The sequence below is a fragment of the Alteromonas portus genome, assembly GCF_005117025.1.
Classification (GTDB): domain Bacteria; phylum Pseudomonadota; class Gammaproteobacteria; order Enterobacterales; family Alteromonadaceae; genus Alteromonas; species Alteromonas portus.
Genome location: NZ_SWCO01000006.1, coordinates 57,672 through 98,857, shown reverse-complemented (window position 1 = coordinate 98,857; position 41,186 = coordinate 57,672). Strand labels below are relative to the sequence as shown.

Annotated in this window: 36 protein-coding genes (1 of these 36 only partly in view); 15 read left to right on the top strand and 21 right to left on the bottom strand. The window is 44.0% G+C overall.

From position 1 onward, the window contains the following. Positions 1-502: 502 nt before the first annotated feature. Positions 503-1,306, bottom strand: coding sequence for a CDP-diacylglycerol--serine O-phosphatidyltransferase (gene pssA / locus E5672_RS11650; protein ID WP_136782349.1), 804 nt, complete (start codon positions 1,304-1,306; stop codon positions 503-505). 376 nt (positions 1,307-1,682) lie between these two features. Between pssA and xdp1 (E5672_RS11645) the strand changes: the two genes are divergently transcribed. The 3 genes from xdp1 (E5672_RS11645) (at position 1,683) to prsT (ending at position 6,652) form a co-directional block, all read left to right on the top strand. Then, positions 1,683-2,621, top strand: coding sequence for an exosortase-dependent surface protein XDP1 (gene xdp1, locus E5672_RS11645; protein ID WP_136782348.1), 939 nt, complete (start codon positions 1,683-1,685; stop codon positions 2,619-2,621). A 161-nt stretch (positions 2,622-2,782) separates the two neighbouring features. Then, positions 2,783-3,733 (top strand): exosortase-dependent surface protein XDP1, encoded by a 951-nt coding sequence (xdp1, locus tag E5672_RS11640; RefSeq protein WP_136782347.1) that lies wholly within the window; start codon positions 2,783-2,785, stop codon positions 3,731-3,733. 105 nt (positions 3,734-3,838) lie between these two features. Further along, complete coding sequence (gene prsT, locus E5672_RS11635) at positions 3,839-6,652, top strand: XrtA/PEP-CTERM system TPR-repeat protein PrsT (protein WP_136782346.1); 2,814 nt, start codon at positions 3,839-3,841, stop codon at positions 6,650-6,652. Positions 6,653-6,670: 18 nt separating this feature from the next. Here the strand turns inward: prsT and dld are convergent, their stop codons facing one another. From dld to rluD, 4 genes are all read right to left on the bottom strand, one after another. Beyond that, positions 6,671-8,374, bottom strand: a complete 1,704-nt coding sequence (gene dld / locus E5672_RS11630; protein WP_136782345.1) for a D-lactate dehydrogenase — start codon at positions 8,372-8,374, stop codon at positions 6,671-6,673. A 150-nt stretch (positions 8,375-8,524) separates the two neighbouring features. After that, positions 8,525-11,101, bottom strand: a complete 2,577-nt coding sequence (gene clpB, locus E5672_RS11625) for an ATP-dependent chaperone ClpB (RefSeq protein ID WP_136782344.1) — start codon at positions 11,099-11,101, stop codon at positions 8,525-8,527. A 251-nt stretch (positions 11,102-11,352) separates the two neighbouring features. Continuing rightward, complete coding sequence (gene pgeF, locus E5672_RS11620) at positions 11,353-12,108, bottom strand: peptidoglycan editing factor PgeF (protein ID WP_136782343.1); 756 nt, start codon at positions 12,106-12,108, stop codon at positions 11,353-11,355. 16 nt (positions 12,109-12,124) lie between these two features. Then, a complete protein-coding gene (gene rluD / locus E5672_RS11615; RefSeq protein ID WP_136782342.1) occupies positions 12,125-13,108 on the bottom strand; it encodes a 23S rRNA pseudouridine(1911/1915/1917) synthase RluD in 984 nt (327 codons plus the stop codon). Between the two features lie 185 nt (positions 13,109-13,293). Between rluD and E5672_RS11610 the strand changes: the two genes are divergently transcribed. Then, positions 13,294-14,058: an outer membrane protein assembly factor BamD gene (locus E5672_RS11610; protein WP_118493448.1), complete on the top strand. Its 765-nt coding sequence runs from the start codon at positions 13,294-13,296 to the stop codon at positions 14,056-14,058. Between the two features lie 115 nt (positions 14,059-14,173). Here the strand turns inward: E5672_RS11610 and E5672_RS11605 are convergent, their stop codons facing one another. The 3 genes from E5672_RS11605 to E5672_RS11595 form a co-directional block, all read right to left on the bottom strand. After that, positions 14,174-14,917 (bottom strand): ChrR family anti-sigma-E factor, encoded by a 744-nt coding sequence (locus E5672_RS11605; RefSeq protein WP_136782341.1) that lies wholly within the window; start codon positions 14,915-14,917, stop codon positions 14,174-14,176. Next, positions 14,910-15,521 (bottom strand): sigma-70 family RNA polymerase sigma factor, encoded by a 612-nt coding sequence (locus E5672_RS11600; RefSeq protein ID WP_136782340.1) that lies wholly within the window; start codon positions 15,519-15,521, stop codon positions 14,910-14,912. Before E5672_RS11600 ends, E5672_RS11605 begins: the two co-directional genes overlap by 8 nt. A 116-nt stretch (positions 15,522-15,637) precedes the next feature. Further along, entirely contained in the window at positions 15,638-16,213 is a 576-nt protein-coding gene (locus tag E5672_RS11595) for an LON peptidase substrate-binding domain-containing protein (protein ID WP_136782339.1), read from the bottom strand. Positions 16,214-16,471: 258 nt separating this feature from the next. Here E5672_RS11595 and E5672_RS11590 point away from each other — a divergent pair, with 258 nt between their 5' ends. The 5 genes from E5672_RS11590 to E5672_RS11570 are packed head-to-tail and all read left to right on the top strand — an operon-like array spanning position 16,472 to position 20,907. Further along, positions 16,472-16,915, top strand: coding sequence for a nuclear transport factor 2 family protein (locus E5672_RS11590; protein WP_136782338.1), 444 nt, complete (start codon positions 16,472-16,474; stop codon positions 16,913-16,915). Next, positions 16,912-17,631 (top strand): SDR family NAD(P)-dependent oxidoreductase, encoded by a 720-nt coding sequence (locus E5672_RS11585; RefSeq protein ID WP_136782337.1) that lies wholly within the window; start codon positions 16,912-16,914, stop codon positions 17,629-17,631. The genes E5672_RS11590 and E5672_RS11585 overlap by 4 nt, the downstream gene beginning before the upstream one ends. Before the next feature lie 11 nt (positions 17,632-17,642). Further along, positions 17,643-18,908, top strand: a complete 1,266-nt coding sequence (locus E5672_RS11580; protein WP_136782336.1) for an NAD(P)/FAD-dependent oxidoreductase — start codon at positions 17,643-17,645, stop codon at positions 18,906-18,908. Next, the gene (locus E5672_RS11575) at positions 18,905-19,648 is read left to right on the top strand and encodes a DUF1365 domain-containing protein (protein ID WP_136782335.1); all 744 of its coding nucleotides are present in this window, start codon (positions 18,905-18,907) and stop codon (positions 19,646-19,648) included. Before E5672_RS11580 ends, E5672_RS11575 begins: the two co-directional genes overlap by 4 nt. A gap of 2 nt (positions 19,649-19,650) precedes the next feature. After that, positions 19,651-20,907 (top strand): SAM-dependent methyltransferase, encoded by a 1,257-nt coding sequence (locus E5672_RS11570; RefSeq protein WP_136782334.1) that lies wholly within the window; start codon positions 19,651-19,653, stop codon positions 20,905-20,907. A 114-nt stretch (positions 20,908-21,021) separates the two neighbouring features. On the opposite strand, the gene E5672_RS11565 is transcribed toward E5672_RS11570, so the two are convergent. Further along, complete coding sequence (locus E5672_RS11565) at positions 21,022-21,951, bottom strand: flagellar motor protein MotB (RefSeq protein ID WP_136782333.1); 930 nt, start codon at positions 21,949-21,951, stop codon at positions 21,022-21,024. Beyond that, on the bottom strand, positions 21,951-22,712 hold the full coding sequence (gene pomA, locus E5672_RS11560; protein WP_012518934.1) for a flagellar motor protein PomA: 762 nt from the start codon (positions 22,710-22,712) through the stop codon (positions 21,951-21,953). The genes E5672_RS11565 and pomA overlap by 1 nt, the downstream gene beginning before the upstream one ends. A gap of 401 nt (positions 22,713-23,113) precedes the next feature. Between pomA and xseB the strand changes: the two genes are divergently transcribed. Genes xseB through dxs form a run of 3 tightly spaced genes read left to right on the top strand, consistent with a single transcriptional unit; the run spans position 23,114 to position 26,189 of the window. Next, a complete protein-coding gene (xseB, locus tag E5672_RS11555) occupies positions 23,114-23,356 on the top strand; it encodes an exodeoxyribonuclease VII small subunit (RefSeq protein WP_136782332.1) in 243 nt (80 codons plus the stop codon). Positions 23,357-23,385: 29 nt separating this feature from the next. After that, positions 23,386-24,276, top strand: coding sequence for a farnesyl diphosphate synthase (locus E5672_RS11550; RefSeq protein WP_136782331.1), 891 nt, complete (start codon positions 23,386-23,388; stop codon positions 24,274-24,276). Between the two features lie 32 nt (positions 24,277-24,308). After that, on the top strand, positions 24,309-26,189 hold the full coding sequence (gene dxs / locus E5672_RS11545) for a 1-deoxy-D-xylulose-5-phosphate synthase (protein ID WP_136782330.1): 1,881 nt from the start codon (positions 24,309-24,311) through the stop codon (positions 26,187-26,189). A 133-nt stretch (positions 26,190-26,322) separates the two neighbouring features. On the opposite strand, the gene E5672_RS11540 is transcribed toward dxs, so the two are convergent. From E5672_RS11540 to lpxD, 10 genes are all read right to left on the bottom strand, one after another. Continuing rightward, positions 26,323-26,823, bottom strand: coding sequence for a phosphatidylglycerophosphatase A family protein (locus E5672_RS11540; protein ID WP_136782329.1), 501 nt, complete (start codon positions 26,821-26,823; stop codon positions 26,323-26,325). A gap of 38 nt (positions 26,824-26,861) precedes the next feature. Continuing rightward, the gene (gene thiL, locus E5672_RS11535) at positions 26,862-27,827 is read right to left on the bottom strand and encodes a thiamine-phosphate kinase (RefSeq protein ID WP_136782328.1); all 966 of its coding nucleotides are present in this window, start codon (positions 27,825-27,827) and stop codon (positions 26,862-26,864) included. A 49-nt stretch (positions 27,828-27,876) separates the two neighbouring features. Next, positions 27,877-28,299, bottom strand: a complete 423-nt coding sequence (gene nusB, locus E5672_RS11530; protein WP_014979773.1) for a transcription antitermination factor NusB — start codon at positions 28,297-28,299, stop codon at positions 27,877-27,879. 12 nt (positions 28,300-28,311) lie between these two features. After that, positions 28,312-28,785, bottom strand: a complete 474-nt coding sequence (gene ribH, locus E5672_RS11525; RefSeq protein ID WP_014950088.1) for a 6,7-dimethyl-8-ribityllumazine synthase — start codon at positions 28,783-28,785, stop codon at positions 28,312-28,314. A gap of 245 nt (positions 28,786-29,030) precedes the next feature. Further along, positions 29,031-30,131, bottom strand: coding sequence for a bifunctional 3,4-dihydroxy-2-butanone-4-phosphate synthase/GTP cyclohydrolase II (ribBA, locus tag E5672_RS11520; protein ID WP_136782327.1), 1,101 nt, complete (start codon positions 30,129-30,131; stop codon positions 29,031-29,033). 20 nt (positions 30,132-30,151) lie between these two features. Next, the gene (locus E5672_RS11515) at positions 30,152-30,814 is read right to left on the bottom strand and encodes a riboflavin synthase (RefSeq protein WP_071815324.1); all 663 of its coding nucleotides are present in this window, start codon (positions 30,812-30,814) and stop codon (positions 30,152-30,154) included. Between the two features lie 20 nt (positions 30,815-30,834). Further along, positions 30,835-31,974: a bifunctional diaminohydroxyphosphoribosylaminopyrimidine deaminase/5-amino-6-(5-phosphoribosylamino)uracil reductase RibD gene (gene ribD / locus E5672_RS11510; protein ID WP_136782326.1), complete on the bottom strand. Its 1,140-nt coding sequence runs from the start codon at positions 31,972-31,974 to the stop codon at positions 30,835-30,837. Between the two features lie 50 nt (positions 31,975-32,024). After that, positions 32,025-32,474 (bottom strand): transcriptional regulator NrdR, encoded by a 450-nt coding sequence (gene nrdR / locus E5672_RS11505; RefSeq protein ID WP_012517538.1) that lies wholly within the window; start codon positions 32,472-32,474, stop codon positions 32,025-32,027. A 98-nt stretch (positions 32,475-32,572) separates the two neighbouring features. Continuing rightward, a complete protein-coding gene (gene glyA / locus E5672_RS11500; RefSeq protein ID WP_014950092.1) occupies positions 32,573-33,829 on the bottom strand; it encodes a serine hydroxymethyltransferase in 1,257 nt (418 codons plus the stop codon). A gap of 154 nt (positions 33,830-33,983) precedes the next feature. Continuing rightward, the gene (lpxD, locus tag E5672_RS11495) at positions 33,984-35,012 is read right to left on the bottom strand and encodes a UDP-3-O-(3-hydroxymyristoyl)glucosamine N-acyltransferase (RefSeq protein ID WP_136782325.1); all 1,029 of its coding nucleotides are present in this window, start codon (positions 35,010-35,012) and stop codon (positions 33,984-33,986) included. 398 nt (positions 35,013-35,410) lie between these two features. On the opposite strand from lpxD, the gene ettA reads away from it, so the two are divergent. Further along, positions 35,411-37,078, top strand: coding sequence for an energy-dependent translational throttle protein EttA (gene ettA, locus E5672_RS11490; RefSeq protein WP_014950094.1), 1,668 nt, complete (start codon positions 35,411-35,413; stop codon positions 37,076-37,078). A gap of 151 nt (positions 37,079-37,229) precedes the next feature. Next, positions 37,230-37,637 carry a PilZ domain-containing protein gene (locus E5672_RS11485; RefSeq protein WP_136782355.1) on the top strand — a complete coding sequence of 136 codons (408 nt, stop codon included), beginning with the start codon at positions 37,230-37,232 and terminating at the stop codon, positions 37,635-37,637. Between the two features lie 125 nt (positions 37,638-37,762). On the opposite strand, the gene radA is transcribed toward E5672_RS11485, so the two are convergent. Beyond that, positions 37,763-39,130: a DNA repair protein RadA gene (gene radA / locus E5672_RS11480; protein ID WP_136782324.1), complete on the bottom strand. Its 1,368-nt coding sequence runs from the start codon at positions 39,128-39,130 to the stop codon at positions 37,763-37,765. 189 nt (positions 39,131-39,319) lie between these two features. On the opposite strand from radA, the gene E5672_RS11475 reads away from it, so the two are divergent. Then, a protein-coding gene (locus E5672_RS11475) for a PilZ domain-containing protein (RefSeq protein WP_136782323.1) crosses the window boundary here: on the top strand, positions 39,320-41,186 show its 5' portion. The gene runs 662 nt beyond the window's last position; the window shows 1,867 of its 2,529 coding nt (coding positions 1-1,867); its start codon is at positions 39,320-39,322; its stop codon lies off the right edge, out of view.

Below are 41,186 nucleotides of genomic sequence, written 5' to 3'. Positions count from 1 at the left end.
CCATGATCAAACTCTTCAATTAAATATATCGAAATATGAATCGTCGTTGTGACACTCTTAACGAGTGCCCACACAGATTGTCTTGTCTAAATTGTTAAAGAACGTTGCGGCTTCGCCGCAATTCACTAGAAGCCGTTGCTTCTTAGTGACTCACCCTGTTCGAGTGAGGTGCGCATTATACGCTGGAAGTTTTCGTTGTCAACACTTTTTGAAAATTTATTTCCTGAAGCGTTTCTTCTAAACTCCCGTCTTTACTGGCCTATGCAGTTAGTAGAGACTTACTTCAGGAGGGTTGCTGTTTTGCTTTTCCCCCGAAGCGGATGCGCATTTTAGGGAAATGAGCGCTCACGTCAACACTTATTTTAAATAAATACAAAAAAAGCGACCATTCGGTCGCTTTTCACTCTATTCGTTTATTATGCAGGCAGAATTATGGAAAAGAGCTCTGTTTAATAACACTAAAAGAGGTTTCCCTCTTTTCATAAAGACTAGAACTGCCTACTTACTGCTTAGAAACGTCTTCACTTTCGCTTTGGTTCTTTTTATCAGCATTGAAGTCCGCGTCTTCTTCGTGATCGCCTACCACGTCATCTAAAGTCACTTTCTCTACCGTGCGGAAAGTATTGATAGGCCCTGCCAGTGCATACAAAGCAAATACTAAAAATAGTACAAGCGCTGGCTCTGTTGCAACAACAACGAATATTAAAAGCACTAATAGAAGGCCAACGAATGGAACCTTGCCATGCCAGTTAACTTCTTTGAAAGAATTATACTTAAAGTTACTCACCATAAGTAAGCCAGCTAAACCAGTTACTGCGGCCACAATTAATCCGTAGTCAGTCCCTACTGCATCATACTCGACACCAACCCAAACAAGACCGGATACAACTGCCGCTGCCGCTGGACTAGCAAGACCTTGGAAGAAACGCTTATCAGCGATGCCAACCTGTGTATTGAAGCGAGCTAGACGCAATGCTGCACCGGCTACATATACAAATGCAGCTAACCAACCTAACTTGCCTAGTTCTGTTAATCCCCAATTATAAGCAACAAGCGCAGGTGCCATACCAAAAGAGACCATATCGGCCATAGAGTCATACTCTGCGCCGAAATCACTTTGCGTATTTGTCATTCGAGCTACGCGTCCGTCCAGTCCATCAAAAATCATCGCGACAAATATAGCAACCGCTGCAGCTTCAAAGCGACCGTTCATTGATGATACAACAGCAAAGAAACCAGAAAACAAACCTGCTGTTGTTAATAAGTTGGGAAGTAAGTATATCCCTTTACGTTTTTGTTCAGACATATGTCCTCATACTTCTACATATACAATTGCGTTAATTATTTCATAGATATCTAGGAACGCATAGCAAAGTAAAGATTACGCCTTGAGACTTTACTTAACCTAACATCAAAAATGCTTTGAGATTTACATTAAACTCAGTACTCATACCAAAGCGTCTGCGTCTTACCTCAACTGCTCAAGTGCAGAGAAAGGTGTTAACTCGCCACACACCAATAACTAGGTATACGGCAACATACCTTAAATAGCTCACCGTTCATATATCATACAAGCCCATGTTGAAATTAGGTACTACTCAAAATTTGTGCATATCAGAATACGCAATGTTTATTAAGTCAGTACTGGAAGCACAATGTGCTTTATATAAAGGAAAGTAGCTATGCGATTACTTCACAAGTCGTTTTCTTTACAATCTATACTGATTCTTTCTACAGCATTGCTATCTAGTCTGAACGCTAGCACTGTATCTGCTACATACCATTATACCAAGCAGAGCTATTCACATTGCGGATCGTCAAACCAAACTACAGAACAGAATGATGTATGTAATTCACCACTTGGTGAATACAATTATGATTTGGTAGATAACAAAGTAACCCAAAACTCCCTGGCGAATGACTCTATTGTTCAAATAGATGGGCTGAATATAAATATGTCGGCTTTTTCTGATACACAAGGTATAACGGGAGAGACCGTTGTTGGCGCCGAGTTGGAAAAAATTTCTGATAAGTGGGGGTATGGCGTTACAAATAGCGATGAGGCGAATTACAAAGGTTATTCTGACCACGCCATTGATAATTTAAATTACTTCTCAAGCGGAAGCGACAATTCGAAAGACTACAGGTTTACAAACGTAGAACGAGATTACGATTTTATTTTGCTATCTTTCGACTCTGCGGTAACACTAACCGGTGCCAGCTTCTCTTGGCTATATAGCAGTAGCGATAGTCAGGTGTCTGTAGCCGCGCTAAGTAACACCTCTAAACTAACGTCTGGCGTTAACACATGGAGTGATACTGTTGCTGATGCCCTAACGTCAGCTTCGTTTGATATTGAGAGTTGTGAATATTTAGATCACCGCGCAGATTTTACGTTTACTGAATCAGCGCAATATTGGTTAGTTGGTGCATACAACACTGTATTTGGAAATATTGACGGAAGAGTGGGTAACGACGCGTTTAAACTTGCCAATATTGGTTTCTCTGTTACAGAAACAATGGGTACACCGGATACAACCGAAGTGTCTGAGCCTGGAACTATCGGGTTACTTATGGCTTGTTCCCTCTTCGTAATGTGGCGCCGTAAAAAAGCCATTTGAAGAAATTAGACTTTAGATCACTGACAGGTGGTACAACCTGTCAGTTTTTTTTACTCGCGCCAACAGAGACCCTAATAAAACACATAAAAATCAATACCTTACGCAATGGCACATTTAATGCTTAGCATAAATATTATTTTCGTAGTATTTGTGGTCAAAAAATGAAATTAAAGCAGTTTTTAAGCACTTCCCTCTTGTTCCTAACGTTAAATGCCAACATATATGCTAATGACAAAGCATTAGATGAAGCTACTTACACCCTTGTAAACGGCACTGGAACTACTCGTACCACAAATATTTTCACGAGTACAGATGCATCTCAAGGCATTTTAATCGACGGCATTAACGTAAAAGTTTCAGTTACCGCATGGAGTGATACTGGAAGTAATGTAACCTGGTACGCCGATAACAATTGGCAAGAAGGGGATGAAGATGAAACCATACAACAAGCTTCTATGGAAGGCTACACTAATTGCAGCGTAAGCAATGGCTCTTGTATTTCAGGCACTGAAGCATACGGGTATGGTATTACTAATAAAGATAGTTCTTGGTACTATAAAAGTCGCAAAGGTAAATGGGTTGGCTCGGAAGAAGCACATTCAGTTGATAACTACAACGAAGAAGGTTTGAGAGATTTTGACATGTTCTTATTATCTTTCGACCAAGAAGTCGTTCTAACTGGTGCTACTTTTTCTGCGAATTACAACGATGGTGGAGAAACTAACGACGTAACTGTTGCTGGACTCAGTTCAAACTCCTTATTTTCCAGCGGTAACGAGTTTACTTGGTCAAATGTGAATGACACAGTAATTGCTGGCGCACTCGGCCATTTCGACATTAGCGAAACGAAAAACGCAGAAAACTATTACGAATCTTCATTCACAAAGAACCTAACCGCCGCTAAGTATTGGCTTGTTGGCGCCTATAATACTATATTCGACCAAAGTGCGAGCGGGTCTATCAACGATGTAGGTTTTAAACTATCGTCACTTTCCATTGGGGTAGAACAACAAACAACGCCACCACCTACGCAAGTAAGCGAACCAGGTGCCCTTGCACTAATGAGCTTAGGTTTGGGCCTTGTTCTTTATAGACGTAAGCGTCGCGTTTAATTGTTTAAAAACGTTTAGAAAACACGTATCTTTAGAAGGTGGCTTAGGCCACCTTTTTTTATGCTATTTTTAAGCCAGTGGCTAGGCTAAGTTTCGAAGGTTTATATGGATTTTTTTAATAATAAAAAGCGAATTGTACATCGCGCTATTATATCTACAGTTGCCTCTTCTTTAATCGCATTCAACAGTTTCGCAACTACATCAGAAGATTACGAAAAAGCGCTCGCCGCATTTAATCAAAACGAATACGATGAATCCTACGTTCACCTTAAAAACAGCTTACAAAAAGATCCTGAAAATCTAGCTGCTAAAATACTAATGGGCGAGATACTGCTTATAAACGGCTACTTAACTGCAGCCGAAATGGAATTTGTGGAAGCGCTAGAAATGGGGGCAGATATCAACCTTCTGGCAGAGCCGCTGGGCAACACTTGGCTTTTCTTAAACAGGTATAAGGAAATTGTAGACTTTTCAGATTTGAACAAGTTGTCAGGTGACGCAGAGCGCGAATGGTTAATGATTCATGCAACCGCGTGTATTAGATTAGAAGACGAGCAGTGCGCCTTACGCGACTACAACACTATCGTTTCCCGTACGCCAGACTTCGTACCTGCCATTAACGGTCTAGCCTCTATTGCCCTTCAAAATGAAGATTTATCTAAAGCAAATTCTCTTATCAATAAAGCCATGTCGTTAGAACCAGAAAACGCAATAACATGGCGTTTGAAAGGGCAACTGGCATATCGACAGGGAGATACTGACGCGGCAACTGCACATTTACAAAAAGCCCTAACGTTTAACCGAGACGATCCTATTGCCCTGCGAAATCTAGTAGATTTGTATTTGGAGGCGAAAGACTACGATACAGCAAAGCTATTCGTTGATGAGATCATTGAAGATACGCCTAATGATCCTCTGGCCATTTTGCTTAATAGCTGGTTGCAAAGCAGAGACAACCAACAAGCTATTGATAATACGAAGCTAAAAGAGCTTAATGACTTTATGGCACAGCTTGACCCTGAGCTCATAACTTCGCAACCTATGTTGCTCTACATAAGCGGTTTAACAAACTTCTTTAATAACAACTTGGAAACAGCCGCAAAAGACTTTAATGCCTATTTGCAACAGGAGCCTGATGATCTACAGGCTGTATTAATGCTAAGCCAAGTTTATATGGCAACACAGCAAGACAAACAGGCGCTTGCGCTGCTTGAACGCCATCAAGAGGCGTTGATGGAAGACCCTGACTCGGCCCTTCTTCTGGGTGACTTATTTATTCGCCAAAACAAAGCGTTCAAAGCTGAACGACTGTTGCAAAACCTTGAATATAAGTACCCGAATGAAAATAAGCTTCAGCTGTTTAAAATCAAATTGATGGCTGCCAGAGGTAAGCAGGACGAAGCACTATCAATTCTTGAAAAGAATTTGCCGACCTACAAAGACAACGCAGGTTTTCTGTTCACTTATTCATTAATGAATTTACAAGCGCAGCAATTCGATAATGCGCTGAAGGGTGCAAATTTACTCAGTAAGCTTTTTCCTGATGAAGCTGAAGTGTACAACCTAAAAGCCGGCATTCTGATTAGACAAGGTCAGTTAGAAGAAGCTAAAACCAATATTGAAAAGGCGCTGGCACAGAACCCTACCCTCTTTCCAGCAAAATTCAATTTAGCAGCTACAGAGAGTCGTTTAGGGAATGTAGATAAATCTAACCAACTTGTAGAAGAGCTACTTGCTTTGTCCCCTCAGCATAACGAAACTTTAATGCTAAAGGCGTTTAATTTAACCAAAGCGGGCGCCGTAGAAGACGCGAAGCAAATTTACCTCGATATATTAACGCTTAATCCTTCGAATATCGGTGCTAGAGAGCGTATTTCATCTTTATACCAGCAACAAGGCGACATCAAGAACGCACTGTATCATTTAGATTTGCTTATAAAAGATGATTTCGACAATGCTGACTACCTTCTTCGTAAAGCTGCGCTTCAGCTATCAAATAATCAACGTGCGGATGCGGAAAAAACGCTAAGCATTGTAAGAAACTTTATTGACGACGATGCCGGAAAGCTTATCGCCTATGCTGACCAAACTCGAGCTTTAGGAAATAACGATAGCGCGTTAAACGCCATGGCTCGCGCACACGACATAGCCAACACGAGCACATTTGTTACCCTGCGCTATACAAGTTTGTTGTTAGATTTACAGAAAAACGATAAAGCACAGTCGTTGTTAGCGACCATTCCCGCAAACCAGCAAGAAAATCCGGTCTATCACTTTCTGAAGGGAAGATTAGCTGCGAATAAGGGTAATGATGAAAGCGCAATTGACGCTTTTGAAAAAGCACTAGACGTGGATGCTGCTTTTGCACAGGCATTTATTGCGATCTACAACTACGCATTAAACGAACAATTTGTTGATGTTTTTTTGAAAACCGCGCGAAAACTTGTTCGTGAAAATGAAAATAACCTGCTGGCGAAAAATCTGCTGGCTCAGTACCTTTTCTTTATACAAGAGTTCGAGGAATCAACAGCACTCTATAAAGAACTTATTGAAGAGCCCAACCTACTTAATCCAGCAGAAGCTTTTAATCGCTTAGCTATCATGCATATTGAAAAATCGCTAATTACCGCGAAAAACTATGCGCGACAAGCTTATGAGCTACAGCCTAACTCTTCTAAAATACTAGACACATTTGGACACATTAAAGCGCTACAGGGAGATTATGAGGGTAGTCTTAAAATGCTTAGAGACGCTTTCGCAAGGGACGCCAATGACCCCAACATTCGCTATCATTTGGGGTACACGCTAGCAAAATTGAATAGAACTGAGGAAGCGAAGAAAGAGCTAGAGTATGCAGTAAATGTAGAGCGACCTTTCTTCAGGCGTCCGCAGGCTAGAGCATTATTAGAGAGCCTTTAAGGCTCTCTTCACATATAGTTATAAACAGCACGAACAATTGCGTTTGTGCTTCTCCATCTTACCAATGCCTGGGTTAAAGGTATTGGTAGGGTCCAGCTGTGTGTAAAACTGCTGTAGAGTACTCTCTGCTTTATACAAATGGCCGACGTTATGCTCAGCCGGGTATTTTGCGCCACGACTATCTAAAAGTGCCAACATGTCTGCTTTTACTTTTTTTGCGTTGCAGCCCTTTTTTAGTATGTAATCTTGATGAAAAACATGACAAAAGAAATGCCCGTAATAAAGTGGCTTTTCAACATGTTTAGCTATGTGCTCAGGCAAGCGCTCTACCCAAAAATCATCATTGCGGCGTAAGGCAATATCTAACGCAAGAATATCCCCTACTTGTTTGTGATGCAGCATTTGATAGCGAACCGCGGCCCCCGCTGCGGCAAAGCGCAGCAAAAACGCTTTAGATGACTCTTCTTCATTACACGTAATGTAGTCACCATCTAGCTTCTCTTTCGTGAACAGCTTGGCTAATAGTGTCTCTGCCTCTTCAATACCGCCATCACTCATTTTAAGGATAAGGTGGTGCTCGTACTTGTCGCGGTAGGCTCTTAAAGTTGAAGGAATTTGGTCAGAGAAAAACTTACTACCAAACTGCATGACTCTGTCACTCAAATAACGTGGCATAAATGGCAGCTTGCTGAACACAGCATCCACCCGCCCTTTAATAGCAAACATTTTAGGTAGTGAGTCAGTGCCTAAACGTTCAATACTCAATATCGTATCTTTGCCATACACATCTGCAATATCAAACATTTCTCTATGCAGGTATTCACCTACTTCAGGGACGTTTTCAAATGTCGACAGAATGTCTCTGCGAATACGGGTAAGTACATCAGCATCGTTTGTACCGATATAAAACGTTTGTTCTTTTTTTGGTACTTCGAATGTATCTAATCGCACCGCAAAAACGGCAATTTTACCCGCGCAACCGCTAGCTTCATAAAGCCTTGATGGGTCTGCATTAAAGCGACTAGGCGTATCAGCATTAACATCGCGAACTATTTGTTCATAATCACTAGCTGACGCTTTCTTACTGGTTTCTGGGAGTGATTTTGAAAAGTTACCTGAAGCGAGGTTACCGATAATTTCTTCAGGTGTTTCACCCAAGTCTATTCCTAAGTGATTAACCAACCGTAGCTTTCCGTTTTCATCTATTTGAGCGAATAGTGATAACTCCGTATAAGCGGGGCCTCGTTTAACTAACGCCCCCCCTGAGTTATTAGCAACACCACCAATGATGGATGCCCCTAAACACGATGAGCCAATCACTGAATGTGGTGCGCGACCGAAAGGCTTCAAGGTTTTTTCTAGTTTAAACAAGGTCGCCCCTGGAAAACTTAACACTTGCTTCCCTTCGTTTAGCAAAACGATATTGTCCATGGCTAAGGTGTTAATAACTACCACCGGCCTATCATAATCATCACCGCTCGGGGTAGAACCTTCGGTCAAACCGGTTTTTGCAGCCTGCATAATAATGATGCAGTTGTATTCAACGCAAATTTTAAGCACTTCCCAGTATTGCATAAGCGTATTTGGAAACAGCACTGCCAAGGCCTCACCTTCTCCCGATCGCCACCCTTTTCGGTAGTGCTCTGTCTGACGTTTTCCAACGGCAAGGTTGCTTTCCCCGAGTACGCGTTTGAAAGCGCTAATAATTGGGGCTGACTGCATGTATAACTCCTAACACTGACGTTGAAATTTCGTTAGCAAGTAAACTAAAAGAAAAGTCGATGATAAAGCAATAATAAGACAACAAAAAAGGCACTGTTTCCAGTGCCTTTAAGGTAATAGAAATTAATATAAATGAATTTTCTATTACTATTAGCTACTTACCACGAATAGGCCACTTTCGTCGGCGTCTATTCGAATAGTGGAGTCTGGTATCAGCTCGCCAGCGAGTAACTGGTGGGCGAGTGGATTTTCCACCTGCACTTGTATCGCTCGCTTAAGCGGCCGCGCGCCAAACACAGGATCAAACCCAGCATCTGCCAGCTTATCCATCGCAGCGGCAGACAGCGTAAGCTTATACCCTTTCTCTGCAAGCCTTGCGCGAAGCGAAGCAAGCTGAATTTTGGCAATTGATTTAATTTGTTCTTTCCCTAGCGGGTGGAATACCACAATATCATCTACGCGGTTTATAAATTCAGGTCTGAAATGCTGCCCGACTACACTCATTACCGACGCTTTCATATCGTCATACTGACTTTCGTTGTGCTTATCTTGAATGATGTCTGAACCTAAGTTGGACGTCATGATCACAACCGTATTTTTAAAATCTACCGTGCGCCCTTGTCCATCAGTTAAACGACCGTCATCCAACACTTGAAGCAGAATGTTAAATACGTCTGGATGTGCCTTTTCAACCTCATCCAATAAAATGACCGAGTATGGTTTGCGACGTACAGCTTCGGTTAGGTAGCCACCTTCCTCATAGCCAACATAGCCAGGAGGCGCCCCCACTAAGCGTGCTACCGAGTGTTTTTCCATAAACTCAGACATATCGATACGTACCATGGCATCTTCAGTATCGAACATAAAGCCCGCCAAGGCTTTACAAAGCTCTGTTTTGCCTACGCCCGTTGGCCCTAAGAATAAGAATGAGCCAATAGGTCTGTTTGGATCGGCAAGGCCAGCACGTGAACGGCGAATGGCATTTGAAACTGCTTCAACAGCTTCTTCTTGCCCAACTACCCGTTTATGAAGTACGTCTTCCATGCGTAACAGCTTCTCTCGCTCGCCCTCAAGCATTCGAGCTACAGGTATACCTGTCCATCGAGAGAGTACATCAGCTATTTCAATGTCCGTCACTTTGTTTTTAAGCAATGTGGTCTCACGGGTTTCGTTTTCAGCTGCTTGCTCTAACTTTGCTTCAAGTTCAGGGATACGGCCGTACTGAAGCTCCGACATACGGTTTAAATCGGATGCCCGTCGAGCAATTTCTAAATCTAGCTTAGCTTGTTCAAGCTCTCCTTTAATGCTTTGAGTACCCTGCATGGCGTCTTTTTCATCCAGCCATACTTTTTCAAGCTCTGCGTACTTGGTTTCCGCCTGCTCACGCTCTAGTTCAATCATTTCAAGGCGCTTATGGCTCGCATCGTCAGTCTCTTTAGCAAGCGCTTGCTCTTCCAACTTAAGCTGGATGATACGCCGCTCTAGTCGATCCATGTCCTCAGGTTTAGAGTCTATTTGCAATCGAATGCTAGAAGCTGCCTCATCAATAAGGTCAATGGCTTTATCCGGCAATTGACGGTCACTAATATAACGATGTGACAAACTTGCCGCTGCGACAATAGCGGGGTCGGTAATATCTACTGAGTGATGGAGCTCATAGCGCTCTTTTAAGCCTCGAAGAATAGCAATGGTGTCTTCCACGCTTGGCTCTTCAACCAATACTTTTTGGAAACGGCGCTCAAGCGCTGCGTCTTTTTCAATGTATTGGCGATATTCGTCTAATGTGGTTGCCCCCACGCAGTGCAGTTCACCACGGGCTAACGCGGGTTTAAGCATATTCCCAGCATCCATAGCACCATCGCCTTTTCCGGCACCTACCATGGTGTGCAGTTCGTCAACAAATAGAATGACGCGGCCTTCTTCTTTAGCCAATTCGTTTAGTACTGCCTTCAAACGTTCTTCAAACTCACCGCGGTATTTAGCACCCGCCACTAATGCGCCCATGTCGAGGGCAAGAACGCGCTTGTTCTTCAAACCTTCAGGCACTTCGCCGTTAATGATGCGCTGCGCTAAACCTTCCACAATAGCAGTTTTACCCACCCCAGGCTCACCAATAAGCACAGGATTGTTTTTGGTTCTGCGCTGCAGCACCTGAACCGTTCGACGAATTTCGTCATCTCGCCCAATCACCGGGTCGAGCTTGCCCTGTTCTGCTCGCTCAGTAAGGTCTGTGGTGTACTTTTCAAGCGCTTGACGTACGTCTTCTGCGTTGGGATCGGTCACCTTTTGTCCACCCCGCATATCATCTATCGCGCTTTCAATAGCGTCTTTAGTGATATTAAGGCTTTTAAGAATTTCACCCAACCGCCCTTTATCCTGAAGAGCCGCCAAAACGAAGATTTCAGAAGTGATATATTCGTCTTTTCGTTGCTGAGCAATCTTGTCGCAAAGGTTAAGTAGAATGCCACTGTCTTTACTTAATTGGACATCGCCACCAATGCCTTCGATTCGAGGTAGACGTTCAATTGCTTGGCTCAATGCGGAGCGTAGCGCATTGACATTAATGTTTGCTTGGTCAAGCAACGGGCGTACTGAACCACCTTGCTGGTTGAGCATGGCAGTCATTAAATGGACAGGTTCAATATATTGATGATCTCGCCCCAATGCGAGTGATTGAGCATCGGATATCGCGAGCTGAAATTTACTGGTAAATCTATCTAGTCTCATAATCTCAACCTAATAAGTGAACAACTATACCTGCGGTAACACGCCGCGGTTACGAACATTTTAACTCTCGCAGAGTAGGTAATGATCTATGCGCAATGGCATTCTTTATGTTCTAGTTATGTAGGCTGCTCAATTGTGATTCAAGTATGAGATTGAAAAGTTAGCCAAAAAGATAACAATTAAGATATGAAATTTGATTTAGCGCAAACCTTTGATGAGACTAAAAACGGCTGTCCATGTTTCTAAACAATCTAAAGCAGGCCTATCACGCTGACCATTCGCCCAGTCGTGCGTTTGTTTTGATGAGTTGCCCTTCGATGTGAGTAAAAGCGCTGTTCGTCAGTGTAAGTGCACAAGTTACTTTGCGTAATTGAATTAACACCCGCTTGTTGCAGCTGCATTTGTGCTATTAAAGGTAAGTCTAACAGGTATTTTCCTTTATTATAGCTATTAGCGATTGCACCCTTTACATGACGAAATTTACTTGCCAGTTGAGCATCCACTTCATAGCAAGAGCCGCTGATTGCAGGCCCTATCCAAGCTATAAGCTTATTTGCGTCACAGCTAAAGTGCCTAACGGTGTTGGCGATAATGTTTGTATCAAGACCTTTCCAACCTGCATGTACTGCGGCGACTTCTTGCCCACTTTCATCACATAACAAGATGGGTACACAATCTGCAGTCATTATGGCGCAAAAGTGTGAAACTGAAGAAGAGTGCGCCGCATCAGCGGTAGTGTCCGCGCTCGGCAGAGACACTACGCGATTGCTGTGCACTTGCTCTAACCACGTAATTTTATTGCTATGTGGTATCGCGCTTCTATTGGCTTTGACTAATAAAAGATCATCCCCCACATGAGCCCCAACGTTCAAGCCTGCGAAATCACCTAAGCTCGTGCCTCCTTTTCTTGTCGTTGTGTAAGCGACAATATTAGAGGGGCATGACCACGCTGGCGTAATCAAATCCAGCGTGGATGAAAGAGGTGAATTTGCAGCTGACCACGTCATAAGCCCTGCTCCATGCCTAAAGCATATCCTGAGGATTGTCCGCGGTGTCCTTTTTCACGGCTTTAAGCAAGTCCTGCATATCCTGAGGTAGAGGTGCTTTCCACGTCATCCACTCTTCAGTCTCAGGGTGAAACAGTGAGAGTTGGGCTGCGTGTAATGCCTGACGCTGGAAACCACGAAGCGCGGCGATAAATTCTTCAGATGCGCCTTTAGGTAAACGAGGGCGCCCGCCATAAACCTGATCGCCCAGCAATGGGTGCTTAATGTGGGCCATGTGAACGCGAATTTGGTGTGTACGACCGGTTTCGAGTTTCAAGCGCAGATGTGTATACGCACGGAATTTTTCAATAACACGAAAATGCGTTACCGCCGGCTTACCCATTTCACGTACTGCCATGTGAGTGCGTTTCGTCGCGTGCCTTCCGATTGGCGCATCGACGATACCACCAGCAACCATTGTACCTAAGGCAACAGCTTCGTATTCGCGGCTCATTTCGCGGCGTTGCAGTTGATCAACAAGGTGAGTTTGCGCAGGTATCGTTTTTGCCACAACCATCAAACCTGTCGTATCTTTATCAAGACGGTGAACAATGCCTGCACGAGGGACTTTGTCTATTTCTGGACAATGATTTAACAAGGCATTTAGCACGGTACCACTTGGGTTTCCCGCACCCGGGTGCACAACTAAATCCGCAGGCTTGTTTATTACTAAGATATGCTCATCTTCATAAACGATGTTCAGCGCGATGTCTTGCGCTTCGCTTGTTACCTGAACATCCATTTCGGCCTGTACAGTAACAAGTTCATCCATTTGCATTTTGTGTCGGGGTACGGTGATTACTTCACCGTTTACTGCAACATTCCCGTCTTGAATCCAAGTTTTTAACTTAGAACGAGAATATTCAGGGAACAAATCAGCCAAAACCTGATCTAACCGTAAACCAAAATGCGTAGCTTCCGTTGAAGCTTCTAATTGTATTGTGTTCGGCGACTGTGTCATAACACCATTGATTACGTCTAAAAAAAGGTATTATAACAAGTATTCACGCTGTACACTGCTTTGTTTACGTTTTTGTATGGTTTTTCTCATCGTTAGTACGTTAGAATGCAATCAAAGTGTTGTTGTTTAACACATGAGCTTAGACAGCGAAGTATTAAACTGTTTAGCAGGAAAATAGAATTATTATGAAATCATTTCGTTTACTGGCTCCCGTTCTATTGGGTGCTATGGTATCTGTTGCAGGATGTAGTTCTTCAGATAAAGAAGAAAAAGCCGTTTTAGCTAACATGGGTGCACAGCAACTGTATGACAGAGCAAAGCAGAGTATGGAAGTGGGTAACTTCAGCGCTGCAGCACAAACGTTAAGCGCACTGGATTCTCGTTATCCGTTTGGTCCTTTATCGCATCAAGTGCAATTGGATCTTATTTACAGCTATTACAAGTCAGGCAAAAACGAAGAAACCCTTGCCACTATCGACAGATTCATCCGATTAAACCCTAATCATTCTGATGTTGATTATGCTTACTACATGCGTGGATTAACCAACATGGAGTCAGACAGCAATCTGTTCCAAGAGTTGATGAATATTGATCGTACGGATAGAGATCCTTCGAAGTCTCGTGCAGCGTTTGAAGATTTCCGCAGGCTTATCCAGCAATATCCAGATAGTAAGTATGCCGCAGACGCTAAGCAGCGTATGGTGCATATAAAGGATAGATTAGCACGCTATGAAATTGCTATTGCACGTTTTTATATGAGACGGGAGGCTTATGTAGCTGCAGCTAACCGCGGTCGCTATGTGATTGAGCACTTCCCTAACACCACGCAGGTACAACAAGCTCTGGAAATTATGGTTTCAAGCTATGAGCAGCTCGGTTTAACAGAGCTTCGCGATAATGCAATGAAGACACTAAAGCTAAACTATCCAGACAGCGAATTTATTAGTTAGATAAATTGCTGGATTTATTAAATGCCAATAAACAAAAAACGCACATAAGTGCGTTTTTTGTTTCTGTTAGTATCTGCAGCAATTTTTAACAAATGATTTTATTCTGATAAAAGGTTTAGCGGAAAAATAAATGACTGAATGGATTAAGCAATCTTGCCAAACCTGAAGTGAAATGTAATGGCTGGTCAACGATGCTAAATACCAAACATCCGTCTTTACCTTCGGCTTTAGGCGTATGTGTTTTCTCACCATCCATGAAAATAAAATCGCCCGTGTCATATCGACTCAGCCCGTCACTAAATTCACCGTCTATAACTAGCGTATATTCAGTACCTCGGTGAGTGTGCTCTGGAACGCTGCCGTCACTCCCCATAAAAATAAAATTAGCAACGCCTTGATTGCCTAAATCCACAGGCGCCTGCCAAAGTTTACCGACTAAACTCGACCAGTTGCCTGTCTTGTCGATGTAACGATGCAGTGTACGAGGTAGCGTAAATGTCCGACCATCCAATTCGATAGTCTTCAATCCTGAGCTTTCAGGCGCTTTGCTAGACTTATGCATTGACTCTCGATATTCCAAAGTCGCCATCGGTTCAATGCTATCTTGGTCTAAAGAAGGGAGTTGGGTTATTTGCGACAGCATGTCGCCAAATTGAAAAGCTATGTCTGACGTGTCGTCGACATTTTCATTTGCTGCCGAAATCATTTGGGCAGCCAAGCTTTCTGTCTCAATTTCTACAAAGCGCTGGCACTTCTCGCACATGTCACAATGTGCGGAAACCATCAAAGATATAGCAGGTGACAGTGTGCCCTCAACGAAATCTTTAAGTTGTTGGGCACTCGGATGAAACCTAATCATTATCGTTTAACATGACCTTTAATCGTTGTAACGCCAAACGTGTGCGCGACTTTACTGTACCTAATGGGATAGAAAGTTCGTCAGCAACTTCTTGCTGTGACTTACCATCGATATATATAGCTTCAACAACTGCTTTTTGTTTTACTGGCAAAGATTCAAATAGATAACCAATTTGCTCTAACGTGACCTGTTCGTCAAGTGGCGCTTCATTCGCATCTGCTGTCTGCTCGCAAAGCACTGGCCATAAATCATCAGAACATACGTCTTCCTTTCGATTCTGCAGCTTGCGCAGCATGTCGAAGCGTATATTTCGCGCGATGGTGAAAATCCACGTTGATGGAGACCCTTTTTCAGCGTTAAAAAGGTGTGCTTTTTGCCATACATTCGACATTGTGTCTTGCACCAATTCCATAGCTAACGCCTCATTACCCATTTGCTTCAGTGCGTAAGAACGTAAGCGAGGTGCGAAATAATTAAATACTCGTGCAAACGACCGCTTGCATCTGGCCTCAGCAACCGCGACTAGGTAATCAGACATTTCAGTAGCACATTCTTTAGGTTTGATTGTGCTGTTACTTTGTTCCAAAGGAATTCCAACTAACATAAGATTCGTCCGCTTTTCCGTTTTGGTTGTATCATTCTACGGCGTTCAGACTTAAAGCGTTTGCAAAATTTGCAAATATTCGATTACGAATTTGTAATGTCCGTCACAACCACATCTTAAGCTATCAGCGCAGAGAGATAATTAAGCAATTCAGTACATTCTCTTTGCGCAAGAAAGTGTTGTTTTTGAGACCCATCGACCGGTAGTAATTCTAACCATCGATTCAGTACCCAATTGGGACATTCAAACTTTGGCGCTTCATACAGCGCTGCCAATTCTTCGTAACTTCCAAATATTTCTTTAAGCCGCTCATCCATAGGCGCTATTTGTTGAGGAGCCAAATCGCACTGCCAAGGCGCTAACACCTTACAACTGCCGGTACGAAGTCCATCTTTTTCAACTTCAATGCTATTTACCTCAACTAAATGAGAACCAGCAACCTTTATGCCAAGCAACCCATCATCGAGCATATCAAAGTCCACAACTTGTGCGTATGTTCCAATTTTGTGGATATGCTCGTTCGAGTTTTTGTCACCGTTCGCATTAAGCATACACATCACAAAGCCTTTATTTTCGGCACATGCCTCTTTGACCATGCGCACATATCTCGGCTCGAAAATACGCAATGCCATCCTGCCTTCAGGCAGAAGGTGCGCAGATAAAGGAAATAAGGGAAAACGTTCTACACTCATACTCGACACTTCCAAAAACACGAAAATGATTACGCAACTGAGTACAAATAGGATCGAATGGGAAAATTTTTCACAGATAATCGGAAAAACATGATCTTAAGAAGGTCGTTTAATGTAATTTAGTTTTTGAGTAGCAATATTAACAAATTTTAGATCAGAGACTTGCAGACAATATTTGAAAAATAGTAATTCGTCTAAACAGAATTACAGAGACAGGTCGACGATTTATTTAACAAACCTAGACGTTAGGGAAGCTGAATGGATGTGATTACACACTTTTGTAAAATTTACACAGATATATGTCAGATCTCTCCGGTGGACTTAGAAGGCGTCTATGCTGATGACATTCTATTTATCGACCCAATCACCACTCACCGCGGAATAGAAGAGGTTAAAAACTATTTCGCTAACCTTTTAACGCAAGCCGAAAGTTGTAAATTCGATATAGCTGACATTTTCACCTGCTCAAAACAAATATCATCGCGCCATTCAAACGTGACCCACGTTGTGAACTGGACCATGACTCTGGTGTTAAAAGATAACGCTAAAAAAATAACCTTAGATGGCTCTACGCAACTTAGTGTTAGAAATAATTTTATCATCTATCACAAGGATTATTACGATTTGGGCGAAATGGTTTACGAGCACGTACCTATCTTGGGTTTTATAATTAAAAAGATCAAAGGGAAGCTAGCAAAGTGAAAACCGTTTTAATTACTGGCGCCACGTCAGGTATAGGCAAAGCATTAGCAATTCATGCAGCTAACAGGGGATATTCAGTTATTGCTTGCGGTCGTAATGAAGATCAACTCAACGAGCTTGCTAAATACAGTAATATTGACGTTTGCCAGTTCGATGTTACCAACCTTGACGATACTCGCCAAGCATTGGCCACGGTCAAATTCGACATTGCAGTACTTAATGCTGGTACATGCGAATATGTCGACGTTGATGACTTCGAACCTGACATGTTCCGCCGCGTTTTCGAGCCAAACTTCTTCGGCGTAGTTCACTGTGTTGATGCGCTGCTTCCGCGACTAAAGAATGGCGACAAGCTAGTCATCGTAGACAGTATGGCCCGTTTACTACCTTTCACGCGAACCCAAGCGTATGGAGCGAGTAAAGCAGCCCTACACTATTTCACCAAGTCTCTAGAAGTCGACCTTAATCACAAAGGAGTCAAAGTACAGGCTGTTTCACCTGGCTTTGTTGAAACCCCTTTAACCGACAAAAATGATTTTGAAATGCCAATGAAAATTAGTGCAGAAGAAGCTGCCGAAGCTATGCTTAAGGGAATAGAAAGCAATAAGCAAACAGTTTTTTTCCCTAGGTTTTTTGGCTTTATTCTGCGCTTTATGCACATATTGCCAACGCCGATTCAAAAGCGTTTATCGTTGGCCATGCGTGAAAAACAATAAGAGATATAACAATGAATAATAAGATAGCCATCATAGGCACGGGGATATCGGGGTTAACCTGCGCTCACCTTTTAAACAGACAGCACGACATTACGGTTTACGAAGCAAACGACTACATTGGCGGCCATACTGCTACCAAAAAGATAAAGGATAATGGCGAAACCCATCATATCGATACTGGCTTTATTGTCTTCAATGATTGGACATACCCTAACTTTATAAAGCTAATGTCCGAGTTAAACGTTGACTACCAACCAACAGAGATGAGTTTCTCTGTGATGAGTAAAAAAGCAAACCTTGAATACAACGGCAATAATTTAAACAGTTTATTTGCGCAACGACGAAATATTCTAAGACCCAAATTTTGGCGTATAGTGAAAGATATACTCACGTTTAATAAAGCGTGCAAAGCAATGGTAGCTGAAAAGCGAGACACATCGTCGCTAACATTAGAAGACATCATTAAAGAATTAAAGCTTAGCGATGACTTCGCCCGCTACTATATCCTGCCCATGTGCGCGGCTATTTGGTCTAGTAGTCTTGAGCAAACAAGGAAATTCCCGCTAACGTTTTTCTTGCAGTTTTTTAATAACCACGGCTTACTGAATATCACCGACCGCCCTCAGTGGTACACAATTAAAGGTGGCTCTAGTCAATATATCCCGCCACTTGTTGCGCCATTTAAGTCTAAAATCAAACTATCGACAGCGGTTCACTCGGTAGCTAAAAACGATGATAAGTGGCAAGTTACCGATTCATCAGGTGCAGTTGCGATGTTTGATCATGTAGTGTTTGCATGTCACAGTGACCAAGCGTTAAAAATGATTCAATCCCCTACTTCACTGCACAAAGATATTCTTGGCAATATTCCGTATGCCGAAAACGATGTAGTAATGCATAAAGACATAGGCCAACTACCTAAAAGGAAATTAGCTTGGGCGAGTTGGAACTACAGCTTGAAAGAAGACGTTAGCGAAGAGTCCCGCCCTGCTTCTGTGACCTACAATATGAATATTCTCCAGCGATTAGAAGCGGAGAGTACTTATTGCGTAACGCTGAATAATACGCCTGAAATCGACGAAAACAGTATTTTACGAAGCTATCAGTATGCTCACCCACAGTACAGCGCCAGCATGGTGAAAGCGCAATCGCGAAGAAGCGAAATATGTGGCGTGGATAACTTACATTTTTGTGGCGCCTATTGGTACAACGGTTTTCATGAAGACGGTGTAACCAGTGCACTCGATGTTTGTGCGCGCTTTGGTGAAGCATTGTGATTGAAAGCGCGATATATAAAGGCAAGGTTTATCACCAGCGATTTAAGCCAACTCAACATAAGTTCGACTACGACATTTACCTATTTTGGTTAAAACTGGAAAGCGAAGAATTAAACGCTTTATCTGATACGCTGAAGCATTTTAGTGCGCACAATAAGGCAAGAGTACGCTTCAAACGGGAAGACTATTTAGGCGCCCCTTCCATTTCGTTAAAACAAGCGGTATTAGAAAGGATGACAGAGTTGAACGGTGGTAAAGCACTCAGCGGCGATGTTTTCATGTTGGGGCAATTACGCATGTGGGGACTTTATTTTAGCCCCGTTAATTTTTACTACCTTCGCAATGATGAGGGTATATATTCTCACATGCTTGCGGAAGTAAGTAATACTCCATGGAATGAGCGCCATCACTATCTTGTTGACTTAAATACTCAGGACGACACGCCAAAAGCGTTTCATGTATCGCCTTTCAACCCTATGGATATGACGTACAAATGGTCGATTTCTCAGCCTTCGTCTAGACTTTCTTTAGCAATGGATTGCGTCAGGGCAGACAAAGAATTCAGTGCAGGCATTAATTTGACTAAATTTACTTTAGATAATGCGAATCTATCTGCCGCACTTAAACGTATACCCAGTATGACAATAAAAACTGTGGCCGGAATTTATTGGCACGCGCTTAAGCTATTGCTGAAACGAACGCCACTGTATACACACCCAGAAAAGAGTCAGGAACAATAACAATGTCTTTCGGTGAATCTGTACTGCTGACCACTTCAGAGGTCTCTTTCGTAGATAAAACTTGTAGAACACTTTTTCTAAAGTGTTTAAACCAACTCCCCTTTGGTCGCCTGATAATTCAAGAAAACGGTGACGAGATTGCACGTTTTGGTGAAGAAAATAGCGATTTACGTGCTATTGTAAATATCAAAGACGTGCAGGCATATCGTCGCTTGTTACTTGGCGGTAGCGTGGGCGCTGGCGAAGCCTATATGGATGGATTATGGGACAGCGACAACGTGACGGCTGTGGTAAGGGTATTTGCTAGAAACTTACCCACCCTTGATGACTGGGAAAACAAATTCAAATGGGTCACCATGCCCATTAACAAAATTCAACACTTTGCACGTCGCAACACGAAAGACCAAGCCAAAAAGAACATTGAAGCGCACTATGATTTGGGTAACAAGTTGTACACCCGATTTCTTGACCCAACAATGATGTATTCGTCGGCTATTTACCCAGACCCTAATGCTACGCTAAACCAAGCGCAAAATTACAAACTCAAAGCGATTTGCGACAAATTGCAACTTAGCGACACTGATCATCTACTGGAAATTGGTACCGGTTGGGGCGGCCTTGCCGTCTATGCTGCGAAAAACTATGGCTGTAGCGTGACCACTACAACAATTTCAGAGGAACAGCACGCATGGGCCAAAGAATGGATTGCTCGTGAAGGACTTGAAAATAAAATTACTCTGCTTAAAAAAGATTATCGTTTGCTTGAAGGCAAATACGACAAGTTAGTTTCCATTGAAATGATTGAAGCTGTGGGCAAGCAATTTTTAGGTAACTTCTTCGAAAAATGCTCATCACTGTTAAAAAACGATGGGCTTATGCTGCTTCAGTCGATAACGATAGATGACAGACGCTACGACAGCTATTCGAACAGCGTTGATTTTATCCAAAAATACATCTTCCCAGGTGGATTTTTGCCATCGCAACATCAACTGAATGTCCATCTTAAAAAGTATACTAATATGATGATAAGAGACTTACATGATATTGGTATCGATTATGCGAAAACGCTGGACCATTGGTACGAAGCGTTTATCTCGGCAAAAGATGAATTGTTAAATGATGGATACGACGAGCGCTTCATGCGCATGTGGACCTATTACCTGAAATACTGTGAAGGTGGCTTTTTAGAGAGAACAATCAGTACTGTACAGCTTGTTATATCTAAACCTCACTTCAGAGATGAACTAGCCAGAGTGTAGTCTATCCATTAATGGAAACGTAGACAGGTTCCAAAATTAAAAAAACGGTGCTTATATAAGCACCGTTTTTATTAGCTCTGTTTTGATGAGCAGCCAACCAATACACAGCAGCGATTAATCATCTACCACTGATATAGGTTTAGATATCATCGGCTTACCCTGATTGATGTTTATTTCCACACGGCGGTTTTTAGCTCTGTCACTCGATGTTGTGGCATTCTCTACAATAGGATCAGTATCGGCTTTACCGACCACAGACATACGACTTTCATCAAAGCCTGGGGCCGTTCGCATAGCCTCTGCCACTGCAACGGCGCGCTGTGACGATAAATCCCAATTTGAGCGATATAATTCGTTAGCAATATGCTGACCATCACTATGGCCCGAAATCTCGATTTCTCCCGGCACATCAGCTAACAACGTACCAATTTTTCTTAACACTGGCTGAAATTGTGGCTGTAAGAAAGCAGAGCCAGCGGAAAACGAGCCATTTTCTCTAATTCGAATGGTAAGTTGCTGTCCAAGCGACTCCATTTCTACAGACCCGTCTAAAATTTGCTTTTCGAGTTGTTGGGCTACTTTTTTCATCAACTCAGCCATTTGAGATTGGTCAGTGCTTTGCTCAGCCGATGATGATGACTCAGTGGCCGTTTGTTGAGACTGACCGCCACGTTGTTCGCCACGCTGCTTTTGCCTTCCGCCAGCCGAGTCCTCATTTCCCGCTTGAAATTCTAGCATTTGTTGAGTCATTTCGTTGGTTTGCTGCTGAATAGATTCAATTGGTGTTGGGTCGGGTTTACCTGGGCGAAACTCCATGGCTATAACGCTGGTACCCTTTGGAATATCTTTGACTTCAATTTTGTTTTGTACACCGAATGCAAATTTCATTGAACCTGCGATTTGCTTAAATTTGAGCACATCCATTTCTGAGAATGAAAGCAGAAGTACAAAAAAGCACATTAGCAGTGACATCAAGTCTGCGAAGGTCCCCATCCAGGCTGGAAGCCCCTCGGGGGGGCATTTTGGGCATTCTTCTTCGGCCATTACTCTTCCTCTGCGCTTCCACGTTTGCTCGCCGCAAGGTAGTTTTTCAACACGCCTTCAATAACTCGCGGATTTTGACCGTCAGCTATGCCGACAATACCGTCTAGAACAAGACTTTGGTTAAGCTTTTCTTCCCCTGCTCGCACGGACAATTTAAAGGCTATTGGCAAACAGATAACGTTGGCGAAAAACGCGCCATATAATGTGGTGAGTAGTGCTACCGCCATAGCGGGGCCGATAGCTTTTGGGTCGTCCATGTTTGATAACATAGCAACCAAACCAATCAAGGTTCCGATCATACCCATAGCCGGCGCAATATCGCCCATACCTTTAAAGAATGAAGCGCCGAAATCGTGTCGTTCTGACGTCATAGATATGTCTTTAGCAAGAGTTTCTCTGACCACTTCAATATCGTGGCCATCAACCAGCATATCTACGCCTTTTTGCATGAACTCATTTGAAATTTCGGCCTCTTCTAAGGCAAGAAAACCACCTTTTCGCGCGGCATCTGCCATTTCTACGATTTTTTCAATAAGCTCTTCCGGCGACTCAATCTTAAACATGAAGGCTTTACCAGCAATCTTACCTGCACCGAAGAACTGACCTAAAGTAAATTGTGACAAAACAACGAATAAGGTCCCACCAAATACAATTAATATTGATTGGACGTCGATGAACATGCCTAAGCTGCCGCCTAGAATCATAGCCATAACTATGAAACCAATGGCGCCCAACATACCTATGACGGTTGCTAAATCCACTCACTCTTCCCCATTTATGCGCAGTCAGTGCTGTTAATGTACATTAATCCTATCGGCACGAGACAGAAATACTAAAACGACATTATTGAAAAATATCATATTTATTTGTTTTTTATGAAGTGTGGCCACAACTAAGTTGCTTAGCTAAGGAGTTTAAAAAACGATAATCTAGCTCATTAAGAGGGCTTTCCCTGAAAACACGCAGACACTTCACGTTTAAAAGTAATATAACTATCAACAGGAATATAGCACAATTTCTCTGTGTCCAGTTTGTTCAACTGCATGAAAAAAAAGCTATGTCGCTGTGATATAGGCGATATACGGACAAACCATTTGACCCTTGTGCAACCCTCGGTTAATGTGCGCGATATACGTATTTTGGCCATTATATCGAGTGTTTTATGACGACAGAAAAAGCATCAGCGTCTTTTGAAGAAACTTTATCAGAACTAGAAGCTATCGTTAACGAAATGGAAAACGGTGATCTGCCGCTCAATAAAGCACTAGAAAAATTTGAGCGAGGCATTGCACTTTCTCGCCAAGGCCAGCAATCACTTGAAAATGCCGAGCAAAAAGTAAAAATATTGCTCAGTGAACAAGGCGAAGAAACCCTTCAAACACTTCCTGAAAGTGAACAGCCGTAAATTGTTCATTTTTAACTAACAGGCAATCTATGAATTTTTCTGCTTTGCATCAGCAAGTCAAACAGCAAACTGACGCATCTCTTCTTACGTTAATTGATGAATTACCCGATTATGCGCCGCGACTTAAAGACGCCATGCGCCATGCCCTACTTGCTGGGGGCAAGCGGATGCGTCCACTATTGGTTCAGGTTGTGGGTAATACCCTAGATGTGCCCAAAAAAGACCAGATGGCTATTAGTATGGCGATTGAGTGCGTACACGCTTATTCATTGGTGCACGACGATTTACCTGCTATGGATGACGATGACTTGCGCCGTGGAATGCCGACTTGCCATATTGCCTTTGATGAGGCGACGGCTATTTTAGCTGGTGACGCTTTGCAAGCGCTAGCGTTCACCGTATTGGCTGATGCACCGCTAAGTACGTACGCTGAAAGCAAGCGTGGTCAGTTGTTATCTATACTTGCCAAAAGTGCTGGCTACGCAGGCATGTGCGGTGGACAAGCTATTGATTTAGCCAGTACTGGAAAAACCATTTCGCTAGAAGAGCTTAAACAACTACATAGACTCAAAACCGGAGCTTTATTAAAGGCCTGCGTAGAAATGGTTGCTATTGTGAGTGAAGGCTTACTTCCGCAAACTAAAATTGACTTAATGGCCTATGCCGCAGATATTGGATTAGCTTTCCAAGTTCAAGACGATATCTTAGACGTTGAAGGCAGCAGCGAAAAGTTAGGAAAACCCGCAGGGTCAGACGAAGCACTAGGAAAAAATACCTTTCCCGCCAAATTAGGTATAACTGGCGCTAAACAAGAATTAGAAATGCTTCACGATAATGCACTTCAAGCATTGGCGCGTTTACCCTACAATACAGACAGTTTAATTGCGTTTAGCGAGCTATTGGTAAAACGCGACCATTAGCCACGCGCCATGTTGAAAAAGATAATAAGTACATGAGTTTAGATCTCCAACATTACCCAACGCTTGCGCTTGCGCAAACACCTGAAAAATTGAGGCTTTTGCCCCAAGACAAATTGCGCGAGCTTGCCGACGAATTACGCGAATATTTACTAAATAGCGTAAGCCAAACCAGCGGGCATTTTGCTTCTGGTTTAGGCACTGTAGAGCTAACTGTGGCACTGCACTATGTGTATAACACGCCATTCGACCGCTTGCTATGGGACGTAGGCCATCAAGCCTACCCTCACAAAATCCTTACAGGTCGTGCAGAGCGCATGAGCACCATTCGTCAAAAGAATGGTCTACACCCTTTCCCATGGCCGCCTGAGAGTGACTATGACACGTTTGCTGTCGGACACTCTTCTACGTCGATCAGCGCGGCGCTGGGAATGGCCGTAGCGGCTGAAAAAGAAGGAAAGGACCGTAAGGTAGTGGCGGTTATTGGCGATGGTGCTATGACCGCAGGTATGGCCTTTGAAGCCCTTAATCACGCCGGCGATATCAAAAAAGATATGGTTGTAGTACTTAACGACAACGAAATGTCTATTTCTGAAAACGTAGGCGCATTAAATAGCCACCTTGCTCGCTTACTTACAGGTAACTTTTTCAACTCTATACGCGACGGCGGCAAGAAACTGCTAAGCAATGTACCGCCAATTAAAGAGTTTGCTAGCCGTGCAGAAGAGCACATTAAAGGCATGGTCGTTCCTGGGACCATATTTGAAGAACTAGGCTTTAACTATATTGGCCCGATTGATGGTCATGACGTTAATGGTGTAGTTGATACGCTGCGCAACATGCGCAAATTTGACGGCCCGCAGTTGTTGCACGTAGTTACCAAGAAAGGTAAAGGCTATGCGGTAGCTGAAGAAGACCCAATCAAATTCCATGCGGTACCTAAATTCAACCCAGCAGATAACGCTTTACCCAAGTCTAAGCCTTCTGCCCCTACTTACTCAGCAATCTTTGGGAAATGGCTGTGTGATATGGCCGCGCAAGACCCTAAGCTTATGGCAGTGACGCCAGCCATGCGTGAAGGATCAGGTATGGTTGAGTTTTCTCAGCGTTTCCCTGAACAGTATTTCGATGTTGCGATTGCCGAGCAGCATGCAGTGACGTTTGGCGCAGGGCTTGCAAAAGACGGGATGAATGCGGTTGTTGCCATTTATTCGTCATTCCTGCAGCGCGCCTACGACCAGCTAATACATGATGTGGCAATCCAAGACCTACCCGTATTGTTTGCTATCGATAGAGCCGGTATTGTTGGCGCAGATGGTCCTACTCACCAAGGGGCGTTTGATATCGCTTTCCTTCGCTGTATTCCCAATATGGTGGTAATGGCTCCTTCAGATGAAAATGAATGTCGCCAAATGCTCTACACCGGTCACAAGTTACAAAAACCGGCCGCTGTTCGTTACCCTCGGGGTGCTGGCATGGGTGTTACGCCTGAGGAAGCCATGACAGAACTTGAGATTGGTAAATCTCGTACGGTTCGTGAATCATCAAAAGGCAAGTCTGAAAGTATCGCCATTCTAAACTTTGGCTGCTTACTGCCTTACGCTCTAGAAGCTGCTGAGGCGATTGACGCTACCGTCATCGACATGCGTTTTATTAAACCATTAGACGGCGAGGCAGTCTTGAAGGCAGCCAGTGAACACAACGCACTTATCACACTAGAAGACGGCTGTATTATGGGCGGTGCTGGCAGTGCAGTACTTGAGCATTTGCAGCAAAATGGTGTTCTAAAAGCAGTGAAAATGCTGGGTCTGCCCGATAGCTTTATTCTACAGGGCACACAGCAAGAGATGTATAAAGAACATGGCTTGGATGCCGAAGGTATTATTGCAGCGGCTAGCAGTTTAAGCTCCAACTAATTGAACTTTAAAGCTACCACTAAGACATTAAAAAGCCCGCTATTTAGCGGGCTTTTTCGTGAATAATGTGCTCTCCGTGAACTGGCTTTCGGTAAGTCTAAAAAAAATAGCGGCGCGAATTCTTCGCTAGGAATTAGAACAAAGCCAATGCAGCTGGCCAGAATGCCATTAGCAAATGTAGACAGCCACACGCCATAGCGCCCGCGATTAGATCATCAAGCATAATGCCTGTACCCCCGTGTAAGCGCTTATCGATAATACCAATTGGCCAGGGCTTCAAAATATCGAAAAGCCTAAATAGAACAAAGCCTACAAGTAAAGAGGACGCTGAAATAGGTACAAACAGAAAGGTCACAAACATGCCCGCTATTTCATCCCACACAATAGAGCCGTGATCATGAACCTGCATATCATCAGCCGTTTTACCGCACAGGTAAATACCCACAACAGAAAATATCAGCGTAAGCGCGATAAAAGAAATCATGGAAATCTGGCTGCACGCAATAAGTAGGGGCAACGCGGCAAGAGAGCCAAAGGTTCCCGGCATGAAAGGAATAAGTCCACTGCCAAATCCCAGTGCGAGAAAATGCACGGGATTTTTCATACTCACTCTAGCGCGAAACTCAGCCTGCATGATTATTCCTTTTATTGCTTTTGGAATATGTGGGTTGCCTAAAAGGCGTGCTCATAACCAGATTTATTTGTCGGCGTGTACTTTTCATTGTCCTTTAGTAATGAAAGCGTGCCGTTATGACCGGTTAATTGCCCGATACATGTGGCCTTCACATTTGTGCTTGCCAACGAGGTTTCTAAGCTTCCGCGCTGCTCTTCACTTACGGTAAAAATAAGCTCATAGTCATCACCGGCCGACAACGCGTATTCGATAGCTTGTTCTGGTGTAACAGCACTTGTTAGCGCACGCGATAACGGTAAACGTTCTACATGAACATTCGCACCGCAGTTAGACGCTTTTAAAATGTGCCCTAAATCTGAAATCAATCCATCAGAAATATCAATACACGACGTTGCTATACGTCTAATCGCCGTACCCACCGCAACGCGAGGGGTTGGGAAATAATGACGGTTTACCAACACGTCTTTCGCTTCACCGTTTACACTCAGCTTATTTTGCAAAATATCTAAACCGGCACCTGCATCACCAAGCGTCCCGGTGACATAAAGCCAGTCACCTGGCTTAGCGCCGCTGCGCGTTAGTTCGGAGCCAGGCGGTATAAAGCCTTGAGCCGTAATGGTAAACGCCATTGGGCCTTTAACCGTATCGCCACCGATAAGCTGTACAGAATAGTACTGCGTTAGCTCGTAAAGGCCCGAAACAAAGTCATCTAGCCAAGCTTCGTCTACTTCCGGCAACGATAGAGATAAGCTAATCCACGCAGGTTCTGCGCCCATTGCAGCAAGGTCGCTTAAGTTTACAGCCACTGTTTTGTACGCAACAGACTTAGCTGGTGCGTCTTTTAAAAAATGTACTCCTGCAACCAGGGTATCTGTGGTAACGGCAAGTTGTTGGTTTTCAGGAACCGTTGTTACAGCACAGTCATCACCAATACCAATAACAACGTCTTTGCGTCTGTGGCCACTATTTGAAAAGTAGCGGCCGATAAGATCAAATTCTTTCACGGTAATTTTTTAAACCCTTTTAGCGGCAATCCATGCCGCCACGGTAAGGTTAGTCGCGCTCGTCTTTGCGCAATGTGCGCACTGCTTTATCCAGTGCGCCATTAATGAACTTGTGGCTCTCTTCAGCACCAAATGCTTTAGCAAGCTCAATCGCTTCATTAATGATTACGCGGTACGGTACGTCAATGCGCTCAGTCAGTTCCAGCGTCGCAATGCGCAAGATCGCTTTTTCAATAGCGTCTAACTCTTCAGGCAAACGGCCAAGGTAAGGTTTAATGGTTGCATCAAGGTTGCTTGCATTGTGTGCAACACCGCGAAGCAAGGCTTGAAAATAGGCCATATCTACCTTTTGCATGTCGTTACTGGTGGCTAGCGCCAGTTCAACCTGCTGAATATCGTTGTGACTCATTTGCCATGAATACACACCTTGCAGGGCGAGTTCACGGGCTTTACGACGAGCTGAAACTTTCACTTAATGTTTACCTTAAAGCTTTTCAACAGCATCGATCACGTTAACCATTTCCAGCGCGCCAAGTGCAGCTTCCGCACCTTTGTTGCCCGCTTTGGTTCCTGAACGCTCGATTGCTTGTTCAATTGAATCTGTTGTAATTACGCCAAATGATACGGGCACACCGTATTCAAGTGAGACTTGCGCAAGACCTTTGTTACACTCGCCTGCTACAAAATCAAAGTGTGGTGTACCACCACGAATAACCGCACCTAGCGCGATGATGGCGTCAAATGACTTTTTCTCAGCTAATTTCTTAGCTACTACAGGTAACTCGTAAGCACCGGGTACACGCACTAGCGTGATATCGTCATCACTCACTTCACCGTGACGCTCTAGCGTGTCTAATGCACCTTCTAGTAAGCTTTCAACAACAAAGCTATTAAAGCGTGATACAACGATAGCAAACTTCTTACCGGTTGCTCTGATATTACCTTCAATTACCTGCATGGATTCATTCCTCGAGAAAAAACGGCGCGAAGTATACCACAACTACGCCCAAACTAAATCGATTGTTTCTTTAACTTCAACTATTCGTAAACGGATACTTTTGCTTAACGCAATGTGGTGAGGGAATGCTCGTTGCACCTCCTTGACCACAGAGATACGGAGGGGGGTACCAGATCGAGCCTGCTACCCCACTCTAGTTCACCAAGCCTTCGCAATAGACTTAACAAAGAGCCAGTAAGCCAGCACTAGTCGTGCACGTACTCCACCACTTCAAGGCCGTAACCAGAAAGTGCGTGATATTTAATTGGCTTACTTAAAAGACGCATTTTGTGTACGCCCATTGATGCTAGAATTTGACTGCCTACACCAATAGTGCGCGATGACCCCTGCCAGTCAGCGCCAGCTGGGCGCTCGCCTCTGTCTTCTGCGGCAAAGCGGCGTACCTGACTTTCAATATGCTCTTCTTTACCTAACAGCACCAATACGCCACCCTCTTCTGAAATTTTGCGCATTCCATCTGCAAGCGTCATAGAGCGATGAATACCGCGCGTAGAGCCAAGAAGATCACTAAAGGTATTGTGAAGGTGCACACGTACAAGTGTCGGCTCGTCTTCTTTAATCTCGCCTTTTTTAAGTGCGAAATGAAGCTGGTTGTCGATGCTGTCTTTAAACGTGTGCAGCTCGAAGTCACCATACTCGGTTGGCATGTTGCATTGAGCAACTTTCTGTATGGTGGTTTCGTTTAAGTTGCGATATTCAATTAAATCAGCAATAGTGCCGATTTTAAGGTTATGTTTTGCCGCAAACTTTTCTAGCTCAGGGCGGCGAGCCATAGTGCCGTCTTCATTAAGAATTTCTACGATAACCCCAGCTGGCTCTAATCCAGCCAAACGCGGCAGGTCTACACCCGCTTCGGTGTGACCCGCACGATTAAGTACACCACCATCTTTAGCGATTAAGGGAAAAATATGACCCGGCTGCACAATGTCTGTTGCTTTCGCATCTTTTGCAACAGCAGCTTTGATTGTTGTGGCGCGATCTGCCGCTGAAATACCTGTAGTCACGCCGGTTGCCGCTTCAATAGACACAGTGAAGTTGGTAGAAAACTGTGCTTCGTTTTTATCCACCATTAACGGCAAGTTCAGGGTACGACAGCGCTCTTGGGTCATCGGCAAACACACCAAGCCGCGGGCGTGGGTAACCATAAAGTTAATGGCTTCTGGCGTCACATGCTCAGCCGCCATGATTAAATCACCTTCGTTTTCCCTATCTTCATCATCCATCAAGATAACCATTTTACCTTGGCGAATGTCTTCAATTATTTCTTGTGTAGTGTTAAATGCCATGTTGTGTGCTTCTTGTAGGGTTATTTTCTTAAAAATCCGTTCTCGGCAAGAAATGCCATGTCGATGCCTTTGCTTTTTGGCTCGGCGGCTTTGTCGCCCAGCATCAATCGCTCTAAGTAGCGCGCAATGACATCAACTTCTAGGTTTACCGCTGTGCCCACCTTATAGCTTCCCATAATGGTTTCTTGCAACGTATGAGGAATGATCCAAAGCATAAATTCAGCGCCATTAACTTCATTAACGGTCAAACTAATGCCATCGACAGTAATACTGCCTTTATGAGCAATATATTTAGCCAGGGCTTCTGGCGCTTTTACCCAGAATTCGACGTAGTCTGAGTGCTTAATGATTTGTGTTACTTCACCTACGCCGTCCACGTGACCTGACACGATATGACCACCTAAGCGGTCGCTTGGCCGCATTGCCTTCTCAAGATTAACCGTTGAACCTGCACTGTAATGGGCAAAACCTGTTAACTTGATAGTCTCTGCCGACACATCAGCGCAATAATAATCGGGTCCCATATCGGTGACTGTTAAGCAAACACCATTGGTTGCAATACTGTCGCCAAGTGCGACATCAGACATATCAAGCGTAGGTGATGCAACGGTTAGGCGAATATCGTTGCCTCGGTTATCAAGCTTTTTAATAGTACCTAGCGCTTGAATAATTCCAGTAAACATAATGTTCCTCTTTAATCGCGTTAACCACGTGTGCTGCTAACATCAGGGCGGAAGATAAGCTTAATATCGTTGCCCACCTGACGATTTTCAATAAGCGAAAGCGAAATACATTCATCTAACGACGTAAACGCTGGGAAATTAACCATACTTATGCCCTTATCACCTAAAAGCTTTGGCGCTTGGTAGCAAATTAGCTCATCTACCAGCCCTTCTTGCAGTAATGCACCAGCGAGGCCTGGACCCGCTTCCACCCATACTTCATTATACTGCTTATCGCCTAATGCCGACATTAATGAATGTAAGTTAAGCTTACCGTCCTTTTCATCTACCGATAGATAGTGCTGTGTTGCTGTATCAGGATGGGACTGCGAAGTAGCCGTTAAGGTAGTATTGCCGTCGTTAAATAAAGTGTAGTTTCGACTAAGCTTGCTCTTGCCATCGACAACAACCCGAGCTGGTTGACGGATGTGCTCTAGAGGATAATCTTCAAACTGAGCCTCTTTTTCTCGCACCAACAAGCTAGGATCATCAGCTTTAACCGTCCCGGAGCCCGTTAACACTACACAGCTTTGCGCGCGATAGCGCTGCACATCTCGCCTTGCCTCGGGTCCAGTGATCCACTGACTTATGCCATTTTGAAGCGCTATCTTTCCATCTAAGCTAATGCCCAATTTAACGCGAACAAAAGGTTTGCCGGTAAGCATGCGTTTAATAAACCCGGGGTTTAGCGCAGCGGCTTCAGCAGCCATCACGTCGCTGACTACTTCAATACCTGCTTCCTGTAAGATGTTAATACCCTTTCCGCATACATTCGGGTTAGGGTCGGTCATAGCAATAACCACCCGCGCGACCTTTGCTTCTACCAAGGCAATAGCGCACGGCGGTGTGCGACCAAAATGACTACAAGGTTCAAGTGTAACGTATGCCGTCGCGCCTTTTGCGCCTTGCGGGCGTGCGTTTGTAGCTTGTCTTAATGCATGGACTTCGGCATGGGGTGTACCAGCTTGAATGTGATACCCCTGACCAAGCAGTTGATTGTTTTCGTCAACAATTACACAGCCAACGCGAGGATTCGGAGAGGTGGTAAAGCGCCCTTGTTGGGCAAGCTGAATGGCTTTTGCCATCCAAAAATAATCGTTTTTAACCGTATCGTGGTTCACTTGGATTCCTGTTGTAGCCCTAAGTGTCTGATGTTTGAGAGGTAGCCGACTTAATCTCCTAATCGTGCAATCTCTTCTCCGAATTCACGAATATCTTCAAAAGAGCGATAAACGGAGGCGAACCGAACATAGGCAACTTTATCGAGTTCTTTGAGGGCTTTCATTATTAGGTTGCCGAGCAATTCACTGCTCACTTCGCGTTCACCGGTCGCGCGCAACTGTGACTTAAGTGAGAGAATACATTGTTCAACTTTTTCAGTGCTAACAGGGCGCTTTTCTAGCGCGCGTTGCAAGCCTGCACGAAGTTTGTCTTCGTTAAACGGTTCACGAGAACCATCGCGTTTAATAACGCGGGGCATCACAAGCTCAGCACTTTCAAAGGTCGTGAATCGCTCGTGACACACCATACATTCACGGCGCCTGCGCACCTGTTGCCCTTCTGCAACCAAACGAGAATCAATAACTTTTGTTTCTTGTTCTGAACAAAACGGGCAAAACATGAATAATCCTTAAATATTGCGTACTTAGGCTTATTAACCAAATGTAGACTAGTTAGTCCAGCATTAGTACCAAAGTACGCAATAAAACACAAACCTATTTATTTATAAACAGGGAATTGTGCGCAAAGTGCAACTACTTCGTCTTGAACGCGTTTGATAACAGACTCATCGCCCATGTTATCTAGGATGTCGCAAATCCATGTTGCAACTTGCTTAGCTTGTTCTTCTTTGAAACCACGGCGAGTGATCGCTGGGCTACCGATACGAAGACCGCTGGTTACAAACGGTGAACGCGGATCATTTGGCACTGAGTTTTTGTTTACCGTGATGTTTGCGGCACCTAGTGCTGCATCTGCATCTTTACCGGTAATGTCCTTGTCAATAAGGTCAAGAAGGAACAAATGGTTGTCAGTACCGCCAGAAACGATGTTGTAACCGCGCTCTTGCATTACAGAAACCATCGCTTTCGCATTTGCAACAACCTGCTGCTGATACACTTTAAATTCTGGCTGTAGCGCTTCTTTAAAGGCAACGGCTTTAGCTGCGATTACGTGGCAAAGTGGACCACCTTGGTTACCTGGGAATACTGAGCTGTTAAGCTTTTTGTAAATTGCTTCGTCGCCACATGAAGATAGGATTAGACCACTACGCGGACCCGCAAGCGTTTTATGGGTAGTCGTCGTTACTACATGAGCATGAGGAAGCGGGTTTGGATAAACGCCAGCGGCTACTAAGCCCGCTACGTGCGCCATATCAACAAGTAAGTATGCGCCAACGCTATCTGCGATTTCGCGGAATTTCGCCCAATCAACAATGCCTGAGTAAGCAGAGAAACCACCGATAATCATTTTCGGCTTGTGCTCTTTAGCAAGCGCTTCAACCTGCGCGTAATCGATTTCGCCGGTTTCTTTGTTCAAACCATACTGTACAGCGTTATAGGTTTTACCAGAGAAGTTTACGTGTGAACCGTGAGTTAGGTGACCACCTTCAGAAAGGCTCATTCCCAACACCGTATCGCCTGCGTCAAGTAATGCCATGAATACGGCAGAGTTAGCTTGTGAACCAGCGTGCGGTTGAACGTTCGCGTAGTCTGCACCAAAAAGTGCTTTTGCACGGTCAATAGCAAGTTGTTCAACAACGTCTACGTGCTCACAACCACCGTAGTAGCGCTTGCCTGGGTAACCTTCAGCGTACTTATTAGTAAGCTGTGAACCCTGTGCTTCCATCACACGTGGACTACAATAGTTCTCAGAGGCAATTAGCTCAATGTGATGTTCTTGACGCTCAACCTCTTTAGACATTGCATCGGCTAATTCAGGATCGAAGTCAGCTATATTCATTTCGCGAGAAAACATGGGGGCTCCTTAACTGCGGTTTTTATATGGCGTTACGCACTGATTGCTCAAATTCGAGCCATATTCTAGTCATTTTGAGGGTCTTGTATACCGCTTTATGACCAAATTAATATAAATGGCGCAGGTTTAACGTAATACCTGCGCCAGCGCGAGATCAGACCTGTTTTTCAAGGGCTTTAACACGGTCAAATAAACTACCAATTTTGGCAAGGCGAACCGTATTTTTACGCCAGTCACGGTTGGTTTGTGCTGGCTGACCAGAAGAATAAACACCCGGTTCAGTGATATCTTGTACAATCATGGTGTAGCCAGTCACCTGAACATTATCGCAAATGCTAATGTGACCGTTGACGCCCACTCCACCACCAATAATCACGTGTTTGCCAATATGACAGCTACCAGCAATACCGGTAGCGCCGCAGATGCATGAATGATCACCAATAATACAGTTGTGGCCAATTTGTACTTGGTTATCGATAATAACATTGGTGCCTAACACCGTATCTTCCATAGCGCCGCGGTCAATGCTGCTGCTAGCACCAATCTGACTATCATCTCCAATGCGAACTGATCCAGTTTGTGGAATAGGGATCCATACGCCTTTATCGTTAGCGTAACCAAAGCCTGCCGCACCAATCACCGTTTGGCTATGAATCGTCACGCGCTTACCAATTACCACGTCATGATAGATAGTCACGTTCGGGTGAATGGTACAGCCTTCACCAATATGAGTACCTCTGCGAATAACCGTATTTGCGCCAACCGTAACTCTATCGCCTAGTACCACGTTTTCTTCAATGATCACATTGTGACCTAGGGATACATCGCTGCCAATTCGGGCAGATGGCGCAATAACCGCTGTCTCAGCAATACCTGTCGCTACCGCTGGAGTGGTATCGTATAACTGAGCGATAAGAGCAAAGGCAGCATGAGGATTTGCCACAACTAAGGCAGGCACTGGGCTGTCTGCTTTTAAGCTTTCGTGCAGAATTACCGCACCCGCCTGAGTATCTTTTAACTGCGGCTTATATTTTGGGTTGGTTAGAAACGAGATTTGATGCGATGCTGCACCAGATAACGTACCCACTGCAGAAATAGTAACATTTCCATCGCCCTGCACTTCCCCACCTACATGTTTGGCAAGTTCATCCAGGCTGTATGTGCGTTTATTCATAGCGGTCATCTTAATTACCTGTTCAGATATATGAATAGTATTGAGTCTATCGCTCTGGGAACTTTCTGTTTGATTTCAAGCTCACCCATGAGCACGTTTTACTCATTCTTATAAATTACTCATTTTTATAAAAGCAAGTTTACCTTAAATCGCTTCGCCAACCGATGCATAAATCAATCTTTTTGACATGAGCGCTCAAATAACATCCAAGCGCGAAAACACCTAGCCTTTATGTTAAGGGCTTATTGTCTTTTGCTGCACACTTTTGCGGCAGCCTGTCTGCCATCTAAACTAGAATTCGTACTCCAAAGGTCAACAGGCTCTAGCATAAACAGCCTTGTTACGAGTAGAATACGCACCAATAAAGACTAAATTATTTTTCACCGCTTTTTCAGCGAGGATAGAGCATGGCTCAATACGTTTACAGTATGCATCGCGTGGGCAAAATCGTCCCACCAAACAGACACATTTTAAAAAATATCTCACTAAGCTTTTTCCCTGGTGCCAAAATTGGTGTGCTAGGTCTAAATGGCGCGGGTAAATCAACCTTACTTCGCATTATGGCTGGCGTAGATACCGATATTGAAGGTGAAGCGCGCCCTCAGCCGGGCTTAAAAGTGGGCTACCTTCCGCAGGAACCACAACTTGATGAAACGAAAGATGTTCGCGGTAACATCGAAGAAGCCGTAGCCGACGTTAAACACGCGTTGACTCGCCTTGATGAAGTGTATGCAGCTTATGCAGAAGCGGATGCTGATTTCGACGCCCTTGCTAAAGAGCAAGGTGAGCTAGAAGCTATTATTCAAGCCAAAGACGGCCATAACCTAGAAAACGCCCTAGAGCGTGCTGCTGATGCTCTTCGCCTTCCAGCTTGGGATGCGGACGTTAGCAAACTATCTGGTGGTGAACGCCGCCGCGTAGCGCTGTGTCGCCTACTTCTAGAGAAGCCTGAAATGTTGCTTCTAGACGAACCAACTAACCACTTAGACGCAGAATCAGTGGCATGGCTAGAGCGCTTCTTGCATGACTATGAGGGTACCGTTGTCGCTATTACCCACGATAGATACTTCCTTGATAATGTCGCAGGTTGGATTTTAGAACTTGACCGTGGTGAAGGTATTCCGTGGGAAGGTAACTACTCTTCTTGGTTGGAGCAAAAAGAAAACCGACTTGAACAAGAAGAGCGTACCGAAACGGCGCGTATGAAGAGCATGAAACAGGAACTTGAGTGGGTACGCTCAAACCCGAAAGGTCGTCATGCTAAAAGCAAAGCTCGTATGGCCCGCTTTGAAGAACTATCTACCAGCGATTACCAAAAGCGTAACGAAACTAACGAGCTTTTCATTCCACCAGGTGAACGCTTAGGCGACAAAGTTATTGAAGTAAGCAATCTGAAAAAGTCTTATGGCGATCGCGTACTTATCGATGACTTAACGTTTAAAGTACCAAAGGGTGCCATTGTAGGTATCGTTGGTCCTAACGGCGCGGGTAAATCAACCTTATTCAGAATGCTTACCGGTGCAGAGCAACCTGATTCAGGCACCATCGATTTAGGTGAAACCGTTCAAATTGCTGCAGTAGAACAGTTCCGCGACCACATGAACGAAAACAACACCGTGTGGAAAGAAATTTCTGACGAACAAGACATTATTCGCATTGGTAACTTTGAAATTAACAGCCGCGCCTACTGCAGCCGTTTTAACTTTAAAGGCACCGACCAGCAGAAGTTTATCAAGGACTTGTCTGGTGGTGAGCGTAACCGTGTTCACCTGGCGAAACTGCTTAAAGCAGGCGGTAACGTATTGCTACTGGATGAGCCAACCAACGACCTAGACGTAGAAACCCTTCGCGCCTTGGAAAACGCGTTGTTGGAGTTCCCAGGCTGTGCCATGGTTATCTCGCACGACCGTTGGTTCCTAGACCGTGTGGCAACACACATCATGGATTACCGCGATGAAGGTAACATTAACTTCTTCGAAGGTAACTACTCAGACTACGAAAGCTGGTTGAAGCAAGAATTTGGACAAGATGTAGTTGAACCCCATCGCCTTAAATATAAGCGTATGTCTAAATAACTCGGAACCAGAGATTTAGAGTGTTATAACTCTAAGCTGACACCAAGGGCCGCTATCAACGATAGCGGCTTTTTTATTTGCGTGCTTTCGTTGCGAACGAGAGAAAATTAGCCAATACTGAGGTCGTCAATGAAAACTAGGTATTTGAGTGATGACAGATAAGCGTCAATTCCAACGAGTCCCGCTGAATGTAAACGGCAAACTGGCACATAATGACAACAGTATTGATGTGGTAGTAAGCGACGTGTCTCTGCAGGGCATAAAACTTCAGGCAACGGAAACCGCATTATCAAACTTACCTTTCGACAGCCATGAACCTTATGTTGCTACCTTCCAAGCAAATGAAGACAGCCCTGTTATTACCCTTTCAATCTCGCAGTTGTATCGCCACGCTGACAGCAGACAGGAGCTTGTTTCGTTGGGGTGTAAAGTAGAGCGTATGGATGTGGACAGCATAAGTGCCCTTCGCCGTTTAATTTTACTAAACAGCGATGACGCTAGTATTGAAGAAAAAGATCTAAATGCACTGGTTAATGCGGTTTATCAAGTGCCAAATTAGAACAAAAAATACGACAAGTCTCTGCAAAGCTTCAGAAAAGGCTCCCCCCTCAAACTGCGCCAAAAGACTTACTTCACAAGTCTTCTTGCGCGTTTCGGACAGCTTTAACATTAATGCATTTCGCTTTATTCCAAGGCATCTAATGCTTCAGATAAGCGCGCTACAGGCACCACTTTCATACCATTGATAACTTGCTTAGGGGCATTCGCTTTTGGCACTATCGCCCGCTTAAAGCCATGTTTCGCCGCCTCAATAATGCGCTCTGTACCATTGGGCACCGGGCGAATCTCACCGGCTAGCCCTACTTCACCAAACACAATCAAGTCGCGCGGTAATGAACGGTTTCTAAAGCTGGAAATCATCGCCAGTAATAACGCCAAGTCTGCACTGGTCTCAGAAACGCGTACCCCACCCACCACATTGACGAACACATCTTGGTCATTCATTTGAACATTGCCATGACGGTGAAGTACGGCCAACAGCATTGATAAACGATTCTGATCTAGCCCTACAGCAATTCGCCTTGGGTTAGACATTTGGGAGTAATCTACTAATGCCTGTATTTCCACTAGGAGCGGGCGGGTGCCTTCCCAAATTACCATCACGCTCGACCCTGGCGTTTCGTTGTCTCCTCGACTTAAAAAGATGGCCGACGGGTTGCTCACCTCTTTTAGTCCCTTTTCTGTCATGGCAAATACGCCCAGTTCGTTTACCGCACCAAAACGGTTTTTATGGCTTCTAAGGGTACGGTAGCGCCCATCGCTTTCCCCTTCCAGCATCATAGAACTGTCGATACAGTGTTCTAGCACCTTAGGGCCTGCCAAATTACCGTCTTTTGTTACGTGACCGACAATGAACATGGCAATATGATTTTGTTTGGCAAAGCGCGTTAGATATGCCGCGCTTTCGCGTACTTGTGACACACTGCCTGGCGCAGACTGCACATCTGACACATGCATAACCTGAATAGAGTCGATAACCATAATTTTAGGCTTTTTCGTAAGCGCTAAATCGCAGATTGTTTCCACATTTGTTTCGGCTAGCATCATCAGTTTGTCATCAGGTAAGTTTAAGCGCTTAGCTCGCATTGCTACTTGCTGAAGAGACTCTTCCCCTGTCACATAAAGTGCAGTTTCGCTTTTTGCCATCTGACACATCACTTGAAGTAAAAGCGTACTTTTACCTGCACCTGGCGACCCACCGATTAGCATAGCTGCACCAGGGACAATGCCACCACCTAGCACTCTATCCAGCTCTTTAAACGTTGAAGAAAAACGTGGAAGCGATTCCAAATCTATTGCGTTTAAGGTTTCGATTTTGGCGGCGGTTTGCCCTGCATACCCTGATGTAGTTTGGCGCGCGACACTTTTAGCACTTGCAACCACAAACTCACTTATTGTGTTCCACGCTTTACACTCCGAACACTGCCCTTGCCATCGAGGAAACTCGGCCCCGCAGTCAGAACACACATAAGCAGTTTTACGTTTTGCCATATTCCAGTTTTATCCATTGCTTAAAAAGAGTATTCTAACACTTAATAACAGCGAATTAAGCACAATCCTAAGGTCAGTTTTTGTTCAGAAAAACAACCAAAATATAAAACAAACTTACACGTTAATGAGTTTTGCTGATTTGCCGATAACAACTAAAATAATGATACTAAACAACAAAGTTGCGCATTCATGAGTCAAGATTTAAAGCAATATGCTGACATTATTGAACAGCTAAAGCCTATGGTTAATGAGCCTGAATTTAACCAGGTATTGCTTCAAACTGCTTCTGACGTTCCAAAAGAAAAACGCTTTCTAATTAAAATGGAAGTAAAGCGTTTAGCCAAACCTTGCATGCGTACCATAGATTTGCGCGGCCATGTTGACGGAAAGTGCAAAAAATATGTGCACGAAGGTAGAAGCCACTACATGGATGACGTGGCTGTTGATAAGTTTGAAGAACAACTGCGCGTGTTTGGTCGATACACGTACGGTGTGTACGAGGCCGTTCAAAACACTGAAAATAACTTCCGCCTAATGCGCGAAAAAGAGCTTGCTCAAGAGCGCGCAGATAAAGAAAACCCCGAAGTTAAAAAACGTTCTGCGGTTTTAGAACAATTTAAAGTTCCCACTGTAAACCTTCTCGACTATAGGCAGCGTAATACGGAGCGCATGAACTTTGCGGTTGCCGTAGAGATATTCAACAGTGCAAATCAATCAATGCGTGGCTTGAGCGTGGATATTTCTCTTGAAGGCCTGCAGATAAAATTATCAAAAGACTCTTTTTTTGAAAAAGGCGAAACCCTTTTTATTTACTTCAGAGGGCTTGAAAGCGAATTTGCCATGGATAAAAAAAATGGCATTGCTTACAAACTAGTGAAAATCATTACAAAGAATGACGTTAACTACTTAGCCTTACAGCGCGACAAGACTCACCCAAGCCCGGCATTCGACAAGTTCTTAGAAACCTTCATACACGGCAATAAACGTCGTTATAAAGTGAACATGACGAATACCATTGAAGCGATAACCAGCAAGACATGTGAACAGTACTTTTCTCCTCGCAGCCCTACACTTCCTATATTTATTGATGTGGTAAATGAAACCTTGGTTCCACGCTATGCAATGGTAAATGAAGTTAACCGAGAAACCGTTCAATATTGGCAAGATGAAGAAGACAACTGTCGTCTGAATTTCTTGCTAACACAAGAAAGGCTGGCGCGTTTGCTCAATAAGTCGGATGAAGTAAGAGAGATTTTTGTCTTCAGTTTTACTCACCTGCATAGCGATAAGGTTTACTTTTATTCCGCCGCATATGAGGAGCTTCAGCAAAAAGAAATATTGTCGCGTGTGTTCCTAGGTTTTGGTTCGAGAAAGGCCAGCTGGCGAGTGTTTAAAATAACGCTAACAGATATGGAGCCCGAACAAGCGCACATCCCGCTCTCTATTCCAGACTCTGTTGGCAATAAAGTTAAAAAACTCAACACACCGCCTTCAGCGCGGTTAATGTCTAAATTAAAAAACCTTCGCTATCTTGCTCATGTAACTGACGTGACCTCGGTAACAGGGCAAGAAACCTATAACGAGCTTAAGTTTAATCGAGACAATCTTTCCCATTTAAGGATTTTTGGTCATCCCAGAAATCGTGCAGCCTCCAATATTCATCTGGTTCGCTTTAAGTACGAAGAGCAGCGCATAGAAAGTCGCTATCAGTTAAGAACGCAGATTGAAGTAAGGTTTAATGGAGAGACGACGGTCCATCGAGGCATAAGCGAAGATATTTCAGTTCATGGCTTAGGTCTTCGAATTGAGCTTGCAAAAGACTACAGTGGAAGTTTAGAGGGTAGAGTCGAAGTTGCGTTTCCTCGCCTTCAAGAGATAGCAAACGCGTTTGACGTTATGCATCTTCAATACGATATTATCTACCATAATGTGGAGAAAAATATTCTTCACTTGAAGACAGCGACCGGCGATGAAGGTAAAAGCGCACGCAACTTCTTTGAAGAGTTGATCAAGAAGAATAAAGGCAACTTGAAAGTCGACAATGATGAAGAAGAAG

What these genes read in the sequence shown, in the direction of transcription:
- rluD (WP_136782342.1), bottom strand. Translation starts at nt 13,108, where the DNA reads ATGACACAGTCGCCGAACACAATACAATTAGAAGCTTCAACGGAAGCT.
- glyA (WP_014950092.1), bottom strand. Translation starts at nt 33,829, where the DNA reads ATGTTTTCTCGCGAAATGAATATAGCTGACTTCGATCCTGAATTAGCC.
- E5672_RS11485 (WP_136782355.1), top strand. Translation starts at nt 37,230, where the DNA reads ATGACAGATAAGCGTCAATTCCAACGAGTCCCGCTGAATGTAAACGGC.
- E5672_RS11550 (WP_136782331.1), top strand. Translation starts at nt 23,386, where the DNA reads ATGAATTTTTCTGCTTTGCATCAGCAAGTCAAACAGCAAACTGACGCA.
- E5672_RS11580 (WP_136782336.1), top strand. Translation starts at nt 17,643, where the DNA reads ATGAATAATAAGATAGCCATCATAGGCACGGGGATATCGGGGTTAACC.
- E5672_RS11610 (WP_118493448.1), top strand. Translation starts at nt 13,294, where the DNA reads ATGAAATCATTTCGTTTACTGGCTCCCGTTCTATTGGGTGCTATGGTA.
- E5672_RS11590 (WP_136782338.1), top strand. Translation starts at nt 16,472, where the DNA reads ATGGATGTGATTACACACTTTTGTAAAATTTACACAGATATATGTCAG.
- pgeF (WP_136782343.1), bottom strand. Translation starts at nt 12,108, where the DNA reads ATGACGTGGTCAGCTGCAAATTCACCTCTTTCATCCACGCTGGATTTG.
- E5672_RS11595 (WP_136782339.1), bottom strand. Translation starts at nt 16,213, where the DNA reads ATGAGTGTAGAACGTTTTCCCTTATTTCCTTTATCTGCGCACCTTCTG.
- pssA (WP_136782349.1), bottom strand. Translation starts at nt 1,306, where the DNA reads ATGTCTGAACAAAAACGTAAAGGGATATACTTACTTCCCAACTTATTA.
- E5672_RS11515 (WP_071815324.1), bottom strand. Translation starts at nt 30,814, where the DNA reads ATGTTTACTGGAATTATTCAAGCGCTAGGTACTATTAAAAAGCTTGAT.
- E5672_RS11600 (WP_136782340.1), bottom strand. Translation starts at nt 15,521, where the DNA reads ATGTTAGTTGGAATTCCTTTGGAACAAAGTAACAGCACAATCAAACCT.
- nrdR (WP_012517538.1), bottom strand. Translation starts at nt 32,474, where the DNA reads ATGTTTTGCCCGTTTTGTTCAGAACAAGAAACAAAAGTTATTGATTCT.
- ettA (WP_014950094.1), top strand. Translation starts at nt 35,411, where the DNA reads ATGGCTCAATACGTTTACAGTATGCATCGCGTGGGCAAAATCGTCCCA.
- dxs (WP_136782330.1), top strand. Translation starts at nt 24,309, where the DNA reads ATGAGTTTAGATCTCCAACATTACCCAACGCTTGCGCTTGCGCAAACA.
- E5672_RS11570 (WP_136782334.1), top strand. Translation starts at nt 19,651, where the DNA reads ATGTCTTTCGGTGAATCTGTACTGCTGACCACTTCAGAGGTCTCTTTC.
- xdp1 (WP_136782348.1), top strand. Translation starts at nt 1,683, where the DNA reads ATGCGATTACTTCACAAGTCGTTTTCTTTACAATCTATACTGATTCTT.
- xseB (WP_136782332.1), top strand. Translation starts at nt 23,114, where the DNA reads ATGACGACAGAAAAAGCATCAGCGTCTTTTGAAGAAACTTTATCAGAA.
- E5672_RS11565 (WP_136782333.1), bottom strand. Translation starts at nt 21,951, where the DNA reads ATGGCCGAAGAAGAATGCCCAAAATGCCCCCCCGAGGGGCTTCCAGCC.
- xdp1 (WP_136782347.1), top strand. Translation starts at nt 2,783, where the DNA reads ATGAAATTAAAGCAGTTTTTAAGCACTTCCCTCTTGTTCCTAACGTTA.
- prsT (WP_136782346.1), top strand. Translation starts at nt 3,839, where the DNA reads ATGGATTTTTTTAATAATAAAAAGCGAATTGTACATCGCGCTATTATA.
- dld (WP_136782345.1), bottom strand. Translation starts at nt 8,374, where the DNA reads ATGCAGTCAGCCCCAATTATTAGCGCTTTCAAACGCGTACTCGGGGAA.
- ribBA (WP_136782327.1), bottom strand. Translation starts at nt 30,131, where the DNA reads ATGGCATTTAACACTACACAAGAAATAATTGAAGACATTCGCCAAGGT.
- lpxD (WP_136782325.1), bottom strand. Translation starts at nt 35,012, where the DNA reads ATGACCGCTATGAATAAACGCACATACAGCCTGGATGAACTTGCCAAA.
- radA (WP_136782324.1), bottom strand. Translation starts at nt 39,130, where the DNA reads ATGGCAAAACGTAAAACTGCTTATGTGTGTTCTGACTGCGGGGCCGAG.
- ribH (WP_014950088.1), bottom strand. Translation starts at nt 28,785, where the DNA reads ATGCAGGTAATTGAAGGTAATATCAGAGCAACCGGTAAGAAGTTTGCT.
- clpB (WP_136782344.1), bottom strand. Translation starts at nt 11,101, where the DNA reads ATGAGACTAGATAGATTTACCAGTAAATTTCAGCTCGCGATATCCGAT.
- E5672_RS11540 (WP_136782329.1), bottom strand. Translation starts at nt 26,823, where the DNA reads ATGCAGGCTGAGTTTCGCGCTAGAGTGAGTATGAAAAATCCCGTGCAT.
- E5672_RS11605 (WP_136782341.1), bottom strand. Translation starts at nt 14,917, where the DNA reads ATGATTAGGTTTCATCCGAGTGCCCAACAACTTAAAGATTTCGTTGAG.